At 62.7% G+C, this 46,234-nt stretch carries 56 protein-coding genes and 1 pseudogene; 28 read left to right on the top strand and 29 right to left on the bottom strand.

What is annotated here, in order from left to right:
- Positions 1–96 precede the first annotated feature (96 nt).
- Positions 97–1,617, bottom strand: a complete 1,521-nt coding sequence (locus tag C5L10_RS31000) for an ABC-F family ATP-binding cassette domain-containing protein (RefSeq protein ID WP_105432835.1) — start codon at positions 1,615–1,617, stop codon at positions 97–99.
- Between the two features lie 425 nt (positions 1,618–2,042).
- On the opposite strand from C5L10_RS31000, the gene C5L10_RS31010 reads away from it, so the two are divergent.
- Entirely contained in the window at positions 2,043–2,348 is a 306-nt protein-coding gene (locus C5L10_RS31010) for an alkylphosphonate utilization protein (RefSeq protein WP_105432837.1), read from the top strand.
- A gap of 315 nt (positions 2,349–2,663) precedes the next feature.
- Here the strand turns inward: C5L10_RS31010 and C5L10_RS31020 are convergent, their stop codons facing one another.
- Positions 2,664–4,238 (bottom strand): helicase HerA-like C-terminal domain-containing protein, encoded by a 1,575-nt coding sequence (locus tag C5L10_RS31020; protein ID WP_105432838.1) that lies wholly within the window; start codon positions 4,236–4,238, stop codon positions 2,664–2,666.
- Positions 4,239–4,354: 116 nt separating this feature from the next.
- Here C5L10_RS31020 and C5L10_RS31025 point away from each other — a divergent pair, with 116 nt between their 5' ends.
- The 4 genes from C5L10_RS31025 to C5L10_RS31040 all read left to right on the top strand — a co-directional run bounded on the left by C5L10_RS31025 (position 4,355) and on the right by C5L10_RS31040 (position 7,602).
- Positions 4,355–5,338 carry a YihY/virulence factor BrkB family protein gene (locus C5L10_RS31025; protein WP_105432839.1) on the top strand — a complete coding sequence of 328 codons (984 nt, stop codon included), beginning with the start codon at positions 4,355–4,357 and terminating at the stop codon, positions 5,336–5,338.
- 92 nt (positions 5,339–5,430) lie between these two features.
- On the top strand, positions 5,431–5,820 hold the full coding sequence (locus C5L10_RS31030) for a hypothetical protein (RefSeq protein ID WP_007764435.1): 390 nt from the start codon (positions 5,431–5,433) through the stop codon (positions 5,818–5,820).
- 173 nt (positions 5,821–5,993) lie between these two features.
- On the top strand, positions 5,994–6,278 hold the full coding sequence (locus C5L10_RS31035) for an acylphosphatase (RefSeq protein WP_105432840.1): 285 nt from the start codon (positions 5,994–5,996) through the stop codon (positions 6,276–6,278).
- A 280-nt stretch (positions 6,279–6,558) separates the two neighbouring features.
- Positions 6,559–7,602: a magnesium transporter CorA family protein gene (locus tag C5L10_RS31040; protein ID WP_046664437.1), complete on the top strand. Its 1,044-nt coding sequence runs from the start codon at positions 6,559–6,561 to the stop codon at positions 7,600–7,602.
- A 96-nt stretch (positions 7,603–7,698) separates the two neighbouring features.
- Here C5L10_RS31040 and C5L10_RS31045 read toward each other — a convergent pair whose 3' ends face one another.
- From C5L10_RS31045 to C5L10_RS31055, 3 genes are all read right to left on the bottom strand, one after another.
- Positions 7,699–8,526: an aldo/keto reductase gene (locus C5L10_RS31045; protein WP_105432841.1), complete on the bottom strand. Its 828-nt coding sequence runs from the start codon at positions 8,524–8,526 to the stop codon at positions 7,699–7,701.
- Positions 8,527–8,629: 103 nt separating this feature from the next.
- Positions 8,630–9,667, bottom strand: coding sequence for an aldo/keto reductase (locus tag C5L10_RS31050; RefSeq protein WP_105432842.1), 1,038 nt, complete (start codon positions 9,665–9,667; stop codon positions 8,630–8,632).
- A 24-nt stretch (positions 9,668–9,691) separates the two neighbouring features.
- The gene (locus tag C5L10_RS31055; protein WP_105432843.1) at positions 9,692–10,888 is read right to left on the bottom strand and encodes an MFS transporter; all 1,197 of its coding nucleotides are present in this window, start codon (positions 10,886–10,888) and stop codon (positions 9,692–9,694) included.
- Between the two features lie 130 nt (positions 10,889–11,018).
- Here C5L10_RS31055 and C5L10_RS31060 point away from each other — a divergent pair, with 130 nt between their 5' ends.
- Together C5L10_RS31060 and C5L10_RS31065 are read left to right on the top strand one after the other, a co-directional pair.
- Positions 11,019–11,912, top strand: coding sequence for a LysR family transcriptional regulator (locus C5L10_RS31060; protein WP_105432844.1), 894 nt, complete (start codon positions 11,019–11,021; stop codon positions 11,910–11,912).
- Between the two features lie 107 nt (positions 11,913–12,019).
- Positions 12,020–12,355: a hypothetical protein gene (locus C5L10_RS31065; protein WP_105432845.1), complete on the top strand. Its 336-nt coding sequence runs from the start codon at positions 12,020–12,022 to the stop codon at positions 12,353–12,355.
- 58 nt (positions 12,356–12,413) lie between these two features.
- Here the strand turns inward: C5L10_RS31065 and C5L10_RS31070 are convergent, their stop codons facing one another.
- Together C5L10_RS31070 and C5L10_RS31075 are read right to left on the bottom strand one after the other, a co-directional pair.
- Positions 12,414–13,073, bottom strand: a complete 660-nt coding sequence (locus C5L10_RS31070) for a glutathione S-transferase family protein (protein ID WP_105432846.1) — start codon at positions 13,071–13,073, stop codon at positions 12,414–12,416.
- Between the two features lie 133 nt (positions 13,074–13,206).
- Positions 13,207–13,938: a gamma-glutamylcyclotransferase gene (locus tag C5L10_RS31075; protein ID WP_105432847.1), complete on the bottom strand. Its 732-nt coding sequence runs from the start codon at positions 13,936–13,938 to the stop codon at positions 13,207–13,209.
- Between the two features lie 234 nt (positions 13,939–14,172).
- Here C5L10_RS31075 and C5L10_RS31080 point away from each other — a divergent pair, with 234 nt between their 5' ends.
- Positions 14,173–15,066: an alpha/beta fold hydrolase gene (locus C5L10_RS31080; protein ID WP_371412009.1), complete on the top strand. Its 894-nt coding sequence runs from the start codon at positions 14,173–14,175 to the stop codon at positions 15,064–15,066.
- Positions 15,067–15,085: 19 nt separating this feature from the next.
- Complete coding sequence (locus C5L10_RS34015; RefSeq protein ID WP_172717276.1) at positions 15,086–15,232, top strand: hypothetical protein; 147 nt, start codon at positions 15,086–15,088, stop codon at positions 15,230–15,232.
- Positions 15,233–15,261: 29 nt separating this feature from the next.
- Here C5L10_RS34015 and tam read toward each other — a convergent pair whose 3' ends face one another.
- Positions 15,262–16,032 (bottom strand): trans-aconitate 2-methyltransferase, encoded by a 771-nt coding sequence (gene tam / locus C5L10_RS31085; RefSeq protein WP_105432849.1) that lies wholly within the window; start codon positions 16,030–16,032, stop codon positions 15,262–15,264.
- A 179-nt stretch (positions 16,033–16,211) separates the two neighbouring features.
- On the opposite strand from tam, the gene C5L10_RS31090 reads away from it, so the two are divergent.
- Complete coding sequence (locus C5L10_RS31090; protein ID WP_105432850.1) at positions 16,212–17,096, top strand: branched-chain amino acid aminotransferase; 885 nt, start codon at positions 16,212–16,214, stop codon at positions 17,094–17,096.
- Between the two features lie 36 nt (positions 17,097–17,132).
- On the opposite strand, the gene C5L10_RS31095 is transcribed toward C5L10_RS31090, so the two are convergent.
- Genes C5L10_RS31095 through C5L10_RS31115 form a run of 5 tightly spaced genes read right to left on the bottom strand, consistent with a single transcriptional unit; the run spans position 17,133 to position 19,114 of the window.
- Positions 17,133–17,450, bottom strand: coding sequence for a type II toxin-antitoxin system RelE/ParE family toxin (locus C5L10_RS31095; protein ID WP_105432851.1), 318 nt, complete (start codon positions 17,448–17,450; stop codon positions 17,133–17,135).
- Positions 17,447–17,734 carry a type II toxin-antitoxin system ParD family antitoxin gene (locus C5L10_RS31100; protein WP_105432852.1) on the bottom strand — a complete coding sequence of 96 codons (288 nt, stop codon included), beginning with the start codon at positions 17,732–17,734 and terminating at the stop codon, positions 17,447–17,449. The genes C5L10_RS31095 and C5L10_RS31100 overlap by 4 nt, the downstream gene beginning before the upstream one ends.
- Positions 17,735–17,794: 60 nt before the next feature.
- The gene (locus tag C5L10_RS31105) at positions 17,795–18,082 is read right to left on the bottom strand and encodes a type II toxin-antitoxin system RelE/ParE family toxin (RefSeq protein ID WP_046664863.1); all 288 of its coding nucleotides are present in this window, start codon (positions 18,080–18,082) and stop codon (positions 17,795–17,797) included.
- A gap of 7 nt (positions 18,083–18,089) precedes the next feature.
- Entirely contained in the window at positions 18,090–18,326 is a 237-nt protein-coding gene (locus C5L10_RS31110) for a CopG family ribbon-helix-helix protein (protein WP_105432853.1), read from the bottom strand.
- Between the two features lie 56 nt (positions 18,327–18,382).
- Positions 18,383–19,114, bottom strand: a complete 732-nt coding sequence (locus C5L10_RS31115; protein ID WP_105432876.1) for a sulfite exporter TauE/SafE family protein — start codon at positions 19,112–19,114, stop codon at positions 18,383–18,385.
- Positions 19,115–19,343: 229 nt separating this feature from the next.
- Between C5L10_RS31115 and C5L10_RS35130 the strand changes: the two are divergent.
- Both C5L10_RS35130 and C5L10_RS31120 read left to right on the top strand, forming a co-directional pair.
- Positions 19,344–19,973: pseudogene (locus tag C5L10_RS35130) on the top strand (type IIL restriction-modification enzyme MmeI); the annotation flags it as partial.
- The gene (locus tag C5L10_RS31120; RefSeq protein WP_371412012.1) at positions 19,974–22,694 is read left to right on the top strand and encodes a class I SAM-dependent DNA methyltransferase; all 2,721 of its coding nucleotides are present in this window, start codon (positions 19,974–19,976) and stop codon (positions 22,692–22,694) included.
- Between the two features lie 9 nt (positions 22,695–22,703).
- Here C5L10_RS31120 and C5L10_RS31125 read toward each other — a convergent pair whose 3' ends face one another.
- Positions 22,704–23,027 (bottom strand): hypothetical protein, encoded by a 324-nt coding sequence (locus tag C5L10_RS31125; RefSeq protein ID WP_105432854.1) that lies wholly within the window; start codon positions 23,025–23,027, stop codon positions 22,704–22,706.
- A gap of 189 nt (positions 23,028–23,216) precedes the next feature.
- Between C5L10_RS31125 and C5L10_RS31130 the strand changes: the two genes are divergently transcribed.
- Both C5L10_RS31130 and C5L10_RS31135 read left to right on the top strand, forming a co-directional pair.
- The gene (locus tag C5L10_RS31130) at positions 23,217–23,819 is read left to right on the top strand and encodes a superoxide dismutase (protein ID WP_046607192.1); all 603 of its coding nucleotides are present in this window, start codon (positions 23,217–23,219) and stop codon (positions 23,817–23,819) included.
- A 120-nt stretch (positions 23,820–23,939) separates the two neighbouring features.
- Complete coding sequence (locus tag C5L10_RS31135) at positions 23,940–24,311, top strand: DUF4440 domain-containing protein (protein WP_105432855.1); 372 nt, start codon at positions 23,940–23,942, stop codon at positions 24,309–24,311.
- Here C5L10_RS31135 and C5L10_RS35135 read toward each other — a convergent pair.
- On the bottom strand, positions 24,287–24,751 hold the full coding sequence (locus C5L10_RS35135) for a hypothetical protein (protein WP_172717277.1): 465 nt from the start codon (positions 24,749–24,751) through the stop codon (positions 24,287–24,289). The two genes, C5L10_RS31135 and C5L10_RS35135, sit on opposite strands and share 25 nt — an antisense overlap.
- Here C5L10_RS35135 and C5L10_RS31145 point away from each other — a divergent pair.
- Positions 24,743–25,585, top strand: a complete 843-nt coding sequence (locus C5L10_RS31145) for a metallophosphoesterase (protein WP_105432857.1) — start codon at positions 24,743–24,745, stop codon at positions 25,583–25,585. The two genes, C5L10_RS35135 and C5L10_RS31145, sit on opposite strands and share 9 nt — an antisense overlap.
- Here C5L10_RS31145 and C5L10_RS31150 read toward each other — a convergent pair.
- Positions 25,582–26,286: a YafY family protein gene (locus tag C5L10_RS31150; RefSeq protein WP_105432858.1), complete on the bottom strand. Its 705-nt coding sequence runs from the start codon at positions 26,284–26,286 to the stop codon at positions 25,582–25,584. The genes C5L10_RS31145 and C5L10_RS31150 overlap by 4 nt on opposite strands.
- Positions 26,287–26,421: 135 nt before the next feature.
- On the opposite strand from C5L10_RS31150, the gene C5L10_RS31155 reads away from it, so the two are divergent.
- The 3 genes from C5L10_RS31155 to C5L10_RS31165 all read left to right on the top strand — a co-directional run bounded on the left by C5L10_RS31155 (position 26,422) and on the right by C5L10_RS31165 (position 28,669).
- Positions 26,422–27,054, top strand: coding sequence for a LysE family translocator (locus C5L10_RS31155; protein WP_105432859.1), 633 nt, complete (start codon positions 26,422–26,424; stop codon positions 27,052–27,054).
- Positions 27,055–27,232: 178 nt separating this feature from the next.
- Positions 27,233–27,673, top strand: a complete 441-nt coding sequence (locus tag C5L10_RS31160; protein ID WP_105432860.1) for a cytochrome c — start codon at positions 27,233–27,235, stop codon at positions 27,671–27,673.
- Positions 27,674–27,754: 81 nt separating this feature from the next.
- Positions 27,755–28,669 carry a cytochrome c gene (locus C5L10_RS31165; protein ID WP_105432861.1) on the top strand — a complete coding sequence of 305 codons (915 nt, stop codon included), beginning with the start codon at positions 27,755–27,757 and terminating at the stop codon, positions 28,667–28,669.
- Positions 28,670–28,760: 91 nt separating this feature from the next.
- On the opposite strand, the gene C5L10_RS31170 is transcribed toward C5L10_RS31165, so the two are convergent.
- Positions 28,761–29,249, bottom strand: coding sequence for an N-acetyltransferase family protein (locus C5L10_RS31170; protein WP_371412010.1), 489 nt, complete (start codon positions 29,247–29,249; stop codon positions 28,761–28,763).
- Positions 29,250–29,435: 186 nt separating this feature from the next.
- On the bottom strand, positions 29,436–30,398 hold the full coding sequence (gene pip / locus C5L10_RS31175) for a prolyl aminopeptidase (protein WP_105432863.1): 963 nt from the start codon (positions 30,396–30,398) through the stop codon (positions 29,436–29,438).
- Positions 30,399–30,509: 111 nt separating this feature from the next.
- Here pip and C5L10_RS31180 point away from each other — a divergent pair, with 111 nt between their 5' ends.
- Positions 30,510–30,776: a type II toxin-antitoxin system ParD family antitoxin gene (locus C5L10_RS31180; RefSeq protein ID WP_046669494.1), complete on the top strand. Its 267-nt coding sequence runs from the start codon at positions 30,510–30,512 to the stop codon at positions 30,774–30,776.
- A gap of 3 nt (positions 30,777–30,779) precedes the next feature.
- Positions 30,780–31,091: a type II toxin-antitoxin system RelE/ParE family toxin gene (locus tag C5L10_RS31185; RefSeq protein ID WP_105432864.1), complete on the top strand. Its 312-nt coding sequence runs from the start codon at positions 30,780–30,782 to the stop codon at positions 31,089–31,091.
- Positions 31,092–31,098: 7 nt separating this feature from the next.
- Here C5L10_RS31185 and C5L10_RS31190 read toward each other — a convergent pair whose 3' ends face one another.
- Both C5L10_RS31190 and C5L10_RS31195 read right to left on the bottom strand, forming a co-directional pair.
- A complete protein-coding gene (locus C5L10_RS31190) occupies positions 31,099–31,512 on the bottom strand; it encodes a helix-turn-helix domain-containing protein (RefSeq protein ID WP_105432865.1) in 414 nt (137 codons plus the stop codon).
- A gap of 151 nt (positions 31,513–31,663) precedes the next feature.
- Complete coding sequence (locus C5L10_RS31195) at positions 31,664–32,215, bottom strand: hypothetical protein (RefSeq protein WP_105432866.1); 552 nt, start codon at positions 32,213–32,215, stop codon at positions 31,664–31,666.
- A gap of 116 nt (positions 32,216–32,331) precedes the next feature.
- On the opposite strand from C5L10_RS31195, the gene dmeR reads away from it, so the two are divergent.
- Both dmeR and dmeF read left to right on the top strand, forming a co-directional pair.
- On the top strand, positions 32,332–32,616 hold the full coding sequence (gene dmeR, locus C5L10_RS31200) for a Ni(II)/Co(II)-sensing transcriptional repressor DmeR (protein WP_371412011.1): 285 nt from the start codon (positions 32,332–32,334) through the stop codon (positions 32,614–32,616).
- A gap of 20 nt (positions 32,617–32,636) precedes the next feature.
- On the top strand, positions 32,637–33,611 hold the full coding sequence (gene dmeF / locus C5L10_RS31205; RefSeq protein WP_105432867.1) for a CDF family Co(II)/Ni(II) efflux transporter DmeF: 975 nt from the start codon (positions 32,637–32,639) through the stop codon (positions 33,609–33,611).
- Between the two features lie 9 nt (positions 33,612–33,620).
- On the opposite strand, the gene C5L10_RS31210 is transcribed toward dmeF, so the two are convergent.
- The 4 genes from C5L10_RS31210 to C5L10_RS31225 form a co-directional block, all read right to left on the bottom strand.
- Positions 33,621–33,896 carry a hypothetical protein gene (locus C5L10_RS31210; protein WP_046669500.1) on the bottom strand — a complete coding sequence of 92 codons (276 nt, stop codon included), beginning with the start codon at positions 33,894–33,896 and terminating at the stop codon, positions 33,621–33,623.
- Positions 33,897–34,192: 296 nt separating this feature from the next.
- On the bottom strand, positions 34,193–34,708 hold the full coding sequence (locus C5L10_RS31215; protein ID WP_105432868.1) for a DUF1697 domain-containing protein: 516 nt from the start codon (positions 34,706–34,708) through the stop codon (positions 34,193–34,195).
- 85 nt (positions 34,709–34,793) lie between these two features.
- A complete protein-coding gene (locus C5L10_RS31220) occupies positions 34,794–36,887 on the bottom strand; it encodes a S9 family peptidase (RefSeq protein WP_105432877.1) in 2,094 nt (697 codons plus the stop codon).
- Positions 36,888–37,106: 219 nt separating this feature from the next.
- Positions 37,107–37,352, bottom strand: coding sequence for a hypothetical protein (locus C5L10_RS31225; protein ID WP_105405116.1), 246 nt, complete (start codon positions 37,350–37,352; stop codon positions 37,107–37,109).
- 116 nt (positions 37,353–37,468) lie between these two features.
- Between C5L10_RS31225 and C5L10_RS31230 the strand changes: the two genes are divergently transcribed.
- Positions 37,469–37,861, top strand: coding sequence for a DUF930 domain-containing protein (locus C5L10_RS31230; RefSeq protein WP_046669504.1), 393 nt, complete (start codon positions 37,469–37,471; stop codon positions 37,859–37,861).
- A 22-nt stretch (positions 37,862–37,883) separates the two neighbouring features.
- On the opposite strand, the gene C5L10_RS31235 is transcribed toward C5L10_RS31230, so the two are convergent.
- On the bottom strand, positions 37,884–38,990 hold the full coding sequence (locus C5L10_RS31235) for an AI-2E family transporter (RefSeq protein WP_046631657.1): 1,107 nt from the start codon (positions 38,988–38,990) through the stop codon (positions 37,884–37,886).
- Positions 38,991–39,132: 142 nt separating this feature from the next.
- Positions 39,133–39,996: a VOC family protein gene (locus tag C5L10_RS31240; RefSeq protein ID WP_105432869.1), complete on the bottom strand. Its 864-nt coding sequence runs from the start codon at positions 39,994–39,996 to the stop codon at positions 39,133–39,135.
- A gap of 199 nt (positions 39,997–40,195) precedes the next feature.
- Between C5L10_RS31240 and C5L10_RS31245 the strand changes: the two genes are divergently transcribed.
- The 3 genes from C5L10_RS31245 to C5L10_RS31255 all read left to right on the top strand — a co-directional run bounded on the left by C5L10_RS31245 (position 40,196) and on the right by C5L10_RS31255 (position 42,108).
- The gene (locus tag C5L10_RS31245; protein ID WP_105432870.1) at positions 40,196–40,606 is read left to right on the top strand and encodes a universal stress protein; all 411 of its coding nucleotides are present in this window, start codon (positions 40,196–40,198) and stop codon (positions 40,604–40,606) included.
- Between the two features lie 121 nt (positions 40,607–40,727).
- A complete protein-coding gene (locus C5L10_RS31250) occupies positions 40,728–41,393 on the top strand; it encodes a hemolysin III family protein (RefSeq protein WP_038584820.1) in 666 nt (221 codons plus the stop codon).
- A 211-nt stretch (positions 41,394–41,604) separates the two neighbouring features.
- Complete coding sequence (locus C5L10_RS31255) at positions 41,605–42,108, top strand: GNAT family N-acetyltransferase (protein WP_046669508.1); 504 nt, start codon at positions 41,605–41,607, stop codon at positions 42,106–42,108.
- A 31-nt stretch (positions 42,109–42,139) separates the two neighbouring features.
- Here the strand turns inward: C5L10_RS31255 and C5L10_RS31260 are convergent, their stop codons facing one another.
- Positions 42,140–42,772: a LysE family translocator gene (locus C5L10_RS31260; RefSeq protein WP_105432871.1), complete on the bottom strand. Its 633-nt coding sequence runs from the start codon at positions 42,770–42,772 to the stop codon at positions 42,140–42,142.
- 177 nt (positions 42,773–42,949) lie between these two features.
- Here C5L10_RS31260 and C5L10_RS31265 point away from each other — a divergent pair, with 177 nt between their 5' ends.
- Complete coding sequence (locus C5L10_RS31265) at positions 42,950–43,852, top strand: DMT family transporter (protein ID WP_105432872.1); 903 nt, start codon at positions 42,950–42,952, stop codon at positions 43,850–43,852.
- A gap of 13 nt (positions 43,853–43,865) precedes the next feature.
- On the opposite strand, the gene C5L10_RS31270 is transcribed toward C5L10_RS31265, so the two are convergent.
- Positions 43,866–44,411, bottom strand: coding sequence for a MarR family winged helix-turn-helix transcriptional regulator (locus C5L10_RS31270; RefSeq protein WP_105432873.1), 546 nt, complete (start codon positions 44,409–44,411; stop codon positions 43,866–43,868).
- 92 nt (positions 44,412–44,503) lie between these two features.
- Between C5L10_RS31270 and C5L10_RS31275 the strand changes: the two genes are divergently transcribed.
- Positions 44,504–45,466 carry a DMT family transporter gene (locus C5L10_RS31275; protein ID WP_105432874.1) on the top strand — a complete coding sequence of 321 codons (963 nt, stop codon included), beginning with the start codon at positions 44,504–44,506 and terminating at the stop codon, positions 45,464–45,466.
- Between the two features lie 40 nt (positions 45,467–45,506).
- Here the strand turns inward: C5L10_RS31275 and C5L10_RS31280 are convergent, their stop codons facing one another.
- Positions 45,507–46,073, bottom strand: coding sequence for a TetR/AcrR family transcriptional regulator (locus C5L10_RS31280; protein ID WP_105432875.1), 567 nt, complete (start codon positions 46,071–46,073; stop codon positions 45,507–45,509).
- Positions 46,074–46,234 lie beyond the last annotated feature (161 nt).

The following is a 46,234-nucleotide window of genomic DNA, read 5'->3' on the forward strand; positions in this document are numbered from 1 at the left end:
CCCCACAAGGGGGAGGGGCTCCACGCACCGTCGTCCCCTCACATGCTATCGCCCTACCGCGAGCGGGGAAAAGGGTGAGGAGCAATTTCCATCGAGTCAGCCACGGCTCGCCGTAAAGAAGCTCTCCGGCCCCTCCACCTCGACCAGCCGCCGGTCCTCCACTAGCCAGAAACGGGTGCCGACGGCGCGCACGAAACTGCGGTCGTGGGAGACCAGCAGGCAGCTTGCCTGGTGCGTCATCAGCTCGCTTTCCAATGCTTCCTGCCCGTCGATGTCGAGATGGTTGGTCGGTTCGTCGAGCAGGTAGAAATTCGGCTCGAGCAGCCGCAGCGCCAAAAGGCCGAGCCGTGCCTTCTGGCCGCCCGAAAGCTCGCCCACCGGCCGCGCCTGCATCTCCACCGTGATGCCGATGCCGGCGAGCAGCGAGCGGGCCTTCTGGTCGCCGATGTCGAACCGGTGGATGATCGTTTCGTGCGGCGTCTGCCCGTCGTCGAGATCGGCGAGCGACTGGTCGCCGTAGCCGAGGATCAGCGTCGGTGTCGCCTTGATGCCGGCGATCGTCGCGGAAGGTTCAGCGATCGCCTGGCGCAGCATCGTCACCAGCCGCGTCTTGCCCGCGCCGTTGCGGCCGAGCAGCACGATCCTGTCGCCCTGGCAGATGAACTGCTTGCCGGTCCTGAACAGGAGCGTGCCGTCCGGCGTCGTCACCGCCGCGTCCTCCAGCGTCACCAGCACCTTGGCATGGGTACCCCGATTGGCGAGGCGGATGGTGCCGGCCGAGCGTTCGAGATGCGCCGGCCTTGCCGCGTCCTCCAGCTTCTCGGCGCGTTCCTTCAGCTGCTTGGTCTTGACCACCAGCAGGTCGCTGCCCGAATTGATGCCGATATTCTTCAGCTTCGCCGCCTGCCGGCGCAGCTGATCGGCCGTCTTCATGTCGCGTTCGTAGCGCTTGGCATCCGCCGCATCCGCCTCGTCGAGCGCTGCCCGCGCTCGGGAGTAGGGCAGGGAGAAGGCTTGAGAGTTCTCAGGTCGCAGGAAAAGCGTGCGGTTGGTCACAGTGTCGAGAAAGGCGCGGTCGTGGCTCGACAGGATCACCGGCATGTCGCGGGGGAGCGCGTTTAGCCAGTCTTCCAGAAGCGCGATCTTGGCAAGATCGAGATGGTTGGTCGGCTCGTCGAGCAGCAGCGCATCCGGTTCCGTCACCCAGGCCCGAGCGATCAGCGCCAGTCTTTGCCAGCCGCCGCTCAGCGCAGCAAGCGGCCGCTCACGCAACTCCTCCGGCACGTCCATCCCTTCGAGCGCGACATCGGCGCGCCAGCTTTCGCTGTCGATCTGGTCGGCCGGAAGCGCCTGGAGCACGGCTTCGCGAAAACTCGCCTGCATCAGGGCGGGGGGCACGTTCTGCTCCACCATGCCGATCGTCAGCCCCCGGCTTCTGGTGATCTCGCCCTCGCTCGCATCGAGCGTGCCGGCGATGCATTTCAAGAGCGTGGACTTGCCGCGCCCGTTGGCCGCGACGATGCCGATCCGGTCGCCGGCATTGACGGTGAGGTTGAGCCCGGAAAACAGCGGACTGGACAGGGTGATTCCGAGATTGCGGAGGTTGATGAGGCTCATTGTTATTCTCTGGTCTTGGCTTGCAGACACATGACATCGCGGGCACTCGGGCCATCATCGATGTCATGCACAGTGTGCAGCGTGTTCGGAAATCACAGCTATGCACGAGCGGGCGCTCGGCGCTGCGGACCACGAAGGGCAGACCAGGAAGAGGGTATTTTAAGAGAAACGGCCTCTGGTCAGCCCTGCAAACGCATTTGCAGGGCGTCGACGGGACCACGCGTCCGGTAGTACCGGAAATAGAAATTGTGCACGTGACCCTCCTTTCTCTTGAAAAGCACATTGGCGAAATACCATCGCACTCAGGCGAATGCAACCGGACCTACCGGGCCCGGGTTGTTGCCGCGGCGCTTGCCCGGGGCGGTTCGGCTGTTATAAGCGGCCATCGCCGACCGGCGACTTGTTGATTTTCAGGAGAGACGCCGATGGCTGGCGATGACGATGATTACGTCTACGACGAAGCGACCGGTGAATGGCGCCCGGCTTCCGAACTGGCCGCGGCCGTAGGTGCCGGTGCCGCCGAGGTTCGGGACGCCTCCGGAACCGTCCTCAAGGACGGCGATTCCGTCACCCTGATCAAGGACCTGAAGGTCAAGGGCGCCGGCCAGACCTTGAAGCAGGGCACGGTCATCAAGTCGATCAAGCTGACCGAAAACCCCGAAGAAATCGATTGCCGCCATGAGGCGATCAAGGGACTGGTGCTGCGGACGGAGTTCGTGCGCAAGCGGTGATGATTGGGGTATCAAGCCCGAGAGGTTCCGGGCGCGGCGCACCCCCCTCTGCCCTGCCGGGCATCTCCCCCTCAAGAGGGGAGATCGGCCAGAGGCGGGTTCCGAATTCTCTTTTGGACGACGGCGCATCAGCCTTGGGCGACGGTGTATATCAGCGTTAACCCTCGACCTGGATTGGGGCAGGGAGCGCACCCCATCCAATCTCCCCCCTTGAGGGGGAGATGCCCGGCAGGGCAGAGGGGGGTACCACGAGCACAACGGCCAACTAGCAACCGAAATCCGACAAGCCTCCTCGCGAATTGGCCCGGCGAACCCCTACCGCTTCAAACTCCCCAAAATCCCCCGCACGATCGCCCGTCCCACCTGCGTGGCAACGGTCCGCGTCACACTCTTCATCGCCGCTTCGATGATCGTCTCGCGCTGGTAGCCGGAGCGGCGCGGCTGGGCGCGGCCCTGGTCGTTGTCGTCGTCCTTGCCGCCGCCGAAGCCCGGCAGGGTCCAGCCGGTCGTCTCGCCGGAACCGGCGGGCGGGGCGGATTGCAGCTCGTCCTGCGCCTTTCTGGCAGCGGCCGCATCGGCAGCCTGCTTGGCGCGTGCGGCGAGGATTTCGAAGGCGGATTCGCGGTCCATGTCCTCGTCATAGAGGCCGAGCACCGGGCTCTTGTCGAGGATCATCTGCCGCTCCTGGTCGGAAAGCGGGCCGATGCGTCCCGACGGCGGGCGCACCAGCGTGCGTTCGACGATCGAAGGCGCACCCTTGCCTTCGAGCGTCGAGACCAGCGCCTCGCCGGTGCCGAGATTGGTGATCGCCGTGGCGCAGTCGAAATCGGGGTTGGGGCGGAACGTGTCGGCCGCCGTCTTCACCGCCTTCTGTTCGCGCGGCGTATAGGCGCGCAGCGCGTGCTGTACCCGGTTGCCGAGCTGCGCGAGCACGGTTTCCGGCACGTCGAGCGGGTTCTGGGTAACGAAATAGACGCCGACGCCCTTGGAGCGGATCAGGCGCACCACCTGTTCGACGCGCTCGGTCAGCACCTTTGGCGCGTCGTTGAAGAGCAGATGCGCCTCGTCGAAGAAGAACACCAGCTTCGGCTGTTCCGGATCGCCCACTTCCGGCAGTTCCTCGAACAGTTCCGAGAGCAGCCACAGAAGGAAGGTCGCGTAAAGCCTGGGGTTCATCATCAGCTTGTCGGCGGCGAGCACCGAAATCTGCCCGTAGCCGGTGTTCGGGTTGGTCCGCATGATGTCTGAAATCTTCAGCGCCGGCTCTCCGAAGAAATGCTCGGCGCCCTGCTGTTCGAGCACCAGCAGCCCGCGCTGGATCGAGCCGACGGAGCTTTTCGAGATCAGCCCGAACTGGCTCGACAGCTCGCTGGCGTTCTCGGCCATGTAATTCAGCAGCGAGGCGAAATCCTTGAGGTCGAGCAGCGGCAGGTTCGCCTTGTCGGCGATCTTGAAGGCGATGTTGATGACGCCTTCCTGCGGCTCGGATGCGTCCATCAGGCGCGACAGCAAGAGCGGCCCCATCTCGGCGATGGTGGTGCGCACCCGGTGGCCCTTTTCGCCGAACAGATCCCAGAAGATCACCGGGAACTGCTCGAAATCATAGTCCGCAAAGCCGATCTGCTCGGCGCGCTTCAGGAGAAAATCCTTAGGCTCGCCTTTCATGGCGATGCCGGACAGGTCGCCCTTGATGTCGGCGGCGAACACGGGCACGCCGGCCTTCGAAAATCCTTCGGCGAGAACCTGCAGGGTCACCGTCTTGCCGGTGCCGGTGGCGCCGGTGACGAGACCGTGGCGGTTGCCGAACTTCAGTTCCAGATATTCAGCCTTGTTGAGCGAATCGTCCGGCTTGCGGCTGCCGCCGATGAAGAGCTTTCCCGTATCGTCCATGCAACTATGCGCTCCCTGACCGCGTTCTCTGCCAACTGCTTATAGGATGTGCGGAGGCGCCGGGCAACGGCAACGAGATCGGCCCGCGCCCGCTTGCGAGGGAAGGCTGGATAGGCATGACGACCGGCGAAACGGCGGCAACACCGGAAACCGACAGGGGCCGTGAGGCCGATTCCCCGCAGGAGATTCCCTCCACGGGCCTGAAGGACGTCTTCTGGCGCGTCTATGCCGGCGTCACCAAGGACCGCATCATGCTGATCGCCGCGGGCGTCACCTATTATCTGCTTCTGGCGCTGTTTCCCGCGGCAAGCGCGCTCGTCTCCCTCTACGGTTTCGTCGCGGATCCGGTCGCGATCGTCGACCGAATCACCTTCCTAAGCTCCGTCATGCCGGCGGACGCCCTGAACATTTTTCTCGATCAGCTGCGGGCGCTGACCACGGAGCGCAACACGACGCTGTCGATCGCCCTGATCGGCGGCTTGGCGCTGGCGCTGTGGAGCGCCAATAACGGCATGAAGGCGCTGTTCGAGGCGATGAACGTCGCCTATGCGGAAGAGGAAAAGCGCAGCATCGTCCGCCTCAACGTCATTTCGCTTCTCTTCACGTTCGGCGCGCTTTTGCTGGCGATCGTCATCCTGTTTGCGATGGGCGTCGTGCCGGCGGTGCTGCGTTATCTCTGGCTCGACCGCTTCACGGAAATCATCATCCGGCTGGCCCGATGGCCGGTGATGATGCTGTTCGTCGCGGGCGGCATCATGATGCTCTACCGCTTCGGCCCGAGCCGCGAACCGGCCAAGCTCAAGTGGCTCACCTGGGGTGCGGCATTCTCGACCGTCACCTGGCTCGCCGCCTCGATTGCGGTTTCTTTCTATCTGGGGAATATTGCCGACTACAACGCCACCTACGGCACGCTCGGCGCGCTGATCGGTTTCATGGTCTGGACATGGATATCGGTCATCATCGTCATCGTCGGTGCCGAGATCAATGCCGAACTCGAACACCAGACGGCCCGCGATTCGACCACCGGCACTCCGGTGCCCTTGGGCGCCCGCGGCGCCTACATGGCCGATACGGTGGGCGAGAGTTCCGGCGAAACATGAAGCCTGGAGATGCTTCACGCTCCCTGTTGGCTTCGGCAAAGACTGTGTGTATTACCTTGACGTGAACGTCAAAACCTTCAGGAGAGAGATTGATGAACGAACTGGTTTCCCGCGTTGCCGAGAATGTCGGCATTGCCCCTGACGTCGCCGAAAAGGCGATCGGCATGATGCTCGGTTTCCTGCAGCGCGAGGCCGACGACGGCGCGGTTGCCAAGATGATCGAGGCGATCCCCGGTGCTTCCGAGCTGGTCGCCAAGTTCAACGGCGAAGGTGCCGGCGGCGGCGGTCTCCTCGGCGGCCTGATGGCAAGCTTCGGCGGCGGCGTCATGGCGCTCGGCCAGCAGCTGATGAGCCAGGGCCTCGGCATGGGCGAGATCACCGGCCTTGCCAAGGAAACCATGGCGGTCGCCCGCGAACACGCCGGCGACGAGGTGGTCGATACGGTCATCGCTTCGGTTCCGGGCCTGTCGCAGTTCGTCTGATCTGCATCCTTCGACTTTTCCAAGCCGTCGGCCGCGAGGCCGGCGGTTTTTTTGTCTTATCCAAGCAATGAGACCGGCGAGGGCCAATCGGATACCGTCGGCACCCTTGCAGGCTTGTCCTCGGTTTCGCACTCACCATGTCAATGAGAGTAGCCCCAAGATGGGAGGTTGCCATGTCCGATGATGACGAGGCCGCCATGGTGCGGATAACCGGAAGGGTGCAAGGCGTCGGTTTCCGTGCCTGGACCCGTGAGGAGGCGGAACGGCTGGGTTTGACGGGCTGGGTCCGCAACGAGCCGGATGGTTCCGTCCTTGCTCTGCTCGCGGGATCGCCTGCCGGCATATCGCAAATGCTCGAGCGTTTCCGGCACGGTCCGCCCGGCGCGATGGTCTCCGGTGCGGAGCGACAACCGGCGACGATCGCAGAAAAGCCGGCCGGCTTCCGGATCACCGGATAACCCGGCCGATCGCCCGGTTCGCCGGTTATCCGGACCGAAGCGGCGGCAGTTGTTTCGGCGTCGGCTGCGACAGAAAAGCCATTGACTTTTCATCCTCTAAGGCACATTTGCAAAAGCGAAGTGACGCCCGACCGGGCGCCACTCTTTCAAAGGACAATTGAGATGAACCCCGACAGTCGAAGTTCGACGTCATCATACCGACCCGTTCCTCCGGGGCTCTAGTCCTTGCTTGAAAGGATGCGCGCTCCGAAGGGACCGATGGTCCGAAAAAGGAGCCGTCATGCTGCGCATCCATGCCTACGACCTTGATCGCCTTGTTTCCGTCGCTTCCGACGTGCCGGCCGTTGCCGCAGCGCCGGTCGTTACCGATCCGTCGGCACCGGTCACGCCCGCCCCCGCAACCCCTGCAGTCGTCTGGTACGACCTGGTCAGCCCCACGCCCGACGAGGAACGCATCGTTGGCGAGCGCCTCGGCATCACCGTGCCGACCATGGACGAGATGGAGGATATCGAACTCTCCGCCCGCCTCTACCAGGAGGACGGTGCCGAGTTCATGACCATGACGGTGCTGACCAGGCCCGATGCCGGCACGCCGCGAAAGGTTCCCGTCACCTTCATCGTCAAGGGTCAGGTCCTGGTGACCGTCCGTTATGCCGAGCCGCGCCCCTTCGATGCCTTCATGGCGCGCGCCCGCAAGCCGAACGGCGCCGGCCTGCATTGCGGTTACGGCGAACTGATCATGACCGGACTGATCGAGGCGATCATCGACCGCATGGCCGACACGCTGGAACGGCTCGGCACCGAGATCGACCAGATTTCCCAGGAAGTCTTTTCGACCAAGGCCGCCAAGGCCAACAAGAAGACCCGCGACCTGCAGGACCTCATCCGCGAGGTCGGCCAGAAGGGCGAGTTTATCACCGTGGTGCGCGAAAGCCTCGTCAGCGTCTCCAGGGTCGTCGCCTACTACGCAGCGCTCGACGGAGTCGACCGCAAGCTGTCGAAGGAATTGCGCCAGCGCCTGAAACTGCTGCAGCGGGACGCCACTTCGCTTGGCGATCACTCGGCTTTCCTGTCCGGCAAGATCAATTTCCTGCTCGATGCGACGCTGGGGCTGATCAATCTCGAACAGAACCAGATCATCAAGATCTTCTCGGTCGCCTCGGTCGTTTTCCTGCCGCCGACCTTGGTCGCCTCGATCTATGGCATGAACTTCGCCAACCAGCCGGAGCTGCAATGGCACTACGGCTATCACATGGCGATCGTCATGATGATCGTCTCGATGGCCCTGCCGTATATGTATTTCAAGCGGAAAGGCTGGCTGTGACCAAGGCCCCTAATCCTTTGCCGGGCCTTCCGGCTTCTGGAAACGAAAAACGCGCCGGAGAACTCCGGCGCGTCGTGTCGGGTTTCTCGGCGAATCTCAAAGATCCCATTCCGGGGCCAGATGGCCCGGGCTGACGATGCGGCCGGTGGGCTTGGCGAGGGCGTGGATCGCCTGCATTTCGTCCTCAGACAGCGCGAAATCGAACACGTCGAAGTTTTCCGGCAGGCGGGAAACCGTCGCGGTCTTGGAAAGCGCGATCACGTCCTTCTGCTGGATCGCCCAGCGCAACGTCACCTGCGCGGCCGTCTTGCCGTGCTTGGCGCCGATTTCCTTCAGCACTGCGTCGCCCGGCACCGCGCCGTTCGCCATCAGGTAATAGGCGGTCAGCGACATGCCATGCCTGGCAACTTCGGCCAGAACCTTCGTCTGGTCGAGATAGGGATGGTATTCCACCTGGTTAGTGGCAAGCGGCGCGTCGGAAAGCTTCACCGCTTCGGCGATCAGCGCGACGGAAAAATTAGAGACGCCGATATTCTTCACCTTGCCGGCCTTCTTGAGTTCGTTCAGCGCACCCATGCGGTCGGCGAGCGGCATTTCGCTCTGCGGCCAGTGGAGGAGAAGCAGGTCGACATAGTCGGTCTTCAGCTTGGCCAGGCTCTCGTCGACCGAGGCGATGAAGGCGGCATGGCCGACGCGGTCGACCCAGACCTTGGTGGTGAGAAAGATATCGGCGCGCGGGATGCCGGACTTGGAAAGCACATCGCCGACGGCTGCCTCGTTCTTGTAGATCTGCGCGGTATCGACATGACGGAAGCCGAGCTTCAACGCCTCCGGCAGCACGCGGGCGACGTCCTCGTCGGGCATGCGGAACGTGCCGAAACCGAGGGCGGGAATGTTGGCGCCGTTGGCGCTGACTGTGAACATATGGAACTCCTATGGGGAAGCCCGGCATACGGCCGGGCCAAATGAGGCCCGTATTACATGGACCGATTCTGTGACGGATCAACCACCCTGATTTCAGCAGGCGTCATCCGGCAAGCGGCGGGTTGAGGCGGGCAAAGCCTTCCTGGCGCCGATAGGGGAAATGCGGATAGGGGGCGGTCACCGTGCTTGCCGCATCCAGCCTGCCGATCTGTTCCGCAGTCAGCGACCAGCCGACGGATCCGAGATTCTGGCGAAGTTGCTCTTCGTTGCGGGCGCCTATGATCACCGAGGACACGGTCGGCCGGCTGGTGAGCCAGTTGATCGCCACCTGCGGCACGCTCTTGCCCGTCTCGTCCGCCACCACCTGCAGCGCATCGACGACGCGGTAGAGCAGCTCGTCTTCGACAGGCGGGCCGAAATCCGCCGTCTCATGCAGGCGGCTGCCTTCCGGAAGCGGCTTGCCGCGGCTGATCTTGCCGGTGAGGCGGCCCCAGCCGAGCGGGCTCCAGACCAGCGCCCCGAGCCCCTGGTCCTGCCCAAGCGGCATCAGGTCCCATTCGTAATCGCGGCCGACCAGCGAATAATAGACCTGGTTCACGACATAACGCGTCCAGCCATGTTTCTCGGCGGCGGCGAGCGATTTCATGATCTGCCAGCCGGAGAAGTTCGAGACCCCGATGTAACGCAGCTTGCCGTCTTTCACGAGCTGGTCGAGCGTCGAGACGACTTCTTCCACCGGCGTCGAGGCGTCGAAGGCATGCAGCTGGAAGATGTCGATATGGTCGGTGCCGAGCCGCTTCAGGGCCGCATCCACCGCGTCGATCAGGCGGGATCGCGACGAGCCCCAGTCGTTCGGCCCGTCGCCGGTCGGCAGGCTGGCCTTGGTGGAGATCAGCACCTCGCCCCGCCGGCCCTTGATCGCCTCACCCAGCACCTCTTCCGAAGCGCCGTTCGAATAGACGTCGGCCGTATCGAACAGGTTGACGCCGGCGTCCAGGCAGATGTCGACGAGGCGGCGGGCTTCTTCGACATCGGTCGTGCCCCAGTGGCTGAACAGCGGGCCGGAGCCGCCGAACGTGCCGGCTCCGAAGCTTAGGACCGGCACCCTGAGGCCGGATTGTCCGAGATTGCGGTATTCCATGATCATGTTCCTTGGATGCGAAGGTTATTCGGCCGGGCAGGAGAGGGCGGGATTGGCGCTGACGGCGGTTTCGCGCTTGTCGAGACGGATGGCGAAGAGGGCGACGGCAAGCGCTGCAAGCGGCACCAGGCCGGCGATCAGGGTGACCGAGCCGAGACCGGGACCATGGTCGATGACCACGCCGCCGAGCCAGGCGCCGATCGCATTGCCGAGATTGAAGGCGGCGATGTTGAACGACGAGGCAAGCCCCTGGCCTGCACCCTCGGCCTTCTGCAGCACCCAGATCTGCAGCGGCGAAACGGTGGCGAACGCTGCGGCGCCGAACAGGCCGATGGCGATGACGGCCAGCACCGGCTGGTGGATCGCAGCCGTCAGCGCCAGCAGCACGGCAGAGAGCGCGATGAGGCTGGCGACGATGGTCGGCACCAGATGACGGTCGGCAAGCCAGCCGCCGGCAAGGTTGCCGATCACCAGGCCGCCGCCGAAGACGAGCAGGATCGGCGAGACCGCGGCTTCCGAAAAGCCGGTGATCTGCGTGAGGATCGGGGCGATATAGGTGAAGCCCGCAAACACGCCGACCCAGCTCAGCACGGTGATCAAGAGTCCGAGCAGAACCGAGCGGCGGCCGAGAACGGCAAGCGCGCCCTGCGAGCTTTCCTCCTGACCGTCCGCGGCCTTGTCCCTCGGAACGAAGAGCGCGATGACGGCGAGGGCCACGAGACCGATCACGGTGACGGCAAAGAAGGTCGAGCGCCAGCCGAAGGCCTGGCCGAGCCAGGTGCCGAAGGGCACGCCCAGAATATTGGCGACCGTCAGGCCGGTGAACATGATGGCGATGGCGGAAGCCTTTTTGTTCGGAGCAACGAGGCTGGTGGCGACCACCGAACCGACGCCGAAGAACGAGGCATGCGCGAATGCGGTGAGCACCCGTGCCGCCATCAGCGTCCAGTAGTCGGGTGCCAGCGCACAGGCGAGGTTGCCGACGGTGAACACCACCATCAGGCTCATCAGCAGAGTCTTGCGCGACCATTTGCCGGTCAGCATGCCGAGAATGGGCGCGCCGGCGACGACGCCGAGCGCGTAACCGGAGATCAGCAGGCCGGCAGCCGAGATCGATACGCCGAGATCTTTGCTGACGTCGATCAGCAGGCCCATGATGACGAATTCGGTGACCCCGATGCCGAAGGCACCGGCCGTCAGTGCGTAGAGAGCGAGAGGCATTGGCTTGGGTCCTTGTCCTTGGGAGGAAGGAATTGGTGGTTGATGCACCGCAATATCGTCACCTCGGACTTGCGTGTGTAGCCGCATAAGCGGATAATCATTTGTGAATTGAAGTCACAGGTGATGAGGAATGGATAACCGCGCCGGTGAAATGGAAGTCTTTGCGTTGGCAGCCGAGCTGAAGAGCTTTTCCGCTGCGGGGCGAAAACTGAAACTCTCCCCGTCCGCGGTCAGCAAGCTCGTGACCCGGCTGGAGGACCGGCTCGGCACGCGCCTCGTGGTTCGTTCCACCCGCATGCTGCAGCTGACGCCGGAGGGGGAGACCTATCTGGCGCGGGCGCAGCGCATACTGGCCGAGATCGCCGATACGGAAGAGATGGTCTCCGGCGGCGGCCGGACGCTGCCGCGCGGGCCGCTGTCGATCAACGCTTCGGTCGGCTTCGGAGAACGTTATGTCCTGCCGCTCACCTGCGAATTCCAGCAGCTTTTCCCGGATGTGCAGCTCGATATCACGCTAACCGACGACACCGTCGACCTCATCCGGGAACGGGTCGATATCGCCATCCGCCACGGGCCGATGCGCAACTCGTCGCTGATGGCGCGAAAGCTCGGCGAGAGCCGTCAGGTGGTGATCGCCTCGCCGGGTTATCTGGAGCGTCACGGTGTCCCGAAGATGCCGGCCGAGCTCATCCATCACAACTGCATCAATTTCAATTTCCGGCGGGCGGTCGAAGGCTGGCCTTTTCGTGATCCGAAAACCGGCGGTCGGGAGCTGTTGCCGGTTTCTGGAAACCTGAAGGCGAGCAACGGCTCGATCATCCGGCAGTTCTGCCTGGATCACCTCGGCATCGGCCGCGTCGGGCGTTTCCATGTGGAGCCGGATATCGAGGCCGGCCGGCTCGTGCCGGTTCTGGAGGATTTCAACCCGGAAGACATCGAGGAAATCCATGCCGTTTATGCCGGCCACGAGCACCTCGCCCTGCGCATTCGCTCCTATATCGATTTCCTTGCGGCACGGCTTTAAGAGACCGTTCTGGTCGTGTTGATCGGCAAACGTGTCTTCTATGCCACAGATTCGCCTTGTTTTAGCCGATTTCCGTACCCAAATCCCGGGTTCAGGAGAATCCCGGCATGAGTGACCAACTGAAAGACATCATCGCCCGTCTGCGGGCGGAGGTAATTGCCGATTCGTCGGAGTACCCACACTTGAACGTGCCGCTGGAAGACCTGCGGCTCATCGTCCAGAGCTTCGAAATCCTTCATGCGGAGAAGGAAGCGCTGCGCCGCCGCGTGGAACAGCACGCGGAAGTCGTAGAAGCCGTCGAAGTCTTTATTGCAGCTTACCGCGATAAATATAAGAACTATGGCAACGGCGGCGTTCGTCCCAGCGCCGTGCTTCGCCGCGAGGTACGGATGATCTGGGCTGCCATGAACGGCCACGTCCTGGCGACCGAGAGCACGTTCTGACCGTTGCGGGGCACGCCGGGCCGGGTCGGTAGCCGCATAGGCGCCCCGCCGACCCGTCCTAGTCCCGGTCCGGTGCGCCGAGCGGGAAGAACGAGCGATACGGCCTGGCCTCGTCCACCGCGCGCGCAAAAGACGGCCGGGCGAGCAGCCGGCTGCGATAGGCCCGCACATGGGCGAACTGCTCGCCGATCGGGTGCGTCCAGTCCGCGTAGAAGAGGGCAGGCGCCGCGGCGCAATCGGCCAGGCTGAAGGCATCGGCCGCCGCCCATTCCCGGCCCGCCATCCGCTCGTCCAGCCAGCCATAGGCGGCATCCAGCATGCCGCGCGCTTCCTGCACGCCGTAGGGGTCGCGGTGCTCTTCCGGCCGGATGGCGTTGAAGACCACCTTTTGCTGCGGGGTGGAAATGTAGTTGTCGAAGAAGCGGTCCATCATCCGCACATCGAGCGCCGCATCCGCATCGTCGGGGATCAGCTTCACCGGGCCGGGATAATGAAGGCCCAGATATTCGATGACGATCGACGATTCGAAGACCCGTTTCTCTCCGTCGAGCAGGACCGGGAAGCGCTTCACCGGCCACATGCAGCAGAGGTCTTCATAGGCCGAAGGATCCTCCGGCCCGAGCATGCGGGTGTCGAACTCGGTGCCGTTCTCATAGAGCGCGGTCAGCACCTTCTGGCAGTAGGACGAGAATGGATGAGAATACAGAACCGGACGCATGACGGCCTCCCATGACCGATTGCGAAGTGAAACTGGTTTATGGATAACTCAGCCGATTGTCTTTTGCAATCGGCTTATGTTTAGGCACGATTCCGACCTTCGACTGCCAAACAAGACGGCACCGCCTCTAGGCTCACGCCACCACGCCGACCGTTTCCACCTTCTCCCGCACGTGCATCCCCCGGATTTCCTTCGCCACCATTTCCTGCAGCCGCCAGAGATTGCGGTCGTGGATACCGAATTCGGCGAGATGCACGACGGTATTGTAGAGATATTCGGCACACGATCCCCGATGCCCGCAGGCGCGCGCCAGAACCTTTGCGACCTCGTCGAGCGGCAGCAGCGGCCGGATGATGCGCTTGCTGGTGCCGCCGACCCAGAAGGTCAGCGCCCGCACGGTCTCGCCGGCCTGGGCCCGGACCGGCAGCCAGCGGAACGAGGTGAGGCTGTCGCGATGGCTGACCTCGCGGCGGAGCGCTTTTTCGATCTGGACGCGCTTGTCGTCGTCGGCGACGCGGTAGATCACCCCGTCGCAGCGGCCGCCGCGCGACAGCATCATCATCAGCCCCGGCTGTGTCGGCGAGCCGCGGCCGCGCTCGATCCTGAGCGAAAAGGAGCGATGCCAGCCGAACGCGGCGGCCCGCTGGCAGGCGATGCTGTCGAAGCCCGGCTTCCAGATCAGCGAGCCATAGGCGAAGACCCAGAGCGGATCCTCGCCGATTTCCGCCGCCAGGCGATCGGCGATCTGAATGTAGTCGTCGTCGGTCAGCGGCTCCCATGTGGCGGGTGGGCCAGGGTCTGCTTCCTCGCGGAAACAGAGATCGACCAGATCCTGCGTCAGCGACAATGTGGATGGTTTCGGCATGGCTTCGAACGGCTTTTCGGGCAGGACGACGAAAACAGGAAGGGTCGAGAGTGCAAGCCGAACCGGCCCGAGTCAACCATTTTGCTGCGTTGCGGCTGTACGCCGGGTGCACCAAGCTAGAGAATTACTGACGTCGCCGCGATACGAAAAGTCGGCCGGGTGCCACGAAATGGTCACGGAACATTTCCAGCATGAACCATTCTTGAAGAGCTGACAGTTCAAGGAGCGATGATCATGGACATGACCACCGAAGCCCCGCCGGATCGCGTGCGGGTGAAACACAAGTGGCTCGATCTCAAAGGCATGAAGGTGTTTTACCGGGAGGCGGGCAGGGCCGGTGCGCCCGTTCTTCTGCTGCCGCACGGCTATCCGTGCTCGTCCTATGAGTTCCGCGAGTTGATGCCGCGGCTTGCCGATCGCTGGCATCTGGTCGCGCCGGATTTTCCGGGCTCGGGCTATACCGACATGCCCTCGGGCTTTGCCTACGATTTCGACGGCTTTGCCGATTTCCTCGATACGTTCACGCAGACGCTCGGGCTCGACCGGTTCGCGCTCTACCTTCACGACTTCGGTTCGCAGATCGGTCTTCGCCTGGCGATCCGGCGCCCGGAAAAGATCGCCGCGCTGATCGTCCAGAACGGCGATATCTACGAGGATGCGCTCGGTCCCAAATATGCCGGCCTGCAGGAGTTCTGGCGCAACCCGACCGAGGAGGGCCGCCGCAAAATTGCGGGGGCCGTCAGCGAGGAGGGTTTCAGGGAAGAGTTCCTCAACGAGGTCCGGCCGGAGATCGCCGAGCGCATCTCGCCGGACCTGTGGAAGCTGCATTGGGCGCTGATGGACGAACGACGGCGGCGGATCGCCGTCGATGTCATCGCCGGGCTGCGCGAGAATGTCGCGTGGTTTCCGCGTTATCAGCAATACCTGCGCGACCGCCAGCCACCGACCCTGATCGTCTGGGGGCCGCAGGACGGCTACATGCCGGAAAAATCCGCCCGCGCCTTCCTGCGCGACCTGCCCAGGGCGGAACTTCATCTTCTCGATGGTGGTCATTGGCTGCTGGAAACCAATCTCGACGAAGTCGCACCGCTGATCCGCGACTTCCTTGGTCGGGTGCATTCCGGTTGATGGCCGGCGGAGGAATTTGATGCGTTGGCTTTTTATCGCGGTGCTGTTGATCCTCATCGGCTGTGTATTGAGTATCGGTTGGATGAATGACCCCGGTAATGGCCGGATAGAAGCGACGCCGCCCCAGCAGCAGAACCCGCTGGCCCCGCCGCCGGGCACTCCTTGAAGCCGCCAGGCACGCCTTGAAGTCGCCCTTCAGGCCTTGACCGCGATGATGAAGAACCGCGGGAAGCGCAGCAGCACCCGGCCGTCGGCCATCGGCGGATAGGCATTGGCGATGCGGGCGGTGTAGTCGGCCGCAAAGGCTTCCGCATAGGCAGGGCCGGCGGCGTCGAGATAGGGCCGCAGCCCGGTCGCCCTGACCCATTCGACGATCGCGGGCGCATTGGCGAGCGGGTGGTAATAGACCGTGTGCCAGACGTCGATCCGGGCGGATTTCGGCATCAGCCGCTCGAAATACGCCCCAGGCGGCGGCAGCACCGCGCGGCGCACCCGGCCGCCTTCGAAGGCCGTCTTCCACGGGCCGGCCGCACCGGTTTCCTCCATCAAAAGATGGCTGGGTTCGGAGAGGTTGTCCGGCATCTGCACCGCCAGCACGCCGCCGGGTCTCAGGTGATCCATCAGCCGGGCGAGCACCGAAATATGGTCCGGCACCCACTGGAAGACCGCATTGGCGTAGAGCAGGTCGGCCGGCTCTCCCGGCACCCAGGTGTTCAGATCGGCGTTGGTGAATTGCATGCCGGGTAGGCGCTTGCGGGCCGCCGCCAGCATGTTGTCGTCGCTGTCTAGCCCGGCGACGTTGGCTGCCCCGAAACGCTCAGCGATCAGCTCCGTCGAATTGCCCGGGCCGCAGCCGAGGTCGCAGGCACGGGCCACCGAGCCGAGCGGTACCTGCGCCAGAAGATCGCGCGCCGGCCGCGTCCGCTCGTCCTCGAATTTCACATATTGCTCCGCCGACCATGCCATGAGCGTCTTCCTCGAGTGTTCGTTTCGATGGAACATGGCACTCCGACACGCTGGTCTCCATGGGCAAAAATATCAATTTTTGTGATGATCCATTTCATATTATCGCTTGACCTCGGCGGCGGCGCCGGACTTCACTCACCCCGCAATTTTGAAGCGCCAGAATGACTGAGGAGATCACCATGTCCGTCAACACCGCCCCCCGCACCACCACCTGGACGTTCGTGGACGGCGAATGGCTGGAAGGCAATCCGAAGCTGATCGGCCCCACCTCGCATGCCATGTGGCTCGGTTCCACCGTGTTCGACGGCGCCCGCTGGTTCGACGGCATTGCGCCGGACATCGACCTGCATTGCCAGCGCGTCAACCGGTCGGCCACGAACATGGGCATGAAGCCGGTGATGCAGCCCGAGGAGATCGAGGCGCTCGCCTGGGAAGGCATCAAGAAATTCGATGGCAAGACGGCGATCTACATCAAGCCGATGTACTGGTCGGAACACGGCATGCCCTACAGCGTCGTCACCGCCGATCCGGAATCGACCCGTTTCGCGCTCTGCCTGTTCGAGGCGCCGATGCAGACCGCCAAACCCTCGTCGCTCACCGTCTCGCCCTATCGCCGCCCCAACCCGGAAGTGGCGATGACCGGCGCCAAGACCGGCAGCCTTTATCCCAATAGCGGCCGCATGATCATGGAAGCCCGCAGCCGCGGCTTCGACAATGCGCTGGCCCGCGACATGAACGGCAATGTCGCCGAGACCGCCTCCTCGAACATCTTCATGGTCAAGGACGGGGTGATCATGACGCCAATCGCCAATGGCACCTTCCTTGCCGGCATCACCCGCTCGCGTGTCATCAACCTGCTGCGCCGCGGCGGCTTCGACGTGCGCGAGACGACGCTGACGGTTGCGGATTTCATGGATGCCGACGAGATCTTCACCTCCGGCAACTATTCCAAGATCGTCCCGGTCAACCGCTTCGAGGAACGCCAGCTCCAGGAAGGCCCGGTCGCCCGCAAGGCGCTGGAACTCTACATGGACTGGGCCCGCTCCCCCGGCGACGAGGCCTGAAACCTTCAGGCAGTGGCGTGCGAGGCAGGCGATAAGTTAGAATTCGTCGTCCTCGATGTCGTCCGCGCCGGTGAGGCTTTTGCCACCATAAAGAATACGAGCAATCGTGACGGTATTCTCATCCACGCGAAAGGCGATGGTTGCTTTTCGGCGGTACCCCACGAGCCTCAAGCCCGGCTCTATGTCGTTGCGGAGGGTTCCCCGCTTGGCGAAAGTGCTGAAGCCATTGCAATGGTCCATGATCCTGCGGATGTAAGCACGCGCGAAATCATCTCCGGTCTTGCTCGAGAGGTAATCGAACAGATCAGCCAGATCCAGACGAGCTTCCAAGGAGAGGATGACTGAATATTTCATGCACCGATCGATCTTCGATCCTTGGTCCGCATGTAGTCTTCAAGTTCTTTTCTCGTCTCTTCGATTGTGCGCCCCCTGCTGGGATCGGCATCATGCGCTCTCAGCGCCGGCACGACCTCGTCCCGCAGCCAGCTTTCTATTCCGGCATCATGATCCGCCAGATACCGCAGTCCTTCGGCGACCACCTCGCTCTCGTCGGCAAATTCGCCGGACGCGACCTTCTTCTGGACGAGTTCGGCCATGTCTTCCGGCAGGGAGATGGTAATCGATCGGTTCGGGCGCATCGGTCGGTTCCTGTTCGCGGGCAAGCCTATCACAATCGGGCAAGGGGCGCTATTTCGCTGTCACACCTCGTCAGGCCATTCCTGGGCGCCATGCTGGACGAAAAGCACCTCCACCTGGTTTTCCGTCACGCGATAGGCGACGACGTAAGGCGTGCTGACGATCACCAGTTCGCGCGTGCCGATGATTTCACCGGGGCGCCCGATAAAAGGATTGTCCGATAGCAGCCGGGTGGTCTTCGAGTGGATCTCATGCATAACGCGGGCTGCCGCGCGCGGGTTACGCTCGCCGATATAGTCTCCGATGCTTGCCAGTTCTCGCAGATAGCGGCGGGTGAAAACGATCCGCACGGGAAGCTTAAGCCGGCCCGTATTTGGTCAATACGGCAGCGATTTCCGCCTCCGTCGCGAAATCGCCGTTGTCGGCGTCGGCAAGCCCGGCCTCGACGCCGGCGACCCACTTTTCCTGCCAGGCCAGCGATCGACCGTGAGCCAGCGCGTCTTCGATGATCTGCCCGCGTGTCAGCCTGGAGCGGGCCGCGAGCTGATCCACACGGCGGCTGAGGTCCTCGGAGATTTCGGCGTCGTTCTTCATGAGGCAAGTCTGCCATATTCCGCGTGCGGCCGCCAGTCTGGCCCGTTCATGCCTCCTCACACAAGCCGGACCGCAGCCGTGCCGATGATGATCATCGAGACGGCGATCATCAGGGGTTTGACCGGCAGGTAGCGGACGATGAAGGCCCCGATCGGCGCCGCCAGGATGCCGCCGAGGATGAGGCCGAGGGCGGAGGAGAGTTCAGACCAGCCGAGCGCCACGATGAAAGTTGCGGAAATCACCGTGGTGACGGCGAATTCGGTCAGGTTGGTGGAGCCGATCACCTTTTTGGGATCGTGGCCGCGACCAAGCAGCGAACTCGTCACGATCGGCCCCCATCCGCCGCCGCCCATCGCATCGAGCAGCCCGCCCCCGCCGCCCACAAAGGGCACGATCCAGTCGCGCACGTCGCGCGGAAATTTCGGTTGAAATGCCTTGTAGAGGATGAACAGGCCGACGGCGATCAGATAGGCGGAGACGAAGGGCTCGATCGCCTTGCCGTCGATATTCGACAGCACATAGGCGCCGATCGCCCCGCCGACCATGCCGGCCGGTGCCAGCCTTGCCACCAGCCGCCAATCGACATTGCGGTTGTAGAGATGCGACAGTCCCGAGGCGGCGGTGGTGAAGCACTCGGTCACGTGGGTCATGGCGCTTGCCGCCGCGGGCGCCACGCCGACGGCAAGCAGGCTGGTCGTCGTCAGCACCCCGAAAGCCATGCCGAGCGCCCCGTCGACGATCTGTGCGAAGAAGCCGATGGCGACGAAGATCAGGAAATCGGACGTCAGGAAGTCGGACGACATGCAGCCTCCTCTTTGCCAAGGGCGTTCGCTTTCAATTCGCAGGCGCGAAGAAAGGTTCCCGTTTTACCTGCAAGACCGACGTCCGCCGGACCGCTGCTTGCTTCTCGCATCGGCGGCTTTAAGATCGCCGCCAGGACACGTTGGGGTGGAATCAGTGACAGTAGCAGTAGAGGCCTTCATCAGGCGCTGGCAGGGGTAGGAGGGAGGCCAGGAAAGGGCCAATTACGCGCTTTTTCTGACCGAACTCTGCGATCTTCTGGGTCTTCCGCATGCCGACCCGGCATCGGCCTCGACGGAGGGCAACGACTACGTCTTCGAGCGCGTCGTGCGCGAGGCAGGGCGTGACGGCAGCGTTTCCAACAAGCGGATCGATCTTTACCGGCGTGACTGCTTCATCCTCGAAGCCAAGCAGAGCCGGTTTGCCGGTGACAAGAAGCTGGCGGACCTCGGCGAGGCGCCGCCGCTGCCGGGCATGACGGCGCCGTCGCCGCGCGGCCGCCGAGGGGCAGGACGTGCCTGGGACGTGCTGATGATGAACGCCCGCGTCCAGGCCGAGAATTACGTGCGCCTGCTGCCCGCTTCCCACGAGCCGCCGCCCTTCGTGCTGGTCTGCGATGTCGGCCACTGCATCGAGGTCTATGCCAATTTCCGCCGCGACGGAAAGGCCTATGACCAGTTCCCCGACCGCCGCTCCTTCCGCATCTATCTCGAGGACCTGCGCGAAAAGACCGTGCGGGACCGGCTGGTGGCGATCTGGAGCGATCCGCTGTCGCTCGATCCCTCCCGCCATGCTGCGAAAGTGACCCGCGAGATCGCCACCCGCATCGCCAAGGTTTCCCAGGCGCTGGAAAAATCCGGCTACGCCACGGAAGAGGTGGCGATGTTCCTGATGCGCGTGCTGTTCACCATGTTCGCCGAGGATGTGGAACTGCTGCCGAAGGACAGTTTCAAGGCCCTCCTGAAGGACTGCGCCGAAAAGCCGGAAATCTTCCCCGGCATGATGGAGGATCTCTGGAAGGCGATGGACGAGGGCGGCTTCACCGCGACGATCCGCGAGAAGGTCAAGAAGTTCAACGGCGAGTTCTTCAAGAACCGCCGCGCCCTGAAGCTCGCCAGGGAAGAGATCGGCGAGCTTGCCGCTGCCGCCATGTACGACTGGAAGGATGTCGAGCCGGCGATCTTCGGCACGTTTCTCGAACAGGCGCTCGATCCCTCCGACCGCCGCCGCCTCGGTGCCCATTATACGCCGCGCGCCTATGTGGAACGGCTGGTGATCGCCACGATCATCGATCCCCTGCGGGCCGAATGGGCGCAGGTCCTGTCGACCGCAGAGCGCCAGAAGGCGGAGGCCCGCAACGATGCGGCGGTGAAATCCGTCCAGTCCTTCCACGAAAAACTCTGCGACACGAAAGTGCTCGATCCCGCCTGCGGCACCGGCAACTTCCTCTATGTTTCGCTGGAACTGATGAAACGCCTGGAAGGCGAGGTGCTGGAGGCGCTGACCGATCTCGGCGGCCAGGAGGCGTTGACCGGGCTCGAAACCCACACCGTCGATCCGCACCAGTTTTTAGGCATGGAGCTCAATCCGCGCGCCGCGGCGATCGCCGAACTGGTGCTGTGGATCGGCCATCTGCAATGGCATTTCCGCACCAAGGGCGCCGCCCCCTCCGAACCGATCCTGCGCGCCTTCCACAATATCCAGACCATGGATGCGGTGCTGAAATGGGACGGTTATCCGATGCCGAAGGTCGTTAATGGCGTCGAGACCTACCCCAACCCGCGCCGCCCGGACTGGCCGAAGGCGGACTACATCGTCGACAACCCGCCTTTCATCGGCGGCAAGGATATTCGCGCCCGCATGGGCGGCGCTTATGCGGAGGCGTTGTGGAAGGCCCACAAGCACATGAACGAAAGCGCCGATTTCGTCATGTACTGGTGGGACCGTTCGGCCGAAATCCTGCTGAAGAAGGGGTCTAGCCTCAAGCGCTTCGGTTTCGTCACCACCAATTCCATCAGCCAAGTATTCCAGCGCCGGGTGATGGAAACGCATCTCAGCGCCAAGAAGCCGCTGTCGCTGGTGCTGGCCATTCCCGACCATCCCTGGACCAAGGTGACGCGCGACAGCGCCGCCGTGCGCATCGCCATGACGGTTGCCGAAGCCGGTAAGCACGATGGCCTTCTGATGGAGGTGACGGCCGAGGAGGGCGTCGAGACCGACAGCCCGGTGATCCTGTTTGCGGAGAAGCGCGGCAAGGTTAACTCGGATCTGACCGTGGGGGTGGACGTAACCCAGTCGGAAAAACTCAAAGCAAACGAAGGTATTTGCTCACCGGGCGTCAAGCTTCATGGCTCTGGTTTCATTGTTACGCCTAAGGAAGCAGTCGTCCTCGGCCTCGGTACCCGCCCAGGGCTTGAACGGCATATAAGGCATTATCGGAATGGCAAAGATATGACTGCTCGCTCGCGAGGGGTTATGGTCATTGACAACTATCCGCTAAGCCAGGGTGAACTTCGCTCACAATATCCTGAGGTATATCAGCATGTTGCGACGCAGGTGAGGCCTGAGCGTGAAAGCAACAATATGGAATTTCGGCGAGTTAATTGGCATTGGTTCGGCGCGACGCATGAAACATACCGGTCCTTTGCCCAAGGCTTACATCGTATAATAGTGACCGTCGAAACGACTAAGCACCGTGTCTTTCAATTTTTGGATGCTTCGATTTTGCCGGACAATATGCTTGTCGCTATCGGTCTGAACGACGGCTATTCCCTTGGTGTCTTGTGCTCTCGGTTTCAGGTCATTTGGGCACTCCGCGCAGGCGGTTGGCTCGGTATTGGCAACGACCCACGCTATTCGAAATCCCGTTGCTTCGACCCCTTCCCATTCCCCGCCGCCACCGATGTCCAAAAGCAAAAAATCGGTACCATCGCCGAGGAACTCGATGCCCATCGCAAGCGGGTGCTGGAAGAACACCAGCACCTCACCCTGACCGGGCTCTACAACGTGCTGGAGCGCCTGCGCGCCGGCGTCCAACCCGGCGATCTCGACCCCAGGGAGCGCCGCATCTTCGACGACGGTCTCGTGCTGATCATCAAGGAACTGCACGACCGCCTCGATGCTGCGGTGGCGGAAGCCTATGGCTGGCCGGTCGATCTGGCCGAGGAGGAGGTGCTGGCCAATCTGGTGGCGCTCAACAGGGAGCGGGCGAAGGAGGAGAAGCGCGGCCTGGTGCGCTGGCTGCGGCCGGACTACCAGATCCCGCGCTTCGGTTCGGACAAGGAAAAGGCCGAGCAGCTGGAGGCCGATCTCGGCGGTGCGGCGGAACCCGCGGCCAGGACCGCAAAACCGTCCTTCCCGGTGGCGGATGCCGACCAGACGCCGGCGGTCTTCAACATGCTGATCGAGACGGGGGGGGCGTTGAACGCCGCCGATATCGCCGCCCGCTTCAAGCAGGGCCAGAAGGTCCGCCCGGCGGTCGCTAGCGTGCTGATGGCGCTCTACCGCATGGGCCTGATCTCGACCTCGGACGGCGGCAGGACCTTCGCCTGGCGCCGCGCCGCCTGATCCGGGCGATTACTTCCCCGCCTTCACCGCCAGCTTGTCGGCGGAGATTTCGCCGCCGATCTCGGCCTTGCGGGTTTTCTTGTCGAAGGCGCAGAGGGCGCTGATCGTCACCTTGGCGCCGACCGCCTTGCCGGAGACGACGGCGAGGCCGTAGCTCTGGCTGCCGAAGGGATCGACGAGAGCCTTGCCGTTCTCGATCAGCCCCTTGGCGGCGGTCACGCAGGCCTTGGCGACCTCGGCCTGGAAACCGGACCATGCGTCGTCCGAGGAGGCGCGTGCGGCAGGGACGCTGGATGCGAGGAGGGCGGCGGCAAGAGCAAAAGTGGTCTTCATCGAACGGGCTCCGAATCGTGATCTGGCCCGTTTCTTGTATCTCGAAATTTCCGCAACTTCTTCACCCCATCGGCTTGATTTTTGGCAAGTTCACCGTTGCCTCTTGGCCCCTCCGCTCCTATGTTCCCGCACGACGCTATGCCCAGGTATCTGCCGAACCCAGGTAGCTGCCGAACAAGGAGTAGACCAATGGCCTTCGAACTTCCCGAACTCCCCTACGATTACGAAGCCCTTTCGCCCTTCATGTCGAAAGAGACGCTCGAATTCCACCACGACAAGCACCACAAGGCTTATGTCGACAACGGCAACAAGCTCGCTGCCGAAGCCGGCATGGCCGATCTGTCGCTCGAGGAAGTCGTCAAGAAGTCCTTCGGCACCAACCAGGGCCTCTTCAACAATGCTGCCCAACACTACAACCACGTCCATTTCTGGAAGTGGATGAAGAAGGGCGGCGGCGGCACCAAGCTGCCGGGCAAGCTCGAAGCGGCAGTCGCCTCCGATCTCGGCGGCTACGACAAGTTCAAGGCCGACCTGATCGCCGCCGGCACGACCCAGTTCGGCTCCGGCTGGGCCTGGGTTTCGGTGAAAGACGGCAAGCTCGTCATCTCCAAGACCCCGAACGGCGAGAACCCGCTGGTTCACGGTGCAGAGCCGATCCTCGGCGTCGACGTCTGGGAGCATTCCTATTACATCGACTACCGCAACGCCCGCCCGAAATACCTCGAAGCCTTCGTCGACAGCCTGATCAACTGGGACTACGTCCTCGAGCGCTACGAAGCTGCCACGAAATAATCCGGCCAACCGCCGTCATCCTCGGGTTTAACCCGAGGATCCCACCCGGTGCCGCAAGGCGCCGGGTGTTTTTGTTTTTGAACCTCGTCATCGGCGCGAAAAACAGGAGGGAAGCAGGATATGGATGAGCATTCGATAGAGATGATCCTGGCGGAGCTCGCCGCCCGTGAGCCGATCTTCCATCGCCGCGAATTCGGCACCAGTCGCGAGGCTCTGGAAGCCATGACCGATGAAGCCTTCTGGGAAATCGGCGCCAGCGGCAAAGTCTACCGACGCGAATTCGTCATCGCCAACCTTCTCGAACGATACCGCGAGCCGGAGCCTCACGACTGGCCCTGCCGGGATTTCACCATCAACCGCCTCGCCGATGACCTCTACCATCTGTCCTATGTTCTGGAGGAGCCCGACCGCCTCAGCCGGCGCTCCACGTTCTGGAGGAGAACTGCGACCGGCTGGAAGATCGTCTTTCACCAGGGAACGGTGATCGCTTGAAGGATGGGTTTTCGGACGGCGGTGATGGTTGGTCTGCTTTCGCTTGGATTTTTCGATAGAAAGATCCAGAATGGGTTCTTGCGATAATTTTGGAGGCTGAATTGCAGGATGCCAGCTCGAAGAATGCTGAAGCAGGCCTTTCCAGCTTTGTTGATCATGCGGCGGCGGGCGAATCCGTAACAACGACCCGGCATGGAAAGGCGGCGGCTGTGATCGTCGAAGCCGCGGAGGTCGCCGGGAAAGCAAGGCCGGAGGATGGCTCCAGTCTCGTCCAGTATCTCCGGAATTTTCACCTTGATGCCGACATTGATGACGATGTCTTTACCAGAAATTCCGCCCCGAGCCGTGAGGCCGATCTTTAACGGGTTTCCTTCTTGATACGAACGCCGAGTCGTCACACGCCTGTCACAGCCACCGGCTAACTCCGCGAAATGCCCCACGAAAAACCTCTCCTCCGCTTCGGTGTGATCGCTGATCCGCAATATGCCGACCTGCCGCCATGGCTGGAGATGGACCGTTATTACGCCAACAGCCTCGACAAGCTGCGCCAGGCGATCGGCGTGCTGAACGGCGAGGATCTGTCCTTCGTGGTGACGCTCGGCGATCTCATCGACCGGGGCGGGGAGAGCTACGACCCGGTGCTTGCCGTCTATCAGGGCCTGCGCCACGAGAGTTTTCTGATGCCGGGTAACCACGATTTCTTCGTGGCGCCGGCGCAGCTCGGCGATGTCCACAAACGGCTCGGCATGCCGGCCGCCTGGCACGATTTTGCCCGCGGCGGTTTTCGCTTCGTGGTGATCGACGGCAACGAGATCAGCCTGTTTTCCACCCCGGAAGGCCATCCGCGCCACACGCTTGCGCAGCAGCGGCTGGAAACACTGCTGGCCGAAGGCGCGATCAACGCCAAGGAATGGAACGGCGGCATCGGCGACCAGCAGTTCGGCTGGCTGGAGGCGGTGCTGGAGCGGGCAAGCGCTGCGGACGAGAAGGTCGTGGTCATGGGCCATTATCCGCTTTACCCAGAAAACGAGCACAATCTCTGGGGTGCCGAGCGGCTGACCGATCTCTTCGCCCGCTCCGGCAATGTGATCGCCTATCTGAACGGCCACAACCACGTCGGCAATCTCGGCCGCGCCGGAAGCACGTGGTATGTCAACTTCAAGGGCATGGTCGATACGCAGACGGAAAACACCTTTGCAGTCGTCGAGATCTTCGCCGACCGCATCGAGATCATCGGCCATGGCCGCGAGGAAAGCCGAACGCTTCCGCTCTAACCTGCCGTCCCCGCAGCCGTCTTGTCCGTCCAGCCCTGAACCCACAGCGACCGCAGTTTTTCGCCTTCGCCGCGGAAGAAGCTGTCCGCCAGTTCGCAATGCTCCACCCGGTCGGCGCGGAAATTGCGGATTGCCTGCCTCAGTTCGCACCAGGCGACGATATTGGCCGTCTGCGAATAATAGATCAGCGCCACCGGCCGGATCGTCCGTTCCGTGGCGCGGGCATATTCGTCGCGGTAGTCGAGCGCCAGCTTCTGCTCGTCGCGGATCGCCCGGCGCACCATGGCAAGGTCGAGCGCGTCCGGTACCGGCGCGACCGAGCCCCAGGCATGCAACGCATTGGCGGAAAACGTGCCGGCCAGTGGGGCCGGCACCACGGCGGCGATCTTGCGGTTGACCTGCTTGGCCGCCTGCCGCAGCTCCGTGTCGCCGGTCCGTTCCAGCAGCGCGAGCGCCAGCACGATCGCTTCCGTCTCCTCGATCGACAGCATCAGCGGCGGCAGCGTGAAGCCGGGGCGCAGGATATAGCCGATGCCGCGCCCGCCTTCGATCGGCACCCGCATCGCCTGCAAGGCCGCGATATCCCGGTAGATGGAGCGCACGGTGACTTCCAGCTGCACGGCGATTTCCGCCGCCGTCACCGGCTTTTTCGCGAGCCGGAGGATCTGGATGATCTCGAACAGGCGCGAGGCCTTGCGCATGCCGGTTTTCCTTGTGGCGAGACGATCGCTACTGACAATACGCTGTCAGTTGGGCTGCCGTATAGGACCGCATATCCGGTTGAAAAACAAGGCTTCAGCATTCGAAGCCGACATTGCGAGGCTCAAGAAACTGACATGACCTACACCGAAAACCTCTGGCTCTTTTTCACCCTCCTGTTCGGCATAATCGTCGTGCCGGGCATGGACATGATCTTCGTGCTTGCCAATTCGCTGACCCGGGGCCGCACGGCCGGCCTTGCCGCCACCGCCGGCATCATCGCCGGCGGGCTGGTGCACTCGCTTTATGGCGCGGTCGGCGTCGGCCTGCTTGCAAGCCTGATGCCGGTGCTGTTCAAGCCGCTGCTGATTGCCGGCGCGCTCTACATGGCCTGGATCGGCGTCAGCCTGATCCGCAGTTCGATCACCGTTGATCATGTCGGTCCGGCGGACACGCGGTCGAACTGGGAAGCGTTCCGGCGCGGCGCGGTGACATGCCTCATCAATCCGAAAGCCTATCTGTTCATGCTCGCCGTCTACCCGCAGTTCCTGCGGCCGGATTTCGGGCCGCTCGCCCCGCAGGCGACAATCATGGCGGCGATGACGGCCGCGACCCAGTTCGCGATCTATGGCGGCCTCGCCGTCGCCGCCGGCCACGCGCGGCAATTCCTGGTCGGCAACGGCAGCGCGACGATCTGGGTCGGGCGGATCGCCGGCCTCCTGTTGCTTGCCGTTTCCATGCTGACGCTCTGGGAGGGGCTGACGGCCTGAAGGACGGCTTGAGCAGTCTCGGCGAGACATATCTCCGTCACATTCCGTGCCTGCCTGGCTATAGGCGGAACGCTCGCGGCCTCATGACAGAAAAGTTACTTTTTTCAAACCCATAAGCCGGCAATCATGAGGTCGCTAAAATGCGCCGGCATGACCGGCTCGATGAGGAGAGGAATGAATGAAGTTTAAATTGATTGCCGCCGCCGCGGCCGTACTCTGTCTTGGCTTTACGGCCGTGACCGCACAGGAAACGCCGATTGCCAAGCGCCAGGCTCTGATGAAGGGTATCGGCGGTGCAGCCGGCGCTCTGGGCGGGATCGCCAAGGGCGAAAAGCCGTATGACCAGGCTGCCGTGCGCACGGCGCTGACCACGATCAGCACCAATATCAAGGCCTTCCCGGATCAGTTCCCGGCAGGCTCCGAGACCGGCGACAAGACCAAGGCCGCACCGGCCATCTGGGAAAAGAACGCCGAATTCCGGGCGAACGCCCAGAAGCTCGGTTCCGACGCGGAGGCGCTTCTGGCTTCCATGCCGGCAGACCAGGCCGCCGTCGGCAAGGCCCTGCAGACGCTCGGCGGCAACTGCAATACCTGCCATCAGAACTTCCGCCTGAAGTGATCGCTGCCCTGTCTTAGCATCGGGACGGCCGCAGCCTTCTGCGGCCGTCCTAGTATGATCTCGTTACGCTGGAGGAAGGCGATGGCCTCGATATGGTCCAAAATCCTGGCGGCGGGCGTCGTGGTGGTCGCGGCGGGTGCTGCCACGGCCTGGGCGCTGACCAAGCCCGATCCCTATCCCGATGCCCATTGGGCAGGCCTTGGCGCGCCGGATCTTGCCAAGGGCGAGCAGCTCTTCTGGGCCGGCGGCTGTTCGAGCTGTCATGCCGCGACCGGCGCCGCCGACGATGCCCTGAAGGTTCTGTCCGGCGGCAGGGCGCTGCCGAGCCCGTTCGGGACATTCCATATTCCCAACATCTCGCCCGATCCGAACGCCGGCATCGGCAACTGGACCTTGGCGCAGTTCGGCAATGCCACGACCCGCGGGGTCGGCCCGGACGGCGAACACCTCTTTCCGTCCTTTCCCTACGGCTCCTATTCGAGGCTCTCGGCCAAGGATATCAACGATCTCTTCGGTTACCTGAAGACGCTGCCGGCGAGCACCAATGTCGCGCCGCCGCACGAGCTGCCGTTCCCCTTTAATATCCGGCTTGCGGTCGGCGGCTGGAAATTCCTCTATTTCAGCGACCAGCCGCGGGTTGAGCTCGCGTCCGCCGACGACAAGGTCAGGCGCGGCCAGTTCCTGGTCGAAGGGCCCGGCCATTGCGGCGAATGTCATACGCCGCGCGACGCGACGGGCGGTTTTCTCCCCGACCGCTGGCTTGCCGGCGGCCCGAACCCGGAAGGCAAGGGAACCATTCCCAACATCACGCCGGGCTCGAAGGATATCGGTTCCTGGAGCGAGAGCGACATCGCCGGTTATCTCGAAACCGGTTTCACCCCCGATTTCGACACCGCCGGCGGTTCCATGGTGGAAGTGCAGCAGAACCTCGCGCATCTGCCGAAAAGCGATCTTGAGGCGATCGCGGCCTATCTGAAGGCGGTGCCGGCGCGGTAGGAGGCACGTGAAGACGGAATCTTCCACGAGGCGGTCGACGATTATCTGAGAATCCTGGCCAAGGCCGCCGGATAAGCCTCGGCCGCAGATTTTACGCCAGCGCCTGCGTATAGCGCATGCCGGTGACCGGGCGCGGCTTGAAATCCATCTGTTCGTAGAAGCGGTGGGCGGCGAAATTGCCGGTGGCGGCGCTGACCGAAAGATAGCCGCAGCCGGCGCTCCTGGCGATCTCGCGGGCGCGCGATACCAGGTGCTGGCCGATGCCGTGGCCGCGATGGCCGTCGCGCACGAAGAGATGGTGCAGGTCCATGCCGCGGGTGCCTTCCTGCGCCCGGTAGACCGGTACGAGAATGGCGTAGCCGATCAGCTCCGAGCCGGTATCGGCGACAAGCGCGCTGATCCACGGCATCTCGCCGAACAGGTCGCGCTCGAGCTTTTCAGGGGTGATGCCGGCGGGATCGTTGTGATGCGCGGCAAGCAGCGCGATCATCTCGTTGAGTTCCGGCAGGTCGCGCGGCTTCGCATTCCGGATCGTCACGACCGACGGGCGGGGCAGGGTAATATCGGTATCTTCAGTCATTTCCGGCATCCTTTTTCGGTCTTCTCGCCGTCAGGTGCCGTTTGAAACAACAAAGCCGCCTGACGGCGGCTTGTTGACATGGTGATCTGTCGAGCCGCCCTTTAAAGGAAGGCCCAAAAATACGAGCAGGCGATGGTTGTGCGCGCGTTGATCATGGCGCTTAGATGCTCCCGATCTCAAATCTTGTCAAGCACCATCCGCGAAACGGTTGGCGGCCGCCATGATCGCCTCCGCCATGCCCCGGTCACTGGTCGAATGGCCGGCATTTTCGATCATCACCAGCTCGCTTCCCGGCCAGGCTTTCGCGAGGGCAAATGCCGTCGCCGGCGGCCCCTGCAGGTCGAACCGGCCTTGGATCAGCACGCCCGGTATCCCGGCAAGCCGGTAAGCCTCGCGCAACAGCTGGCCATCCTCCAGCCAGGCCCGGCTCTCGAAATAGTGGACGCAGAGCCGCGCCCGGGCGAGCACGAAAGCCGGATCCTGCCAGCGGGCCGGCAGCCCTGCCTGCGGTTCCGCGGAGATCGAGCCTGCCTCCCAAAAATGCCAGTCGAAAGCGGCCTTCTGGCGGACGGCGGGATCGATGTCGTTGAGCAGCGCGTGATAGGCAGAAACGGGATGGCGGTCGCGCAGGGGCTCCGGAATGGCTGCGATGAACTTTTCGAAGGCCTCCGGCAGGAAGATCGAAAGGCAGTTATAAAGCCAGTCGATCTCCGCCCAGCGTGTCGTGGTGACCCCGGCAAGGATGACCGCTCGGACCTGGCCGGGAAAGGCCTGCGCATAGGCAAGCGCCAGCGTAGCGCCCCAGGAGGAGCCGAATACCAGCCAGCGTTCCACGCCAAGTCGCTGCCGCAATGCCTCGATATCCCCGATCAGGTGCTGCGTCGTATTATCAGCAAGGCTGTTGCCGAAATCGCCCGCATTCGGTGTGCTTTTCCCGCAGCCACGCTGATCGAGCTGGATAATGCGCCACACCGCCGGATCGAAATGCCGCCTGGCGCTGTCCGACATGCCGGACCCAGGCCCGCCATGCAGCAGCAGCGCCGGTTTGCCGTGGGGGTTGCCGGAGAGGGCAAAGAAGATCCGGTTGCCGGCGGGCCTGTCGAGGAAGCCGGTCTGGTATGGGGCTAGGACGGGGAAGAGGGTGGTCATTCTTGTCATCCCATCATGGCAGGCCATCGTTAGGGTTTAGATTGCCCCAGCTCGCTACCATATAATGACAATAGATGTTACAATTCCGGGCGATCCGCAGAGGAAAACATCATGACGAGCATAGCACTGAATGACCACTACGAGCGCTTTATCAAGAAGCAGCTGGAGTCGGGACGTTATAACAACGCAAGCGAAGTGGTACGCGCCGGTCTGCGCATGCTCGAGGATTTTGAAGAGGCTCGAGATAAGTGGCTTCGCGACGAAATTCCCTCGCGGTTCGAGGAATTGCAGGCGGATGCTTCGAAAGGCGTGCCGCTCGATACTGCTTTCGCTCGGCTCGAAGCCAAGCATCATGCTCGCGTGGCGAAAGCCAAATAGGCGATGCCGCGCACAATCGTCATTCACGAAAAGGCTGAGGAAGAACTCGACGCGCTATATGACTACATCGCCGATCGGGCCGGTCCGCCCGTCGCCTGGAATTACGTTGTCGGCATCCGCAAATTCGTTGAAGACATGGCCGAATTTCCCGAGCGGGGGACTGTCCGCGAAGGGCCTGTTCTTGGGCTGCGGATCATCGGTTATCGTCGCAGCCTCAGCATCGCCTTCGTCGTTCAGGAGGAGCAGGTCGTGATTTTGGGCTTCTTCTACAACGGCCGCTTGGCAACCACCGAGATTCTCGAAGAACGCCTCTAATCTGCCCTCAATGTTCCCCCTCGCACAGCCCGTGATCCGACAGCGCCCGGATCACATAACAATCCTCGATCGAATGGCCGTCGCAATGGGAGATGATCCGTTCGAGTTCGTGTTCCAGCTTCTTCAGCTTTTCGATCTTTTCGCGAACGGCAACCAGATGATCGGCGGCGATCCTGTCGGCATTGATGCAAGGGAGGTCGGGGTGCTGGCTGAGCGCGATCAGTTCGCGGATCGCCGGGATATCGAGGCCGAGGTCGCGGGCGTGGCGGATGAAGGCGAGTCGCTCGAGATCGTGCCGCTCATAACGCCGCTGGTTGCCCTCCGAACGTTCGGCCGCTTCGATGAGACCCATCTGCTCGTAATAGCGGATGGTCGGCACCTTGACGCCGGTGCGTTTCGAAAGATCGCCGATCGACAGCATGGCTGAAAATTCCTCTTGAAGCTCTAGTCACTGGAGGAATTATCTAGTCAGTCACCGTTGCGAAGACAAGCGGGGGACATCGCACCGATCGCCCAACGTAAAACGGCTGCAGCCCTGACTGGCAAGGCCGCAGCCGCCGAGAGCGATAACCTTACAGGGAGAACAGCGGATCGTCCTTGGCGCCGTTCTGCAGCTGCTGTTTTTGCGCGTTGCCTTGTGCCAGTGCAGCCGGGTCGCCGCCCATGTCCATCGCCGCTTCCTGCTTCTGGCCGTTGACGCCCATGGCTTCGAGGATCGCCTTGCGGATATCCGCCTCGATCGCCTCGCGGTCTTCCGCCGACATGGTCTTGAGATCGTCTTCGGTGAGATCCTTGTCCTTGAGATACTGTTCGCGGATGCGCTCGGCGAAGGTCTTCTTGGCGAGATCCATGAACTCGTCCTCGTATTTCGTCGAGGGAGCCTCGCCGAGCCAGGTGTCGCCGGCGTCCTGATCGACCTCGACGCCCTGGCTTTCCATCGTCCAGAGGCTATCTGCCAGCTTTGCGCCGAACACCGTATCGCTGCCGGTTATGCCGCCCGAGACCGACTGCCGCGGCGCCGCGTAGTCGTTGGCGTTTCCCGAACCGTTCTTGTCGCCGCCGTTCTTGCCAAGGATACCGTAAAGAGATGCGTAATAAGGATTGGTACTTCCAATTGTCGTCATCGCGACTCTCCTCGTGTGAGACCACTAGCGGCTTAGGTCCCGAAACCTGCACGGAGCTTTCGGATTTTGACTTGTGTCGGCGGTGCATACGAATATAAGGTACCCCCCTATATTACATGGAGACGCTCGTGGCGCATACCATTCGGGAACAGGCAAAGCTTCTGGCGCGGGTGCGCCGGCTGAAGGGGCAGATGGAGGCGGTCGAGCGGGCGTTGGAAGCCGAGGCGCCCTGCGGCGAGGTGCTGCAATTGCTCGCCTCGATCCGTGGCGCGCTTTCCGGGCTCACCGGTGAGGTCATGGAGGATCATCTGCGCGAGCATGTCCTGCATGCCGATGACGAGAAACAGAGGGCGCAGGCGGTCGATGAACTCGCCGATGCGCTCCGCACCTATATCCGCTGATTGCGACGAAGGAGAAGACCATGCCCGATTCCATCGAGGAGCTGAAGCATGAGCACGTGTTTCTGGGCGCCGACCATGAGCGCAACGAGCGCAAGGTCTGGCTGGTGATCGCGCTGACGGCGACGATGATGGTGGCGGAAATCGTCGCGGGCTCGATCTTCGGCTCAATGGCGCTGACCGCCGACGGCTGGCACATGTCCACCCATGCCGGCGCCATGTTGATTGCGGCGCTCGCCTATCTCTATGCCCGCCGCCAGGCCCGCAATCCGCGCTACACGTTCGGCACCGGCAAGCTCGGCGATCTCGCCGGCTTCGCGAGCGCCATCGTGCTCGCCCTAATCGCGCTGCTGATCGCCTGGGAAAGTTTTATCCGCCTCGCCAATCCGGTGGCGATCGATTTCGACCAGGCGATCTTCGTCGCCGTGGCCGGGCTGGCGGTCAACCTGCTCAGCGCCTGGCTGCTGCGGGAGGATCACGGCCGGTCTCATCACGGCGGCCATGCCCATGACGGCGGTCATCATCATGGACACCACGGTCATCACGGCGCCCATGCGCACGGGGCTGCCAAGGACCACAATCTGCGCGCCGCTTATCTGCATGTCCTTGCCGACGCGCTGACCTCGGTTCTGGCGATCGTCGCGCTCATTCTCGGCCGGTCCTATGGCTGGGCGTGGCTCGATCCGGTCATGGGCGTGGTCGGCGGTCTGGTGATCGCGCGCTGGTCCTGGGGGCTGATCCGCGCGACCGCGACGGTGTTGCTGGACGCCCAACCGGATGACGCGGAGCTGGCCGGCAGGATCCGCCGGAGTGTCGAGACGGAGGAGGACAGGATTTCGGACCTGCATGTCTGGCAGGTTGGTCCGGGGCACCACGCGGCGATCGTCGCCCTGGTCACGCCAAAACCCCAGGCGCCGTCCTTCTACAAGGATAAACTCCGGGGCATTCGGGATCTGTCGCATGTCACGGTGGAAGTCACGCCGGCTGGAACGGCGTAGCGGGATGTCTTAGAATTCGGCGAATTCCTGATAGCGATCTTCGACCCAGTCCTGGGGCGCCGATCGGCCCTGCGTGTCGACGTTTGCGGAGCCCGCGTCGTCGATTTCCATGACCCAGAGCGCGTTGGCAAGCGAAGACGACAGCAGCGTGGCGCTTCCCGTCAAGGCATTTGGGGATCGCTGGAATGCCGCAGCTTCACGCTGAGGCGCTTCCTCGACTTTCCGGTCCATCTCTTGTGCCCGGTTGGGATAATAATAGCCGTTGAGGCCGCTATCGATCTTCATGGCGTGACGCCCGTGTTCAGAATGGTTAACAAATAGTTAACGCACGAAGCTTGCGCGAGGCTTGCGTCCGGGGTTGCCGATTGACGGCAGGGGCTTGACAAAAAAACGACAATGAACGGCTATTCGGCGCGTTCCGCATCCGTTCTAGTTGTTGATAAACCTGTCGGATATCGCCCTGCGGGTCCCTGCCGCTCAAGGTAAAGTCGCTCTGGCGGGCGAAGGCCGAGCCAAAGCCCGGGGGCCTAAAGGACGACGGCATGGCGGATGTTCGGAACGACGATGCACGCCCCGGCCGTTCAACCTTCCATGGCGCGGGCCATTTCGGCGAGCTTGCGAACCGTGTTGAGATTGCGCGACGTGCCCGGTTTCAGAGCCGGAAGCTTCAGCTTCGATTTGCCCGAGCCGACCGGATAGTGGACATAGATCTCGCGCCCGGCGACGACCGCCTCCTCGCCATCCGGCGCGACCATCTTGTCGAGCGCTTCGTTCGGGGCATTTTCGGGCAGGAAATGCACGAGCAGAAAGTTCGGTTTGGCATCGGGGAAGGGCGCATTTTCGGCAATCGTCTCCATCTCCCGCGTCGAGCGCACCATGACGCCCGGCTTTTTGCCGAACTTCCTGCCCAACGCGTCGTCAAGCTTCTCGGCGACCTCGGCCTCCGCCTCGTCGGACCGGAACAGCACATTGCCGCTCTGGATATAGGTCTTGACGTCGGTGAAGCCGAGGGTTTCGCAGATGGACTTCAGTTCCGTCATCTGGAGCGCCGTGCCCGCGACGTTCACCGCGCGAAGCAGGGCAATGTAGACGGTCATTCCTTACCTCCCAAACACCAGCCTGTCCCATGTTCCGGAGTTGCCGGCATGCTTTCAGGAACACGGCACGCCCTACTGCCAGCCCCTACACCTTCCCCGCCACCTTGATCGCAAACGCATATTCGAACGCGATCTCCTCCAGCCGCTGGAAGCGTCCCGATTTGCCGCCATGCCCAGCCGCCATGTTGGTCTTCAAGAGGATCGGTGCGGTGCCGGTCGAGAATTCGCGGACCTTTGCAACCCACTTGGTCGGTTCCCAGTAGGTGACGCGCGGGTCTGTCAGGCCGGAAATGGCAAGGATCGGCGGATAGGGTTTCGCCTCGACATTGTCGTAGGGCGAGTAGGCGGCGATCCACTGGTATTCTTCGAGGCTCTCGATCGGGTTGCCCCATTCCGGCCATTCTGGCGGGGTGAGCGGCAGCGTGTCGTCGAGCATGGTGTTGAGCACGTCGACGAAAGGCACGGCGGCGATGATGCCGGCGAATTTTTCCGGCGCCATGTTGGCGATGCCACCCATCAGCATGCCGCCCGCCGAGCCGCCCTCGGCGATGATGTTCTCGTAGGAGGTGAAGCCCTGGGCCACCAGATGGTCGGCGGCGGCGATGAAGTCCTTGAAGGTGTTTTCCTTGAATTCCATCTTGCCGTTTTCGTACCAGGCAAACCCCTTGTCCTTGCCGCCGCGGACATGGGCGATGGCATAAACGAAGCCGCGATCGGCGAGCGACAGGTTGTTGGTCGAAAACCCGGCCGGAATGGTGATTCCGTAGGCGCCGTAGCCATAGAGCAGGCAGGGCGCCGACCCATCGAGGGGCGTATCTTTCCGGTATAGCAGCGAGACCGGCACCAGTTCGCCGTCATGCGCCGGCGCCATCACCCGGCGGGTGACGTAGTCGTCGGGATTGTGGCCCGAGGGCACTTCCTGGGTCTTCAAAAGCACCCGCTCGCGGGTCCTCATGTCGTAGTCGTAGAGCTGGCTCGGCGTCGTCATTGACGAATAGGAAAAGCGGATCACGTCGCTGTCGTATTCGGCAGCCCCCTGCAGGCCCAGCGAATAGGCCTCTTCCGCAAAGGCGATCGCATGTTCCTCGCCGGTCGTCCGGTCGCGGATGATGATCTGCGGCAGCCCGTCCTTGCGCTGCAGCCACAGAAGATAACGGGCGAACGCCATGTGGCTGATGATCAGCCGGCCCGGCTCGTGCGGCACGACCTCGGTCCAGTTCTCCTTGCCCGGCGCGGTGACCGGGGTCTGCATGATCTTGAAGTCTTTTGCGTCGCCATCGTTAGTGAGGATGTAGAAGACGTCGCCGCCCTCGGTCATCGAATATTCGATGCCTTCTTCACGTGTCGCAACCAGCGCCGGCTCGGCGGTCAGGTCCTTGGTCGAGAGCAGCCGGTATTCCGACGTCTCGTGGTCGTGGATGTCGATATAGATGAAGTCGTCGAGCAGCGAGCCGCCGACGCCCATGAAGAAGCCCGGGTCCTCCTCCTCATAGACCAGGCGGTCTTCCGATTGCGGCTGGCCGACAATGTGGTGGAAGACTTTCGAGGGCCGGTGGTTCTCGTCCTGCAGCGTATAGAAGAAGCTCTTGCCGTCAGGCGCCCAGACCCCGCCGCCGCCGGTATTTTCGACCACGTCGGAAAGATCCTCTCCCGTGGCAAGATCGCGGATGCGCAGCGTGAAATATTCCGACCCCTTGTCGTCGTAACCCCAGATGCCGCGGGAATGGTCGCTCGTGTGGTCGATGCCGGAAAGCCGGAAGTAATCCTTGCCCACCGCTTCCTTGTCGCCGTCGAGCAGGAGGTGCTTTTCGCCGCCATCGCGCGGCGTGCGGAAATAATGCGGCTGCTCGCCGCCGGTGACATAAAGCGTACCGTAGGCGAACGGCCCGTCCTTCATCGGCACGGAGCTGTCGTCTTCCTTGATGCGGCCGCGCATTTCGGCGAACAGCTTTTTCTGCAGCTCGGCCGTGTCCCCCATGGCCGCTTCCATATAGGCGTTCTCGGCCTCCAGATGTTTGCGGATTTCCGTATCGAGGAGCGACGGATCCTTGAACATCGCCTGCCAGTTATCGGCCCGGAACCAGGCATAGTCGTCGGTGCGGGTAATGCCGTGGCGGGTATCGGAGACCGGCTTCTTGGGCGCAACGGGAGCGGCGGGAAGATTGGCGAAGGGCGATATGCGGGAGGTGGCCAAGGAAGCACTCCGGTTGTGAGGCAAGGAGTGCCAGAGATAGGGGGCGCTTAGGCGCTAGGCAAGCGGGGAGGCGAGGGCGAGCTTACTTCTTCTTCGGCTTCTGATTTGGAAGCACACCGTCAAGCCAGCTCTGCCAGAAGACGAAAGCAACGACGAACGCCAAAGCAATCGCCGGCATGAGAAGCAGGATTATTTGCTCACTTGTCATTTGCTGAGCCCTCTTAAGATCCAACTACCCGCAAAATGTAATGCTCCCCCGAATAAAAAGCAAACCGCCATGGTTCCGCCGATGGAGACCAGATCTCCCGACGCTGCGGAAGGCTCGTACATCGCCCGAACGATCGGCGTGAACACGCCGATCAGAATGGCACCGATCCCGATATTGTTCAGGAACGTCGCGCGCAATTTGATCTGTTCCTTCTTCGCATCAGAAAGCGCACTGTCCGTCATCCAGCCCCATTACCCCCACCCGATCACATCATCCTATTTCCCGTTCTGGTAGGTGGTCAATTGCGTAACCGTCTCATAGTTTCCGCCCGTCCGAGTCATATTGGATAGGAAATGACATGATAAAAACCTGGTCACTCGCCGCACTCGCCCTTCTTTCCGCCCTGCCGGCGCATGCGCTCGATGCCCGCATCGTCCGACAGCTCGATGCTCTCGCCCCGGACGAGCGGCGCGAACAGCGGTGCGATATCGAGGCGATGGATCGCATCAAGCAGGACAACAATGGCGAGTTCAAACCGGACAAGGTGATTGCCTACACGTTTGGAGATCCGATCGAGGCCGGCAACGCCATCCGCGCACCGGGCGCTGTTTTCCGCAGCGCTGGCGACTGGTACCGGCTCAAATACAAATGCGAGACCGGCGACGAAGGCCTGAAAGTGATGTCCTTCGACTACAAGATCGGCTCGAAGGTCCCGCGCGAGGAGTGGGAAAAGTATTACCTCTACGAGTAGAGCAATATCTCGACGAACGAGGTCATCCCGGCAGGTGCGGCACGGTCTTCCGGTCGGGGAAAAGTTCGTTCAGCACCGTCATCATGATCAGGGAAAGCGGCAGGGCGAGCATCGCCCCGACCGCGCCCCACATCCAGGTCCAGAACAGGATGGCGATGAAGACGATGAAGGGATTGATCTCCCATTGCCGGCCCATGATCGCCGGGAAGAGCAAGTTCTCCATTGCAAGGTGGACGGTGAAGAAGATGATTGCCGGGACCAGGCCGAGGAACAGAGCGTCGTGGGTGAGAATGCCGGCGATCGCCACCGAAACGGTCATCAGCGTGATGCCGAGGAACGGGATGAAGCTCGAGACGAAGGCGAACAGGCCCCACAGGATCGGCATAGAAAGCCCGCCGAAATAGGCGATCAGCGCCATCACCACCCCGAGCCCCAGATAGAGGAGGCTGGCGGTTGCGAAATAATAACCGAGCACCTCGTCGATCGAGTTGAGCACCCGGATCGCCATCAGCCGCTGGCGGCGTGTCGGAAAGGCGAGGATGATGGTGCGCCGCAGCCGCACCCGGCCGTAGAGGAAGAGCAGCAGGGCCGCGAAGAAGATCATCCCCTGGATGATCGCCGGGGTCAGGTTGGCGGTGACGATGCCGAGGATGTTTCCGGAATTCTCGATCAGCGACTGCATCGACATCGGTCCGGTCTCGAAAGTCGCGGGCGATACGTTCAGCCAATGCTGGCTTTCGAGGAACGGCTTGATGCGGTTGATGGTCCGCTCGATGAAGCTCGGACCTTCCTGGATCAGCGTCGCGACCGGTTCGGCGAGCGAATTGATGATCAGGAACAGGGCCGCGAAGACGAGTGTCGAAAGGATGAAGGCAATGCCGAAACGGGGCACGCCCGCCTTGCCGAGGCGATCTGCGACCAGCCCGAGGATCAGGCCGACGACGATGGCGAGCGTGACGGGGATCAGGATCAGCGACATGTAATGGACGAGCGAGAAGAACACGATCGCGAAAATGCCGATCACTGCCCAGGCCATAGCCACGTCGAGCGCCTCGCGCCCAAGCGGCAGGTTCTCGGCGGCCTCGATATCTTCCGGACGTAGGACCGCCTCCTTGCGTTGCGCCGACATGTCCGTCAGGTGTTTTTTCAGCTTGCCATTGCCGCGCGCACTCATGATTGTCATGTCCAGAGGTCCCCGTGATCGCTCACAACGCGAAAGCGGCGCTCCGGTTCCGGAGCACCGCTTGTCCGCAAAACGGGGGTGGCTGCGCTCAGGCGGCGAGCGTCAGGCCGATGCCCCAGGGGTCCTTCAGCGACCAGCCTTCGGCAGTTTTGGTCGCGGCGATCTCCTGGGCGTCGAGCGCCGTCAGCGCCCTGTCGAGCGCCGCCTTGTCGTTGAACCGGACGGTGTAGTCCGACAGCCCGGTCATATTGCCTTCGCGGGCCTGCGCGCCACGGCTGTTCCAGATATTGGCGGCGATATGGTGGTGGTAGTCGCCGGTCGCAAAGAAGCTTGCGCCCGGATACCGCGCCATCACCTTCAGGCCCAGCACGTCGCGGTAGAAGGCATCTGCCTGCGGGATATCGCCGACCTGCAGATGGATGTGGCCGACGGCGGTGCCATCCGCCATGCCGTCAAACGCCTGCTTCGGAGCGCTGTTGTAGAGTTCCTGGAGGTTCAGGCGTTCGGTCGCCATGGCGATCGTGCCGTCCGGCTGAAAGGCCCATTCCTGCGGGGTACGGTCGCGGTAGATCTCGATACCGTTGCCCTCGGGGTCGGACAGATAGATCGCTTCGCTGACGAGGTGGTCGGAAGCGCCCTCCAGCCGGATATTGTTATGGGCGGAATGTGCCAGCCAGTGGGCAAGCTCCTGCCGGTTCGGCACCAGGAAGGCGGTGTGGAACAGGCCGGCCGCATTGCGTGGCGCACGGGCGACGTTTTTGCCGGTCGAAAGCGTCAGGAGCGGTTGGCCGCCGACGCCCAGAACCTCGCCGCTCGGGCTCTTCTCTATGACCTTAAGGCCGATGATGTTCTGGTAGAAACCGGAAACCGGGGCCAGGTCGCTGACGACCAGATGCGCGCCGCGGACATGGGCGGGACGGGTCAGGGCAAAGGGCTGCGTGACATCGGACATATCGAAATCCTCATCTGACATCGGGCGGGGTGAACGCCCTGTTGCAACCTATATGGCCCATGCCCATCGTTCACGAAAGAGCGCAAACCGGCGATTGATCGTTTCCAAATTGTAGACGATCAACGGGCGTTTGACCCTGATCAAGGCGGCTTTAGGCAGGCGACGCTACGATCGGCCGAAAAGACGTGAAGGAGATCGAATGTACAAGAAGATCATCGTCGCAGTGGATGTCTCCGCACTGGAAAAGGGCGAGCGCATCCTGCTCACCGCGTCGAACCTGCTCGACAAGGACGGCAGCATCCTGATCGTCAACGTGGTCGAGGACATGCCCGCTTATCTCGTCTCCGAGCTGACCGTCGATCTGACCGTCGCAGCCCGTCAGGATGCCGAACGGCAACTCGTCGAGCTTCGTCGGAAAGCCGGCATCGAAGCCGATATCGAGATCCGCCAGGGCTCGCCGGCGCGCGAAATCCTCGCCGCTTCCGTGGATGAGGGCGCCGACCTGATCATCGTCGCCTCGCATATCCCGGACCTCTCGAACTATCTGATCGGCGCCACCGCCGACCGCGTCGTGCGCCACGCCACGTGCTCGGTCCTCGTCGACCGCTGAGGCCGGATCCGGGCACGTATTCAAGCGAAGTTTAAAAGCGGGAAACGGAATGTGAATCGCCGCCATCTTGCCTTCCTCCCTTGTCATGCTCATTCTTAGACCCATGCAGGCGGAAGGTCGGATGAACGAGTTTTTCAATTTCGGACGGAAATACGATTTTCACGAGATCGTCGCGGATGGCATCATCCACGGCGTCGGCATCGTGTTTGCGCTTGTCGGTGCCACCGCGCTGATCTTCTATGCGACCGTGTGGTCGAGCCACGGCGAAATCGCCGCCGCCTGGATCTACGGGCTCGGCCTGATCATTTGCCTGTCGATCTCGTTCACCTACAATATCTGGCCTCACTCGCGCACCAAATGGGTGCTGCGGCGGCTCGACCATTCGGCGATCTTCATCCTGATTGCCGCGACCTATACGCCGTTCCTGCAGCGCGGCGCGCATGACCCGTGGATCTTCGCCATGCTTCTGGCGATCTGGGCGACCGCCATTTTCGGCATCACGCTGAAATGCCTGTTTCCCGGCCGTTTCGACAAGCTGACGATCCTTCTCTATCTCGCCATGGGCTGGAGCGGCGTGATGGTCGCCGGCCCGATCTCGCAATATCTCCCGGCCGTCACCGTCTGGCTGATCGTCATCGGCGGCTTCATCTATTCGCTCGGCGTGATCTTCCACGTCTGGGAACGGCTGCGGTTCCAGAACGCCATCTGGCACGGGTTCGTCGTCGCCGCCGCCGCCGTCCACTACGGCGCGGTGATGACCTGCTTCAGCCTCTCCGGCGGCTTTTGACCCGAGGTACGGTTTGTTGTGGAAGCCGACCGGCTTCAGGCCCGTGATCCCGGCATTTCGTCGCCCAAGCCAAGGCCACCAGCAGGTACCGCGCTTTCCCCTCCCGTATCGATTCCAATGAAGTTATCCAAAGAGCAGACCAGCAAATCTGGACTCGCTATTCCATCGTCTGATATAATGGACGCATGAGTATCATGATGGACGAAAACTGATGACCGAACCCCTTGTCCGCGACGCCACGGAAGCCGATCTCCCGACCGTCATGCAGATCTACAACGACGCCGTCGCCAACACGACGGCGATCTGGAACGAGGTCCTCGTCGATCTCCAGAACCGCAAGGAATGGTTCTCCGCCCGCAAGGCGCGGGGCTTTCCAGTCCTAGTGGCGGACGTGAACGGCAAGGTCGCCGGTTACGCTTCCTACGGCGACTGGCGCGCCTTCGACGGCTTCCGCCACACGGTCGAGCATTCCGTCTACGTCCACCGCGATTTCCGCGGCGCCGGCATCGGCCGGCTGCTGATGCGGGACCTGATCGCCCGCGCCTCCGAGAACGGCATCCACGTCATGGTCGCCTGCATCGAGGCCGGAAACACCGCCTCGATCGGCCTTCACGAAAAACTCGGCTTCCGCACCGCCGGCACGTTTTCCGAAGTGGGAACCAAATTCGGCCGCTGGCTGGATCTGACCTGCATGGAGCTGAAGGTCACGGGGTGAGATGGCGCAGGGCTGTTTTTTTATGAGCTGACTAACTCCGCTGCAGCGCCAGATGCGCCCCCAGCCCCACCAGCAGCGCCCCGCCGGCCCTCTGCATCAGCCGCTGCGCTCCGCTCGAGCGTTTCAGCCGGGTGATGACAGCGCCGGCGAGGAAGACGCAGACGATATCGGCGGACGAGAACATCAGGTTGACGATCGTGCCGAGGATCACGAACTGCAGCCAGATGGGGAAGGCGGCCGAGGCGTCGATAAACTGCGGCAGGAAGGCGAGGAAGAAGATCGCCGTCTTCGGGTTCAGCACTTCCACCGTGATGCTTTCGAAAAACGCCCGCCGGCCCGATTTCTGGGCAATCTCCGGAAGTTCGAGATCGCCGGCCGCCTTGGCGCGGAACAGCGAGATTCCGAGCCAGACGAGATAAGCGGCCCCAGCCAGCTTCACCGCCAGGTAGAGCATAGGCACCGCGTGGAACAGCACCGAAAGCCCCGCGGCTGCGGCGAACACATGCGCGTAACCGCCGATATGGATGCCGAGCGAGGCCATCAGGCCCGACCACCGCCCGCGCGCCAGCGTCTGGGCAGCGGCATAAAGCATGGCCGGTCCGGGTATGTAGGCGAACACTATCGTGGTGGCGAGGAAGGCGAGAAACAGCTCGGTCGAGGGCATATCGTGTTCCTTGAGTGAGCCCGCATCATTGCAACAGGCGGTGCCCGCCCGCAAGTGCGCTCAGCCGCTGCCGTTCGAGCGGCGACGTATCGGAACACTTCGATCCGCACCGAAGCATCCGCCCTCCTTCCTGACCTAGAACACCCGCATCGAAATGCGAACAAGCCGGGCGAGATCATGCCGAACACACCGAATATGACCAGGGAACTGGCGCTGCTTCTGGCGCTCTCCACGCTCTGGGGCGCTTCCTACACGTTCATCAAGATCGGCGTCGGGACAATCCCTCCGGTCACGCTGATCGCGCTGCGGACCCTGATCGCCGGGGCGGTGCTGCTCGCCGTGATCCGCTGGCGGGGCCTGAAGCTGCCGCGCGACGGGCCCACTTGGGCGCGCTTCCTGTTCCAGGCCTGCCTCAACAGCGCCATTCCCTTCACGCTGATCGCCTGGGCGGAACAATCGACCGATGCCGGGCTAGCGGCGATCCTCAACTCCACCACGCCGATCTTCGCCTTCCTGATCACGGCATTGATTACCCGCCACGAGCCGGTGACGGTGCGAAAACTGTTCGGCGTTGGCGCGGGGCTGGTCGGCATCTGCATGGTGATCGGCGTCGAAGCGCTGTCGGGCCTCGGGGAGAGGCTGGTGCCGCAGTTGGCGATCGTGCTGGCGACGGTGTGTTATGCCGGTGCGGCGATCTTCGGCAAGAACTTCAAGGGTCTCGACCCGATCATGCCGGCGGCGGGCTCGCTCGTCTGCGGCGCCGCGCTGCTGGTCCCGGCAAGCCTGATCGTCGACAAGCCGTGGATGCTTGAGCCTTCTCTGGAATCGATCCTCGCGCTGGTGGCGCTCGCGGTGTTTTCGACGGCGCTCGCCTTCGTCATCTATTTCAGGCTGATGCAGACGCTCGGCTCGGTCGGCGCGACGTCGCAGGCCTATCTGCGGGTGCCCGTCGGGGTGGCGATCGGCGTCGTTTTCCTCGGCGAAAGCCTGCATCCGGGCGCATGGGCCGGCCTCGTCTGCGTCGTCGCAGGCGTTGCCGCCATGACCCTGCCGGGACGTCGAAAGCTCGTTTCCGCGTAATCCGGCCTTTCCGTCAATCCTCCGTCGGCTCCGGCGGTCCCCGTCGTGAAAGATGAGCCTCGACGGCGAGGTTCAGTTCCCGAAGCAGGTCCGCAAGCTGCGCCTTCTTTTCCGGATCGAAGCCCGCGATCGCCGCCGCCTCGCTTGCCATGTCCTGCCGGAACGCGGCCTCCGCTCGGCCGATGCCCTCGTCGGTCAATTGCACGGAAAGGCTTCGGCCGTCGCTGTCGGACGGGACGCGCTTGATCAGCCCGGCCTTTTCCAGCCGGCCCAGACGGTGGGTGAGGCTGCCGGAGGCGATCATCAGCGACCGGTAGAGCTCCGTCGGCGTCAGCCGGTGGGGCGGCCCGGAGCGCAGAAGCGTCCCGATCACGTCGAATTCCCCGCGATCCAGTTTGAACGATGCGAATGTCGCCTCGATCGACGGCGTGACCAGCCGCGACAGGCGGTAGATGCGGCCGAGAATCTCCATCGGACCCGTGTCGAGATCCGGCAATTGTTTGGCCCACTGGGCCCGCGCCCGGTCGATGTGATCCTGCGTTTTTTGCGTCTGCGCCATTCCGATTCTCCGTCTCGATAAAACTATCTTGACATGAAGATAAATTGAGAGCAAATATCTTCACATGAAGATAAATAGGTGAGGAACCGACCATGCCTTCGATCGCCGCCAGAAAGTCCTTTGAAATTCCGCTGATCGTGCAGATGCTTGCCTGTTCCTTCCTGTGGGGAGGCGCTTTCATTCTCCTGAAGCTGGCCGGCACCGCGCTCTCTCCGCTCGCCCTGACGGCGGTGAGGGGGCTGATGGGCGGCAGCCTGATTGCCGTCTGGATGATCGTCTCCGGCCACAACATTCTCCCGCGCGGACGGGAGATGCGCGACTGGGTCGTCCTCGGTTTCCTGCAGGGCGTCGTGCCGAACAGCCTGACTGCCTATGCGCTGACGGAAATTTCGGCGGGCCTGACATCGATGATCCAAGCCTCCACGCCGCTCGTCGTCGCGGTTCTGGCGCAGGCGCTGTTTGCGAGCGAGCGGCTGACGCCGAAAGTGGCGCTCGGGCTTGCGACCGGCTTCGGCGGCATGGTCCTGCTGATCGGCCCGGCAGCGCTCGGTGCCGACAACGTCAGCCTTCGCGGCGTCGGCGCGGTCGCCATCGTCGCGGTCAGCTATGCGCTCGGCAACCTTTATGTGCGCGGTATTCCAGGCGCTCAGCCGGTCCGACTGGCCCTGGGACAGCAGCTGTTTTCCGGCCTGCCGACCTTCGCGGTGATGATCTATCTCGGCGGTCTTTCGGCCTTCTCTCCGGCACTCGACAACCTGCCGCTGCTTCTCGTTCTCGGCGTGTTCGGAACGGCCCTGCCGATCGTTCTCTACATGAACATCCTCAAGAAGGCGGGTCCGACCATCGGTTCGATGAACGGTTATTTCCTGCCGCCCTGGACGATTATCCTCGGTTTTGTCCTGCTGGGCGAACCCGTCAGCCTGAGAGAGATCATCGCCACCGCGATCGTGCTTGCCGGTGTCGCGATCGTGTCGCTGAACACGGAAATGCTATTGATCGCCTGCCGCAGGCTGGCTGCCATTCTTCGCCCGCGGCGCAGCGGCAGGATCGCCTGAGCCAGAAGGTTGACGAAAGGCCCGGTAGTCCGGGCCTTTCCTATTGTCCGCGCAGCACCGCCGCCACGAACGCTTCCAGGCTCCTGCGCACATGCGCGTCGATCGGCCCCGCGGGATTGAACCCCCACCAGAGCAGACAGCCCTGCCACTGCGAGGCCATCAGCGTGCCGATATTGTCCGGCGCGCCCGGCGTTGCCGCAAAACAGGCGGTGATCGCGGTGGACAGAACCTCGCCCCAGGCAAAGCCCCGGGCGCGCAGGCGAGAATCGCGAAAATCCTCACGCAGCATCAGCAGACCCTCGGCGTAAGCCTCGATGCCGCCATAGTCTCCGGAAAGCGCGACGAGAATGTCCACGGCACCTTGAGGCGTCTTCGGCGCGGCGGCGATCGCCGCTTCCGTCTTGGCGTCCAGATCGTCCCAGGCAAACAGCAGCGCGGCGCGGGCAAGCTCTTCCTTGTTCCTGAAGCGCTGCACCAACGTCGAGCCGGAAAGGCCGCAGGCGGTGGCGAGCGAGGCGAAGGTCAGTGCCTCCGGGCCTTTTTCGTGCATCACCTTCAGCGCCGCCGTCAGCACCTCGCTGTCCGGCATGGTTTTTGGTCGCGCCATCTTGCCTCTCGAATTATAAACGAATAAACGTTTATATATTGTCTCAATTTGGAAAGCCAGTTCTAACCATACGGAACCGGAAGGGAAGGAGCCGTCATGTCGCACGTGTACAAAAAGCCGCTGGAGGGAAAAATCGCGCTGGTGGCGGGGGCCACGCGGGG

This window comes from Neorhizobium sp. T6_25 (assembly GCF_002968555.1).
In the GTDB taxonomy this organism is placed as follows: Bacteria; Pseudomonadota; Alphaproteobacteria; order Rhizobiales; family Rhizobiaceae; genus Neorhizobium.

What these genes read in the sequence shown, in the direction of transcription:
- C5L10_RS31000 (WP_105432835.1), bottom strand. Translation starts at nt 1,617, where the DNA reads ATGAGCCTCATCAACCTCCGCAATCTCGGAATCACCCTGTCCAGTCCG.
- C5L10_RS31010 (WP_105432837.1), top strand. Translation starts at nt 2,043, where the DNA reads ATGGCTGGCGATGACGATGATTACGTCTACGACGAAGCGACCGGTGAA.
- C5L10_RS31020 (WP_105432838.1), bottom strand. Translation starts at nt 4,238, where the DNA reads ATGGACGATACGGGAAAGCTCTTCATCGGCGGCAGCCGCAAGCCGGAC.
- C5L10_RS31025 (WP_105432839.1), top strand. Translation starts at nt 4,355, where the DNA reads ATGACGACCGGCGAAACGGCGGCAACACCGGAAACCGACAGGGGCCGT.
- C5L10_RS31030 (WP_007764435.1), top strand. Translation starts at nt 5,431, where the DNA reads ATGAACGAACTGGTTTCCCGCGTTGCCGAGAATGTCGGCATTGCCCCT.
- C5L10_RS31035 (WP_105432840.1), top strand. Translation starts at nt 5,994, where the DNA reads ATGTCCGATGATGACGAGGCCGCCATGGTGCGGATAACCGGAAGGGTG.
- C5L10_RS31040 (WP_046664437.1), top strand. Translation starts at nt 6,559, where the DNA reads ATGCTGCGCATCCATGCCTACGACCTTGATCGCCTTGTTTCCGTCGCT.
- C5L10_RS31045 (WP_105432841.1), bottom strand. Translation starts at nt 8,526, where the DNA reads ATGTTCACAGTCAGCGCCAACGGCGCCAACATTCCCGCCCTCGGTTTC.
- C5L10_RS31050 (WP_105432842.1), bottom strand. Translation starts at nt 9,667, where the DNA reads ATGGAATACCGCAATCTCGGACAATCCGGCCTCAGGGTGCCGGTCCTA.
- C5L10_RS31055 (WP_105432843.1), bottom strand. Translation starts at nt 10,888, where the DNA reads ATGCCTCTCGCTCTCTACGCACTGACGGCCGGTGCCTTCGGCATCGGG.
- C5L10_RS31060 (WP_105432844.1), top strand. Translation starts at nt 11,019, where the DNA reads ATGGATAACCGCGCCGGTGAAATGGAAGTCTTTGCGTTGGCAGCCGAG.
- C5L10_RS31065 (WP_105432845.1), top strand. Translation starts at nt 12,020, where the DNA reads ATGAGTGACCAACTGAAAGACATCATCGCCCGTCTGCGGGCGGAGGTA.
- C5L10_RS31070 (WP_105432846.1), bottom strand. Translation starts at nt 13,073, where the DNA reads ATGCGTCCGGTTCTGTATTCTCATCCATTCTCGTCCTACTGCCAGAAG.
- C5L10_RS31075 (WP_105432847.1), bottom strand. Translation starts at nt 13,938, where the DNA reads ATGCCGAAACCATCCACATTGTCGCTGACGCAGGATCTGGTCGATCTC.
- C5L10_RS31080 (WP_371412009.1), top strand. Translation starts at nt 14,173, where the DNA reads ATGGACATGACCACCGAAGCCCCGCCGGATCGCGTGCGGGTGAAACAC.
- C5L10_RS34015 (WP_172717276.1), top strand. Translation starts at nt 15,086, where the DNA reads ATGCGTTGGCTTTTTATCGCGGTGCTGTTGATCCTCATCGGCTGTGTA.
- tam (WP_105432849.1), bottom strand. Translation starts at nt 16,032, where the DNA reads ATGGCATGGTCGGCGGAGCAATATGTGAAATTCGAGGACGAGCGGACG.
- C5L10_RS31090 (WP_105432850.1), top strand. Translation starts at nt 16,212, where the DNA reads ATGTCCGTCAACACCGCCCCCCGCACCACCACCTGGACGTTCGTGGAC.
- C5L10_RS31095 (WP_105432851.1), bottom strand. Translation starts at nt 17,450, where the DNA reads ATGAAATATTCAGTCATCCTCTCCTTGGAAGCTCGTCTGGATCTGGCT.
- C5L10_RS31100 (WP_105432852.1), bottom strand. Translation starts at nt 17,734, where the DNA reads ATGCGCCCGAACCGATCGATTACCATCTCCCTGCCGGAAGACATGGCC.
- C5L10_RS31110 (WP_105432853.1), bottom strand. Translation starts at nt 18,326, where the DNA reads ATGAAGAACGACGCCGAAATCTCCGAGGACCTCAGCCGCCGTGTGGAT.
- C5L10_RS31125 (WP_105432854.1), bottom strand. Translation starts at nt 23,027, where the DNA reads ATGAAGACCACTTTTGCTCTTGCCGCCGCCCTCCTCGCATCCAGCGTC.
- C5L10_RS31130 (WP_046607192.1), top strand. Translation starts at nt 23,217, where the DNA reads ATGGCCTTCGAACTTCCCGAACTCCCCTACGATTACGAAGCCCTTTCG.
- C5L10_RS31135 (WP_105432855.1), top strand. Translation starts at nt 23,940, where the DNA reads ATGGATGAGCATTCGATAGAGATGATCCTGGCGGAGCTCGCCGCCCGT.
- C5L10_RS31145 (WP_105432857.1), top strand. Translation starts at nt 24,743, where the DNA reads ATGCCCCACGAAAAACCTCTCCTCCGCTTCGGTGTGATCGCTGATCCG.
- C5L10_RS31150 (WP_105432858.1), bottom strand. Translation starts at nt 26,286, where the DNA reads ATGCGCAAGGCCTCGCGCCTGTTCGAGATCATCCAGATCCTCCGGCTC.
- C5L10_RS31155 (WP_105432859.1), top strand. Translation starts at nt 26,422, where the DNA reads ATGACCTACACCGAAAACCTCTGGCTCTTTTTCACCCTCCTGTTCGGC.
- C5L10_RS31160 (WP_105432860.1), top strand. Translation starts at nt 27,233, where the DNA reads ATGAAGTTTAAATTGATTGCCGCCGCCGCGGCCGTACTCTGTCTTGGC.
- C5L10_RS31165 (WP_105432861.1), top strand. Translation starts at nt 27,755, where the DNA reads ATGGCCTCGATATGGTCCAAAATCCTGGCGGCGGGCGTCGTGGTGGTC.
- C5L10_RS31170 (WP_371412010.1), bottom strand. Translation starts at nt 29,249, where the DNA reads ATGACTGAAGATACCGATATTACCCTGCCCCGCCCGTCGGTCGTGACG.
- pip (WP_105432863.1), bottom strand. Translation starts at nt 30,398, where the DNA reads ATGACCACCCTCTTCCCCGTCCTAGCCCCATACCAGACCGGCTTCCTC.
- C5L10_RS31180 (WP_046669494.1), top strand. Translation starts at nt 30,510, where the DNA reads ATGACGAGCATAGCACTGAATGACCACTACGAGCGCTTTATCAAGAAG.
- C5L10_RS31185 (WP_105432864.1), top strand. Translation starts at nt 30,780, where the DNA reads ATGCCGCGCACAATCGTCATTCACGAAAAGGCTGAGGAAGAACTCGAC.
- C5L10_RS31190 (WP_105432865.1), bottom strand. Translation starts at nt 31,512, where the DNA reads ATGCTGTCGATCGGCGATCTTTCGAAACGCACCGGCGTCAAGGTGCCG.
- C5L10_RS31195 (WP_105432866.1), bottom strand. Translation starts at nt 32,215, where the DNA reads ATGACGACAATTGGAAGTACCAATCCTTATTACGCATCTCTTTACGGT.
- dmeR (WP_371412011.1), top strand. Translation starts at nt 32,332, where the DNA reads ATGGAGACGCTCGTGGCGCATACCATTCGGGAACAGGCAAAGCTTCTG.
- dmeF (WP_105432867.1), top strand. Translation starts at nt 32,637, where the DNA reads ATGCCCGATTCCATCGAGGAGCTGAAGCATGAGCACGTGTTTCTGGGC.
- C5L10_RS31210 (WP_046669500.1), bottom strand. Translation starts at nt 33,896, where the DNA reads ATGAAGATCGATAGCGGCCTCAACGGCTATTATTATCCCAACCGGGCA.
- C5L10_RS31215 (WP_105432868.1), bottom strand. Translation starts at nt 34,708, where the DNA reads ATGACCGTCTACATTGCCCTGCTTCGCGCGGTGAACGTCGCGGGCACG.
- C5L10_RS31225 (WP_105405116.1), bottom strand. Translation starts at nt 37,352, where the DNA reads ATGACGGACAGTGCGCTTTCTGATGCGAAGAAGGAACAGATCAAATTG.
- C5L10_RS31230 (WP_046669504.1), top strand. Translation starts at nt 37,469, where the DNA reads ATGATAAAAACCTGGTCACTCGCCGCACTCGCCCTTCTTTCCGCCCTG.
- C5L10_RS31235 (WP_046631657.1), bottom strand. Translation starts at nt 38,990, where the DNA reads ATGTCGGCGCAACGCAAGGAGGCGGTCCTACGTCCGGAAGATATCGAG.
- C5L10_RS31240 (WP_105432869.1), bottom strand. Translation starts at nt 39,996, where the DNA reads ATGTCCGATGTCACGCAGCCCTTTGCCCTGACCCGTCCCGCCCATGTC.
- C5L10_RS31245 (WP_105432870.1), top strand. Translation starts at nt 40,196, where the DNA reads ATGTACAAGAAGATCATCGTCGCAGTGGATGTCTCCGCACTGGAAAAG.
- C5L10_RS31250 (WP_038584820.1), top strand. Translation starts at nt 40,728, where the DNA reads ATGAACGAGTTTTTCAATTTCGGACGGAAATACGATTTTCACGAGATC.
- C5L10_RS31255 (WP_046669508.1), top strand. Translation starts at nt 41,605, where the DNA reads ATGACCGAACCCCTTGTCCGCGACGCCACGGAAGCCGATCTCCCGACC.
- C5L10_RS31260 (WP_105432871.1), bottom strand. Translation starts at nt 42,772, where the DNA reads ATGCCCTCGACCGAGCTGTTTCTCGCCTTCCTCGCCACCACGATAGTG.
- C5L10_RS31265 (WP_105432872.1), top strand. Translation starts at nt 42,950, where the DNA reads ATGCCGAACACACCGAATATGACCAGGGAACTGGCGCTGCTTCTGGCG.
- C5L10_RS31270 (WP_105432873.1), bottom strand. Translation starts at nt 44,411, where the DNA reads ATGGCGCAGACGCAAAAAACGCAGGATCACATCGACCGGGCGCGGGCC.
- C5L10_RS31275 (WP_105432874.1), top strand. Translation starts at nt 44,504, where the DNA reads ATGCCTTCGATCGCCGCCAGAAAGTCCTTTGAAATTCCGCTGATCGTG.
- C5L10_RS31280 (WP_105432875.1), bottom strand. Translation starts at nt 46,073, where the DNA reads ATGGCGCGACCAAAAACCATGCCGGACAGCGAGGTGCTGACGGCGGCG.